The organism is Mesorhizobium sp. M7A.F.Ca.US.005.03.1.1 (genome assembly GCF_003997975.1).
Lineage (GTDB): Bacteria > Pseudomonadota > Alphaproteobacteria > Rhizobiales > Rhizobiaceae > Mesorhizobium > Mesorhizobium ciceri.
In genome coordinates, this window is the sequence record NZ_RZRO01000042.1 from 1 (window position 1) to 52,243 (window position 52,243).

Below are 52,243 nucleotides of genomic sequence, written 5' to 3' on the forward strand. Positions count from 1 at the left end.
GCGCAGCGCCGTCACCTTCAAGCCATTGCCGAGGTCGACCTCGAGCTCGTTGTCGTCGATCACCTTGGTCACCTTGCCGACGAAGCCGCCGCCGGTGACGACCGTGTCGCCGCGACGGACCGCGGCCAGCATCTCGCCGCGCTTCTTCAGCTGCGTGCGCTGCGGCCGGATGATCAGAAAATACATGATCACGAAAATCAGGACAAACGGCAAAATATTGATGAACTGGAACATATCGGGAGAAGCGCCGACGCCTTGGGCGTATGCCGGTGTCACGAACATCGAGGTACTCCTGAATTTTGAAAACAGCCGCCAATTTGGCGGCCCCTTGAAATTTGGCCGGAATATAGTCGGTAAAGTTGTCAATGCAACTGCGCGGCCGGCCAAATCGGCTGCTTTTCCGGCCTGTTGAGCCGTGTTAGAGCAGGATCGCAAAAAGCGCGAGCCGGTTTCCGCAAAAAATTATGCTCGAACAAAAGGTTGCAACCGGTTTTGTATCAGGCGAAATCGGGCAGCTTCACGCCCCAAGACATCAAAAACGCGAAAACAAAAGACAGACATGACCGACAGCAGCATTGAGGCCCTGAACCAGAAACTCGACCGGCTGATCGAAGCGGTGAGCCGCCTTGCCCCGCCGCCGGTGCCCCAAACCGACCTCCGCGAGGCCGATTGCTTCGTTTGGCAGGCCGATCCGGGCTATCTGGAACCGGTGCACAGGGTTAACCGCGTCGACATCGGACTGATCCGTGGCGTCGACCGCGTCCGCGACATCCTTGTCGACAACACCGAACGCTTCGCTGCCGGCTACCCGGCCAACAATGTGTTGTTGTGGGGCGCGCGCGGCATGGGCAAATCGTCGCTGGTCAAGGCCGTGCATGCGGAAATCAACGCCAAGGCCAGGTCCGACCTGCCGTTGAAGCTGATCGAGATCCACCGCGAGGACATCGACACGCTGCCGAAGCTGATGGGTCTGCTGAAGGCGGCGCCCTTCCGCTTCATCCTGTTTTGCGACGACCTCTCCTTCGACCATGACGACACCTCCTACAAATCGCTCAAGGCAGCGCTCGAAGGCGGCGTCGAGGGCCGTCCAGCCAATGTCATCTTCTACGCCACCTCGAACCGCCGCCATCTGTTGCCCCGCGACATGATCGACAATGAACGCTCGACCGCGATCAACCCGTCCGAAGCGGTCGAGGAAAAGGTGTCGCTGTCCGACCGCTTCGGGCTGTGGCTCGGTTTCCACAAATGTTCGCAGGACGAGTATCTCGACATGATCGACGGCTATGTCCGCCATCACGGGCTGACAATCGATCCCGACACGCTGCGCGCCGAAGCATTGGAATGGGCGACGACGCGCGGCAGCCGCTCGGGCCGCGTCGCCTGGCAGTTCACCCAGGATTTGGCTGGCCGGCTCGGCAAACCGCTGAAGGACTGATGCGTTGGATAGCGTCGCCAACGCCATCCGATGACAAGATCATTTGGGCGGCTGCGACCGCCGCAAATCACGCGGCGTTTGGCCGATCTCACGCCGCATCCAATGCGCCAGATGTGACTGGTGCGCGAAGCCCGTCAATTCCGCCACCTCGCTTGTGCTGAGATCGCCTTGCTGCAGCAGGACGCGTGCGCGTTCGACGCGACGCCGTAGCACGTAGCGGTGCAGGGTGAAGCCCGTCGCCGCCTTGAACCATGTCCGCAAGTGCGAACTGCTGGCGCCGGCAACCCGGCTCAGTCGATGGATCGACAGGGGTTCGTGCAGCGCAACCTCGATATGCTCCAGCACGCGCTTGAGCTGAGTATCCGACAGCCGGCTCGCGCGATCGATATCAGGTTCACCGAGGCCAAGCAGCCTCACAGCGAGCGCGGCGCCGATGCTGTCGGCAAACAACGACCCGCTCGGCGACTTCGCATTGAGATCGCTCTCCAGTGCTCGCGCGAGGTGTTCGATGCGCTGGTCACGAAGCAGGTGACGTGTGCCGAGCGGCAATGCGCGCGCCTTGCCGCCAAGTTCGGCTGCCACCCTTTCCATCAAGGCCGGTTGTAACGCGATCTCGATCGTGTCGAACGGGGTCTCAGCCTCGAACCCACCCTCCTGACCGGCGGGCACCAGGTCGATATCGCCGGCGCGCCTGACGAAATATCGTCGAACCTCATGGCAGTAGGAGCGCGTCGCGGCACTTGCATGCACCATGATGCGATGGTGTGGCGCCCGGAGCAGACGATGGACCCCGGCTTCGACATGCCGGGAGGCCAATGTTACGTCGGACGGGGATCGGGCCGGGGCGACTTGCGAGAGCATGCTTTCTCGATTCATGGCAAAACCTGTTCAAGACTTGGCAATTCCCGCGCGATTTTCAATGCCGTGGCTATGTACCTACGCCTCTCCATAAAACTTGGATGAGAGGTTATGCCATGAGTTTCTATGTTGTTGTGGGAGCAGGCCCGGTTGGTCGCGAGACCGCGCGGCTTCTGGGCGAAGAAGGCCATGATGTTGTCTTGACGAGCCGGAGTGTCGGTTCGAACGCGCTGCAAAACGTCCGGACCGTGCACTCCGACGCCACCAATGCCGCGGAACTGGCGCGTATCAGCCGAAACGCCGACGCGATCTTCATGTGCGCCATGGCCGCCTATCACCGCTGGCCGACCGACTTCTTCCCAATCATCGACGGCACCGTGCGGGCTGCCGAAGCGGTCGGCGCGAAGCTTGTGGTGCTCGGAAATCTCTATGGCTATGGCAAAGATGCCGAAAGCCCGCTTCACTCCGACCTGTCTCTGGATCCGACTTCGAAGAAAGGAACCGCCCGGACGATCATGTGGCAGCGGGCGGTCCGTGCGGACGTGCCGGCCGTCGAAGTGCGGTCCAGCGATTATCTTGGACATGGCGCGATCAGCTCTTTCTCACTGGTCGCGCTGCCCTCCATACTCGAGGGGAAACCGACGGCTTTCATTGGCGACCTCGACGCAACTCACGCCTGGTCCTTCACGAAGGACGTGGCCAGGACACTGGTCGCTGCCTCGCGCTACACGGGCGAATGGGGACGGGCGTTCCATGTTCCATCGCAACACGCCCCATCCCGGGAACTCATCCGGGCGACCGCGGCAATGCTTCACCGTGAAATTCCAGAAACACGCTCCTATTCCATCTCCGAAGTGGAAGCATTGGGCATGCATGAGCTTATCGAGATGAGCTATCTCTTCGACAAACCCTTGCTGGTCGATTCCTCCGACGCGGAGACGCTTCTCGGCGTCAAGGCCAGCAGCCTTGGCGTCATGATCGCCGACACTCTGCGCGACCATCTTTGAAGCTTGAAGACTGGCGCGTCGCACCGGAACTGAAAAAGCCCGCTCCTTTCGGAACGGGCTGAGCCGGCGGGCCGGACTGGAGGTCAGACGGCCCGCAAATTGCTTTTTTTCTTCTATTCGAAACAGCCCCGACTATTCGAGATAACCGGAGGGATCGACTGGCGCCGAATTCTTGCGCACTTCGAAGTGCAGCTTCGGCGAGTCCGTCGTGCCGCTCATGCCCGACAGCGCGATCTCCTGGCCGCGCTTGACCTTCTGGCCGCGCTGCACCTCGATCGAGCTGGCATGGCCGTAGACGGTGACCAGGCCGTTCTCGTGGCGCACCAGCACCGTGTTGCCGAATTCCTTGAGGCCGTCGCCGGCATAGATGACGACACCGTTCTCGGCCGCCTTGACCGGTGTGCCCGTCGGCACGGCGATATCGACGCCGTCCTTGCCCGAGCCGAAACCGGAAATCACGCGGCCGCGCACCGGCCAGCGCATCTTGCCGATGCCGGTGGCATCAGGCGCGACGGCATCGTCGGCCTCGGCCTGCTGGATGACCTTCGAATCCTTTTTCGGCGGCGTGTAGGACGCCAGCGTTTCAGACGGCGTGGTCTTTGCCGCGGGCTGCGTGGTGGCCGTCGTCACCGGATCGACCTTGGCCGGCTTGGCAGCGGCGACGGTCGCGGTTCCGCCGGCCGGCACCTTCAGGGTCTGGCCGATCTTGAGCAGTCCGTCCTTCATCCCGTTGGCCTGCTTTAGGGCAACGACGCCGACGCCGGTCTTCCTGGCAATCGAAGACATCGTGTCGCCCGACTGGACCGTGTAGGTCCCAGCAGCGCCGGTCGTCTTGGCAACCTGCGGCTTGGGCTCCTTGGGCTGGTTTGCTGCGGCCGACGCGTCGACCTGAGCGGCGGACTTGCCTTCCTTAGGCTTCGGCTGCTGCGGCAGAACGGCGACCTTGTCCGGCGCAGTGGCCGGCAGGTTGTGCTTGCCGTCTTTCGCCGGCTTGGCATCCGCGACCTTCGCCTCGCTCTTGCTGGAATAGGCATAGGCCGGGATGACCAGCTTCTGGCCGGTCTTTAGCCCCTTGGTCGCGCTCAGCCCGTTGACCTTCATGATCACGTCGGACGGCACCTTGTAGCGCTGCGCCAGGCCGCCGATCGTTTCGCCGTCCCTGACGACGATCTCGGTTGCATGCGGAGTGCCGGAAGCAGCCACGCGGGGTTCGTCAGGTTGCGAAACCTTGAAAGGCGACGCCGCCGGAGCGACGGTGCCGGTCGTGGTCCTGTCGACATGCGGTGCCGGGGCCAATGCGGTGCGCACCGGCTTCGATGCCGGCGCCTGCTGCGCTTGGGCAACGGGCGGCGGCAGCGGCCGCGTCGAGACCGGCTCGAGGCTGGAGCGGCTGACCGATTGTGTATGGCTGCCATCGATCGGAGCGGCGGCGACATCGCCCGGATAGGGCTGCTGTACGGCATCCTGCTTGTTGATGATGGCGCGCTGATTGTTGGTCGAGGATGTAAAGACGTCGTCGACGCCATTGAACCGCGAAACCTGGGAACTGCACCCCGCAGCAGCACCCGCGACCATCAGAATGGCGCAGCCTCGCGCCAGATTGCGACCGTTTGTCTTCAAAACACTGAGTTGCATCGCACTAACCCGCACATACCCGGTACAAACTAGGCATGATTAAAGCGCGTTAATGTTACTCGACGGTTAACCTCATGGAATCCGACGCAATTTTTCTTAAAATATTAGAGAGCGAGCCGTGCGAAGATTTCGGGTCAGGCCAGCCGGGGTCGAAGACGGGCGCACGACGCGGCCGAACATCGACATCCGCGCTAGATAATAGCGGCAACACCGCGCAGGATCGGCTGCAGGCGAACGAGGCCGATGTCTTCGCGCTCGAAGCGGCTGCCGACCTTGGTCAGCTTGGCCAGCACCTGTTCGCCCTCTTCGGGGCCGATCGGAGCGATGACGATACCGCCGCTCGACAACTGGTCGAGCAGGAAACGCGGCAGGCTGTCGAAGGCAGCCCAGGCGACGATGCGGTCAAATGGCCCTTCATTCGGCAGCCCGCCGGAACCATCGGCGTGGCGCACGATCACATTGCCGATGCCGAGCGCCTCGAAGCGCTGCCGCGCCTGCTCGGCGAGCGTCTTGTAGCGATCGGTGGTGATGACCCGAGCGGCCAGCCGCGACATCACCGCCGAGGTGTAGCCCGAGCCGGTGCCGATCTCGAGCACGCGGTTGCCCTGCTCGATGGTGAGTGCGGCGATCACCGCCGCCTGCATGTCGGCGCCTTCGATCGCCTCGCCGCATTCGATCGGCAGCATGCGGTCCGACCAGGCGATCTGATGGAACTGGGCCGCCAGGAAGCCGCGCCGCGGCGTCGCCTCGAAGGCCGCGATCAGCGCCTTCGGCACAGTCCCCCGGCCGCGCAGACGCAGCAGAAAGGCGGCAAAACCTTCGCGGTCGTCGATCGGGAGGCCCTGGTTCATGCGAGCGCCTTGCTCAGTTGGTCACGGATTTCATGGGCGGTAAGGTCGAGCTGCAGCGGCGTCACCGACACCAGCCGGTTGCGCAAGGCGTAGAGGTCGGTGCCTTGCTTGCCTTCGACCGGCTCGCGGCCGAAACGCAGCCAGTAGTAAGGCAGGCCGCGCCCGTCACGGCGCTCGTCGACCCACAGGGAGTGCACGAGCTTGCCCTGCGAGGTGACCACCGTGCCTGCGACTTCCTCGGGCGTGCAGTTGGGAAAATTGACGTTGAGCAGCACGCCGTCCGGCAATGGCGTCGCGACAAGTTTCTTCAGCAGCGCCGGCGCCAGCGCCTCCGTCGTCTCGTAGGGCACGACGCGATCTTCGCCGACATAGCTGTACCCCTGGCTGAGCGCGATCGAGCGAATGCCGAGCAGCGCGCCCTCCATGGCGCCGGCGACGGTGCCGGAATAGGTGACATCGTCGGCGATGTTGGCGCCCGAATTGATGCCGGACAGGATCAGGTCGGGTGCGCCAGGCAGGATCTTCTTGACGCCCATGATGACGCAATCGGTCGGCGTGCCGCGCACGGCAAAATGCTTCTCGCCAATCTTGCGCAGCCGCAGCGGCTCCGAGATCGACAGCGAATGCGCATAGCCGGACTGGTCCTGCTCGGGCGCCACCACCCAGACATCGTCGGACAGCGTACGTGCGACGCGTTCGAGCGACGCCAGGCCCTCGGCATGAATGCCGTCGTCATTGGTCAGGAGGATACGCATTATTTCGCTTCGATCTTTTCCAGACCGCCCATGTAAGGCCGCAGCACTTCAGGAATGGTTACGCTGCCATCCTCGTTCTGGTAGTTTTCGATGACGGCGATGAGCGCGCGGCCGACGGCTGTGCCCGAGCCGTTGAGCGTGTGGACGAAGCGGTTGCCCTTGCCGTCCTTGTCCTTGTAGCGGGCGTCCATGCGGCGTGCCTGGAAATCGCCGCACACCGAGCAGGACGAGATTTCGCGATAGGCGTTCTGGCCGGGCAGCCAGACCTCGATGTCATAGGTCTTGCGTGCGCCAAAACCCATGTCGCCGGTGCACAGCGTCATGGTGCGGAACGGCAGGCCGAGCCGTTTCAGCACTTCCTCGGCGCATTGCGTCATCCGCTCATGCTCGGCAAGTGACGATTCCTGATCGGTGATCGACACCAGCTCGACCTTGTAGAACTGATGCTGGCGCAGCATGCCGCGCGTGTCGCGCCCGGCCGAACCCGCTTCCGAACGGAAGCACGGCGTCAGCGCGGTGTAGCGCAGCGGCAGTTTTTCATGCGCGGTGATCTCTTCCCGCACCAGGTTGGTGAGCGGGACTTCGGCGGTGGGGATCAGGCCAAGCCTGCCCTCCCCGTGCGGCGTGAAGAACAGATCTTCCTCGAACTTCGGCAATTGGTTGGTGCCGAACAAAACATTATCCTTGACCATCAACGGCGGGATCACTTCTTCGTAGCCGTGTTCGGTCGTATGCAGGTCCAGCATGAACTGGCCGAGCGCGCGCTCCATCCGCGCCAGTCCGCTTTTCAGCACCGTAAAGCGCGAGCCCGACAGCTTTGCCGCGCGCTCGAAATCCATCATGCCGAGCGCTTCGCCGATCTCAAAGTGCTCCTTCACCCAGTTCGGCCGCGTCGGTACCTTGCCGACGATGTGCTTGACGACATTGTCGTGCTCGTCCTTGCCGACAGGCACGTCGTCGAACGGTACGTTGGGCAGCACCGCCAGCGCATCGTTCAGCGCCTTGTCGAGCTCGCGTTCGCGCGCCTCGCCGTTCTGGATGAAGACCTTGATCTCGCCGACTTCGGCTTTCAGCGTCTCGGCCAGGGCGGCATCGCCCGAACGCATGGCGTTGCCGATCTCCTTCGACGCGGCATTGCGGCGCTCCTGCTTGGTCTGTAGCTCGGTAACGTGTTCGCGCCGCGCCTCGTCCGAGGCGATCAGCCCGCCGACCGTGGACTGCGCCTCGTCAGCCGACCACGAGCGCTTCACCAGCGCCTCGACAAGGGCCTTCGGGTTGTCGCGAATCCATTTGATGTCAAGCATGGTTTGAACGCTCCGGGGTAGCATGTCGCCCAAAGTGCGCAGCGGTTTGGGACAACGACATGCTTCAAACAAAAGTGAAACGCATCGCTTTCAGTGCGATGCGTTTCAGCCAGAGGGCGTAAACCGCATCCTCGATCGATGCAAGATGGGGCATGGGGAACGCAAGCATGCGATCACGCTTTGACGCGCTTTCGGCTGAGGGCGGAGGAGAGCCTGAAATGAAAAACCCGCCTCTACGGCGGGTCGCTGGCGCAAGTCGGCACCATACCGAGAATCATAGCATAGCTGCCCTCACCAGGTCAAGAAAAAATTCCTATCGAGGCTGGCCAGACGCGGCGGCGCCGTTCAGGTGGAGGACGCGTCCGCCGGCTTCTTCTCGGCGACCTCTTCCGCCGCGTCCTGCTTCTCGCGTGCCACGCGCTGCTTTTCCTGATCGCGCTCGATCAGCCGGGCAGCCCAGATGGAGACCTCGTACAGAAGGATGGTCGGAATGGCGAGGCCGATCTGGCTCATCGGATCGGGCGGCGTCAGCACCGCCGCGACGACGAAGGCGATGACGATCGCCCATTTGCGCTTCTCGGCCAGCCCCTTGGACGACAGCATGCCGACGCGTGTCATCAGGCTGGTCACCACCGGCAGTTGGAACACCAGGCCGAAGGAGAAGATCAGCGTCATGATCAGGCTGAGATATTCCGACACCTTTGGCAGCAGCGAAATCTGCACCTGATCGTCGGTGCCGGCCTGCTGCATGGCGAGGAAGAACCACATCACCATCGGCGTGAAGAAGAAATAGACCAGCGACGCACCCATCAGGAACAGGATTGGCGACGCGATCAGGAACGGCAGGAAGGCGTTGCGCTCGTTCTTGTAGAGGCCGGGCGCGATGAATTTGTAGATCTGCGTGGCGATCAGCGGAAAGGCGATCACCATGCCGCCGAACATGGCGAGCTTGACCTGCGTGAAGAAGAATTCCTGCGGCGCCGTGTAGATCAGCTCGACCTTGTGCGGATCGAGGCCTGCCCACTGCGTCGCCCATTTGAACGGGACGACCAGAAGGTTGAACAGCTTCTTGGCGAAGAAGAAACAGACCAGGAAGGCAACGAAGAAACCGCCCAGCGACCAGATCAGCCGCCGGCGCAGCTCGATCAGATGCTCCATCAGCGGCGCCGACGATTTCTCGATCTCGTCCTTTTCGGTGTCCGAAACGCTCACTTGGCGGCTCCAGCCGTCTTCTTGGCCGCCGGCTTCTTGGCCGCAGCAGGTTTCGGTTCGATTTTCGCCCCCGTCTTGGTCGCTACGGTCTTGGACGCGATCACCTTGGCCGCAGCGGGCGTCTTGGCCCTGGGCGTTTCAGGCATTGCCGCCGTCACCGGCTTCGCTGGCACCTTGGGCGCAGGCGTGGCCTTAGCGGTGACCGTTTTTGCAGGAGCTTTAGCGCCATTTGCCGAAGCCTTTATAGCCGGCGTCGCCCTTGACGGTGCAGGCTTGGCTGCCTTCTTCGCCGTGGACGCCTTCGGCGCCACGACGGGTGTCGTCGGCACCGATGACGTCACCACCGATTCGTCGGTCATCGCCGGGAAAATCGGCGCTGCCGGCGCTGCTTCCGGTCCGTTGACGCCGGGCATGGTCGTTGCACCGTTCTTCAGCGGCTCGGCCGCCTGCGGGGTCGAAGCGGCTGGCGTTGCCGGATCGGCTGCCGGCTTCGGCTTCATCGCCGCGTCGACGCCGGAGCGAACGTCGGCCGCGGCCTGTTCGAACGGATTGAGCTGCTTCCTGATCTCGGCCATCGGGCTCATGCCCCTGAGCTCGTCGACGGACTTCTTGACGTCGTCGAGCTCGGCTTCCTTCAGCGCCTCGTTGAACTGTTTCTGGAAATCGGATGCCATGGCGCGCAGCTTCGCCGTCGTGCGGCCGAAGGTGCGCAGCATATTGGGCAAATCCTTGGGCCCGACGACCACGATCATGACGATCGCGATGACCAGCATTTCGGTCCAGCCGACTTCAAACATGACACTCTGTTCCGACTAGAACCTTTGGGCTCAGCTCTTGCTGGCCTTTTCCTTCGCGGCCGCAACGGTCTCGTCGGCACGATGTTCGACGGTGCGCTTGTCTTCGGCAACGTCGTCGTCGGCCATGCCCTTCTTGAAGCTCTTGATGCCCTTGGCCATGTCGCCCATCAGCTCGGGAATCTTGCCGCGGCCGAACACCAAAAGCACGATCACCAGCACGATCATCCAGTGCCAAATCGAAAATGAACCCATAGCAAATCTCTCTCGAATGTTTTCCCTGGCGATGATCTATGCGTTTTCGCGTTGGGATTCAAACACAACTGCGACAGAGTTTATGAAAGGGTGGCGGATGTCACGCATTTTCGACGTGGCGGCCCCGCTACGAATCCGCGCATCCTCGACAGATCGGCCGCCAACGCCAGTCAATCTTCCGTGACGCGCGGCGTCAGCAGGCCGAGTTCCTCGAGATCGATATCGGTCAGCGCATCCTCGTCGTCGGTCAATGCATCGGGATCGGCCGGCGGCTGCGGAATGGAGAAATTCGACGGCATGCGGCCCGAAAGCAGGCCGGCCCCCTTCAGTTCCTCCATGCCGGGAAGATCGCGGATCTCTTCCAGCGCGAAATGGTCGAGGAAGGTCTCCGTGGTGCCGTAGGTGACCGGGCGTCCGGGTGTCTTTCGCCGACCGCGCATGCGCACCCATTCCGTTTCCAGCAGCGTGTCGAGCGTGCCTTTCGAGGTTTCGACGCCGCGGATGTCCTCGATCTCGGCACGCGTCACCGGCTGGTGATAGGCGATGATCGCCAGCACTTCGAGGGCCGCGCGGGAGAGCTTCCTTTGCTGGACGGTATCCCTGCTCATCAGGAAAGCCAGGTCGCCGGCGGTGCGGAACGCCCAGGCATCGCCGACACGCACCAGATTGACGCCGCGTCGCGCATAGATCTGCTGCAGTTCGGCCATGGCCAGGGCGATGTTGATGCCGTCCGGCAGGCGTGCCGCAAGCTGCTTTTCGCTGACGGGTTCGGCGCTGGCGAACACGATCGCCTCGGCCATGCGCACAGCCTCGGCCAGATGCAGTCGCTCGGCCGGGTTTTGTAGCTGCTGCTCGGCCGGATCCTGGGAAAGCGGGCCCTCTTCGGGTTCATCGCCGACTTTGAACGGGACAACCGAAGCGTTGGCGCGTTCGCTCATGATGCCACCTCGACTGCCTTGATTGTCTGCGTTCGGCCGCGCAGGTAGATCGGCGCGAACGTCTGATCCTGCCGCACATCCATCTTGCCTTCGCGCACCAGTTCCAGCGTGGCAGCGAACGAGCTCGCGATCGCCGTGCGCCGCTCCTCGGGACTGGTCATGTACGCGATCAGAAAACTCTCCATCGTCGTCCAGTCGCTCACGGCTCCCACAAGGCGGGTCAGGATGTCGCGCGCGTCCTTGAGCGACCAGACACCGCGCCTGGCGATGGTCACATTGTTGATCGCCTGCTTCTGGCGCTGCTGGGCATAGGCGGTCAAGAGATCGTAGAGCGAGGCAGAATAGGCGTTGCGCTTTTCGATGATGACCATTTCCGGCATGCCGCGCGCGAACACGTCGCGGCCGAGCCGGTTGCGGTTGACCAGACGCGCCGAGGCGTCGCGCATGGCTTCCAGCCGCTTCAGTCGGAACTGCAGCACCGCCGCCAGTTCCTCGCCGCTTTCGCCCTCGTCGCCTGGCTGCTTGGGGATCAGGAGCTTGGACTTGAGGAAGGCCAGCCATGCCGCCATCACCAGATAGTCGGCGGCAAGCTCCAGCCTGAGCGCCCTCGCCGTCTCGACAAAGGTCAGATATTGCTCGACCAGCGCCAGGATCGAAATGCGCGCCAGATCGACTTTCTGGGTGCGGGCAAGATGCAGCAGAAGATCGAGCGGACCTTCGAAGCCGGCCACGTCGACGACCAGCGACGGGTCGCCGGTGACGCGTGAATCGTCATTTTCGGCCCACAGACGGTCCATCGGTGCGGCCTTCGCGGCCTTGCTTTCCAATGTCTCCGCCACTGCCTGTCACTTTCCCTTGCTATGCCACCGCATCGAAGTAGGTGGCGAATTCGGCGCGTATTTCGGTTTCTTCGACCGTGTCACGGTCCTTTATATAGGTCAGCGCCCGCTTGGCGCGCTCCAGCGACGTGCCCTCAAGCCCAGTGGTGCGCGATGCGATGCCGGCCATCTCCTCGAAAACGCCGTTGCAGTGAAGGACCAGATCGCAGCCCGCCGCAAGGATCGAGGCCGCCTTTGTCGGGAAATCCCCAGAAAGTGCCTTCATCGATGTGTCGTCGCTCATCAGCAGTCCGTCGAAGCCGATTTCGCGCCGGATGATCTCGTCGATGACCTTGCCGGAGGTGGTCGCCGGATTGTTAGGGTCGATCGCGCTGTAGACGACATGCGCAGTCATCGCCATCGGCAGATGGCTAAGCTCCTTGAACGGGGCGAAATCATGCCGCTGCAGATCACTGAGCGAGGCATTGACCACTGGCAGTTCAAAATGCGTGTCGGCAAAGGCACGTCCATGGCCCGGAATATGCTTCATGACCGGCAGCACGCCGCCCGATATCAGCCCTTCCGCGGCTGCGCGGCCGAGCTCGATCACGGGTCGCGGGTCCTTGCCGTAGGCACGCGCGCCGATGACATCGCTGGCGCCTTCGATCGGCACGTCGAGCACCGGCAGGCAATCGGCTGTGATGCCGTAGCGTAACAGATCGAAAGCATGCAGCCGCGCCATCAGCCAGGCCGCGCGGGCGCCGGCATCATGATCGTCGCGCCACAGCGCGCCCAGCGCGCCGCCGGCGGGATAATTCGGCGCCAGCGGCGGCCGCAAGCGCTGCACACGGCCGCCTTCCTGATCGATGAACACCAGCGCGTCCGGACGCCCTATGCAGTCTCGCATCTCGGCGACCAGATCGCGGATCTGTTCGGTCTCGCCGATGTTGCGCGCAAACAGGATGAAGGCCCACGGGCATTCATTGCGATAGAAATTGATTTCTTCGCGGGTGAGCGATTTCCCGGCGCAGCCGAGGATCATGGATTTTGATTCGGTCATGTCGGCAGTTTAGGGCTTTGTGCGATCAAAGGGAATCGCCAGGGATTCATCCACGGCAACGCCGGATATGCTTTCCCCATGAAAAAAGCCGGCGCGGTGACCGCGCCGGCTTTCAATCGGTTGGCTCCGGCTTTAGCGCGAGACGAAGCAGTTGCCGCCGGCGGCCTTGTAGCTGGTGCACAAATTGATCGCGTCATTGCGTGACTGGGCCGGAACGCGCACGCGGTAGAACGTGCCTTTGCCGGCGATCTCGGCCTTGACGATGTTGGCGGTACGCCCGGCAAGCACGCTGCCATAGCGGCGCTGCAGATCCTGATAGCTGGACTGGGCGCTTTCGACGGTCGGCTGCGAGGCGATCTGCATCGACCACGAGCCACCGCCGGCCGCGGTCGATGCCGGATCGATGGACGCAACCTGATCGGGCTTGACCTCGCCGACGACATCGACCGGCTGGTCGGACGGACGCTGCGGCGCGAGCGGAACCTTTGCCGGCGTGTTGGCCGATTGGGCCTTGGCCTCGGCCTTCGGCTTGGCCACCGGCTTGAGGGCCGGCTCGTCGTCCGCCTGGGCGGCGGCAGGCGCCACGGTACCGGTCTGGTCGGCATCGGCTTGCGCCGCCGGGGCGACATGCTGCGGCGCCGGATCGACCGGCTCGGTAGCGGCCACTTGCGGAGCGGCGGGCGCCGCCGGATCTTCACGCGGCACCAGCGAACCGTCCGACTTGACCACCATGGTCCTCACCTTGCGCGGTGCAATGGCGACGACATCGGCATTTGTGCCCTTGTCTGCATCCTGCAGCACCTGCGCGATGCGGTCCTCGGACTTGGGAGTTGGCGCCGTATTGTCGGCCAAAGCGGCGCCGGCCATCGGCGCGGCGTTGCCGACATCGGTTCCAGCGCCGGCTGCATTCTGGTCCGGCGAAAGATCGATGGCGCGGGCCGGGTCCTTCGCCTGCACGTCCACCGGCTCTTCGGTGTTGGTGACCAGCTTTTCCTGGACCGGCTCGGCGGGCTTGGCGCCCCTGACCGCGTCGTAGACCTTGTTGTCCTGGTTGGGCACCACGGCGCCGCCCGGATTCTCCGGCTTGACCTTGATCGGCGCGTTGTCGGCCTTGACGATGACGGGCGCTTCGCTGCCGCCCTTGCCGCCAAAGGACAGCGCAAAGGCACCGAGACCGCCCGCGACCGCGACCGCGCCGACAATCGCGGCGATGAACAGGCCGCGTCCGCGCGACGGCCTTGCGGCCTCACGCTCGCCGAGACCCGGAACAGCCATCTCCTCGTCGAGTTCGGGATCGTAGTCGAGTTCATCGACGGTGAAATCATCGGCTTGGGAAGCCGGCTGGCTCCCCGGCAGGTTGTCGAGGTCGTAGCCCGAGGCGTCGGCATAACCCGTAGGCGGCGCCGCGCGGGCAGACATTTCCATCGGCCGCGCCGCATAGGTTCGCGCTTCCGGCTCATAGCCCGACTTGATCCCCTCATAGCCCGGCTTGACCCCGTCATAGCCCGGCTTGAGGCTGTCATAGCCCGGCTTGAAGCCCGCGGCATAGGAGCCATCATCGTAAGATGCGCCGGCCGCGTTGCCTGTGGGAGCGGCAGCGACCTCCACCGCGTTCATCTCGGAGAGAAGGCTGGAGAACTCGGCATCGAGATCGTCATAGCCAGGCGACGCCGGCTGGTCTTCCTCGAAGTGCAGTTCGGGGATATCGAGATCGTCCGCCAGCGCCACGACACGCTCGGGCACATCGACCGTCTCGACATCGGGCATGTCTTCGTAACGCGCCGGCTGGCGCGATTGCGGCGCCGATACTGGTGCAGCGGGAGCCAAGGTTTCGACCGGCTCGGACGAACCATAGGACGTCGTGGCGGCGACTGCCGGCGCTGCGGCCATGGATGATGCCACCGAAGCGGCCGGCTGAGCGCTAAACGTAGGCTGCGTGCTGAATGACGGCTGCTGCGGAACCGGCGTCACGCGGCTCCACGAACGCGTCGGCTCTGTCGGTTGGGAACGCTCCGCAAGCCAATCGAAAGAATCCGCCGAATTGTCCCGGGGAGCGGCTTCGTCACGCGGATCAAGGCCCTGGGCCAAAGCCGCGTCCAACGCATCATCGTCGAAATCGACATCGCCAATGGTGTCCGAGTTCGGATCCTGGAGTTCATCAAGCATAAGATCGTCAATATCCGCGTCGGCCGCTTGGGCCGTGCCAACATGTCGATTCTGCTCAGGCGTGGTTTCGTCAAGATCCCAGTCGAGGTCGCCGACAAGGTCGGCCGGTTCCTCGGCAGGCTGGGCAACAGGCGGCGGGGCAGCGACAGCCGGCTGAGCCGTGACAGGCTCGCTGGCCGCCGGCGCCGTGCGGGAAGTCATGGCGCCCAGCAGCGCATTCAACTCGTCTTCCAGGCTCCGTTCGTCCGCAATCGGGGCGTGCACCGCCGGCGCGACATTGGCTTCTGGCGCCGCCGGCTGGACCATAGCGGCAGCAACTTCGGCGACCGGCTCTTCGACCGTTTCGGCGAACGAATCTTCAAAGTTCAGGTCGAAGGCATCGTCCGACAGGCCTTCAGGGCTGGAAATCTCGCTTGTTGAGTCCGCAGCATCGGCAAGCACTTCATGCGCTTCCGGCTCGTCGAAGGCGATCGGCTCATCCGCGCGAACGTCGAAATCCATGTCGACATCGGCCATGGCATCGTCGAGGCCAGCAAAGCTCTCGTCGGAGATTGCCTGGCCGTCAAGCGCCGCCGCCTGCTCCGGCATGGCATGCTCGACGGGATCGGCGGCCATGAATGACTGTTCCGCCGCCGAATGGTCGTCGAGCATCAGCTCGTCTTCAAGCGACATTGCCACCGCATCGTCGAACTCGTCATCGGAGGCAACCGGCTCGACAGAAGCGGGCGTATCGGCAACGCTGTACAGGGCCTCTTCGGCTTCCTCATCGATCCGAAGGTCCTGGTCGAGCGAGGCGGCAAGCTCGTCCGCCATCGACTGATCGTCCTCGAAGGGGGACACGTCCTCGAGCGAACCGGCGACGGCATCGCCAATGTCGGACGCGAAAGCGGGCTCGACGGACGGCACGGCTTCAGCGGCGACCGCATGGCTGGCGCCGGCGACGTGGTCGTCGATCTCAGCCATGTCCAGTTCGAAATCGTCGTCGAGCGACACCGAAAGCTCGTCGTCCATCGCGCTGGCGTCAGCCGCTTCGAATGCCGGCTCATGCACGAAAGTCGGCTCATAAGCCTGGACAACCGGAGCGGCGTCGCTGTCGTCAGCGCCGAACTCGCCCATCATTTCTTTCTCGAGATCGATATCGAAATCGCCCTCTTCGAGCCCGCGATCGGCGGCTGGGGCCTGCGGCTGGGCGGGCGATTGCGGCCTGACCGGCTGGCGCGGGTCGAATCCCATGATCCTGGTCAGTTCCGCGAACGGATCATCCTCAGCGATGTCGTTGTTGTCGGCTACTCTCAGCTGGGTTCTGTCTGCCATTATTGTTCCCGAACTCGCACTCATTCGGACGCCATGGACGTCGCGTAGGGTTGGCCCTTACCAGCGCAATGTGGGCAAAAGGTGACAGGTTATTTAGTCAAACCTAACGCATTTCAGTGGGCGCGGCGGCCCCGATCAACGTCAGGCCGGACGTCAAAACGTCCGAAACAGCCTGCACCAGCCCTAGTCTGGCATGCGTCAATTGTCGGTCGTTAACCTTAACAAAACGTAAGTCCGGATTATCCGTGCCACGGTTCCAGTGCCCGTGGAAGCTGGAAGCCAGATCATAGAGGTAAAATGCCAGCCGATGCGGCTCGAGCGCAAGGGCGGCGGACTCGATCAGCCGCGGGTATTCGGCAAGCTTGCGGATCAGGCCGATCTCGCCCTCGTCGGTCAGCAATGCCGCGGCCGACGCCAGGCTGTTGCGGTCGAAATTGGCTTCGCCCAGTTGCTCGCTCGCCTGCCGGAACACCGAATGACAGCGCGCCGAGGCGTACTGGACATAGAACACCGGATTGTCCTTGGACTGCTCGGTCACCTTGGCGAAATCGAAATCCAGCGGCGCATCGTTCTTGCGATAGAGCATCATGAAGCGGATCGCGTCGCGGCCCACCTCCTCCACCACTTCGCGCAGCGTCACGAAATCGCCAGACCGCTTCGACATGCGCACCGGTTCGCCCTCGCGAAACAGCTTGACCAGATTGCACAGCAGCACGGTGAGCTTGACCTCTTCGCCGGCAATCGCCCGCGCCAGAGCCTCCAGCCGCTTGACGTAGCCGCCATGGTCGGCGCCGAGCACATAGATCAGGTCGACGAAGCCGCGATCGACCTTGTCCTTGAGATAGGCAACGTCGGCGGCGAAATAGGTGAATGAGCCGTCCGACTTGACCAGCGCCCGGTCCATGTCGTCGCCGACCGCGGTCGAGCGGAACAGCGTCTGCTCGCGGTCCTCCCAATCGTCGGGTTTCTCGCCCTTGGGCGGCGGCAGCTTGCCCTTGTAGATATGGCCCTTCAGCGTCAGATCGTTGATCGCGGAGCGGATCTTCCTGGCATTGTCGGCGTGCAGCGTGCGCTCGGAGAAGAACACGTCGTGATGCACGTTGAGCATCGCCAGGTCCTCGCGGATCATCGCCATCATCGCATCGATGGTGCGATCCTTGACGATGGCGAGCGCCTCGTCATCGGGCATCTGCAGCAGCGAGCGGCCGAATTCCGCGACCAGCGCCTGACCAACTGGCACCAGGTAATCGCCCGGATAAAGCCCGGCCGGAATCTCGCCGATGTCGTCACCCAGCGCTTCGCGGTAACGCAGGAATGCGGAACGGCCGAGCACGTCGATCTGCGAGCCGGCGTCGTTGATGACGTATTCCTTGGTCACGTCGTAACCGGCGAAGGCCATCAGATTGGCAAGTGCATCGCCGACGACAGCACCCCGGCAATGGCCGACATGCATCGGTCCGGTCGGATTGGCCGAGACATATTCGACATTGGTCTTCCTGCCGCCGCCAACCATCGAGCGGCCATAGTTGCGGCCCTCGCCGAGCAGTGCGGTCAGATGTGTCTGCCAGAAGCCGTCCTTCAGCCTGAGATTGACGAAACCGGGGCCGGCCACCTCTGTTGCCGCGACATCCTTGTCGTCGCGCAGCGCCTGCGCCAGTCTTTCGGCCAGCGCGCGCGGGTTCTGGCCGGTCGGCTTGGCCAGCACCATTGCCGCATTGGTCGCCAGGTCGCCATGGCTGGCGTCGCGCGGCGGCTCAACGGCAATGCGCGACAGGTCAGGCGAAATGCCGTCTTTGTCTTTCAGATCAAGCGCTTCGACGGCTTTTATGATTCGCGCGGTGAAATCGGCGAAGATGTTCATTTGTGTGACTCTGGGGTCTGGCTCTGGCGGCTTTGCAGCGAATCCGGCTCGTTGGCCGGCAAAATCGAGCCCGCCCTAGCCCAATTCAGGCGTATGGTCAAACAAACGCCGGTGTTCCTTGAGCGCGTAGGTGTCGGTCATACCCGCCAGGAAGTCGGCGACGCTGCGCGCCTTGATGCGATCATCGGCCCGATCCAGCCCCTCGCGCCAGCCATCCGGCATGGCGCGCGGATCGGCGAAATAGGCGTCGAACAGATCCTTGACGATCTGCTCGGCATCCGCGCGCACCCTCATAACCTCCGCGTGCCGGTAGAGGTGCTTGTACAGAAAGGCCTTCAGTTCCTTCTCCAGGGCAGCCATTTCGGCCGAGAAAACCACCATCGTCTCGCCAGCTGCCCTCACTGCATCGGCGCTCCGCGGCCTGATGCGATCGAGATTGGCGGTCGTCGACCTGATCACGTCCTCGACCATGGCCGTTATCTGCCGCCGCATCAGTTCGTGGCCGGTGCGCACGGCATCGAGGGAGGGATAGCGTTCGCGCACGCCTTTCAGGATCGTTCCCGGCAGCGAAACCGTCTCCAGCATGTCCAGCGTCAAGAGTCCTGCCCTCAACCCGTCGTCGATGTCATGCGTGTTGTAGGCGATATCGTCGGCGATCGCCGCGCATTGCGCCTCGATGCCGGCGAACCGGTCGAGTTCGAGATCGTGCAGTTGCGAATAATCACGGATCGCCTGTGGCACCGGCCCTTTCAGACCCTTGCCGTTGGCATCCGTCAGCGGCCCATTGTGCTTGACCAGGCCTTCCAGCGTTTCCCAGGTCAGGTTGAGCCCGTCGAATTCGGCGTAGCGCGCCTCCAGCCTTGTCACGATGCGCAGCGATTGGGCGTTGTGGTCGAAGCCGCCCCAGGCGGCCATCTTCTCGTTGAGCGCGTCCTCGCCGGTGTGGCCGAAGGGCGTGTGGCCGAAATCATGCACCAGCGCCACCGCCTCGGCCAGATCCTCGTCGCCGCGCAGCGCCCGTGCCAGGGCGCGCGCTATCTGCGCCACTTCGATCGAATGGGTCAGCCGGGTGCGATAGTGGTCGCCTTCATGGGCGATGAAGACCTGCGTCTTGTGCTTCAGCCGCCGGAAGGCCGTCGAATGGATGATGCGGTCACGGTCCCGCTGGAATGGCGTGCGGGTCGGGCTCTCCACCTCGTCGAACAGCCGCCCGCGCGAGTTTGCCGGATCGCAGGCATAGGCGGCGCGTGGCCGATAGCCGAATCCGATGTCGCCCAACTCACTGGTCATGGCTGATGCTGCCGCGTTTGACTTAGCCAGGTTGACTTGGCCCCTCGCGCTTCATACCTATCATGTGAAACCGAAAGCAAGGTGACGCCCATGGGCGCTGATGCCAAGACTGCCATGAAAGTCGATATGACCGAGGCCGCCGCCAAGCGGATCGCCAGGATTGTCTCGAACGAAGCCGGCAAGACGGCGCTGCGCGTTTCGGTCGAAGGCGGCGGCTGCTCGGGCTTCTCCTACAAGTTCGATCTGGTCGATACGCGCAACGACGACGACGTCGCCATCGAGAAGGACGGCGCCACCGTGCTGATCGACGATTTGTCGCTGGTCTATATGGGCGGATCTGTGATCGATTTCGTCGACGATCTGATGGGCCAGTCGTTCCAGATCCGCAATCCGAACGCCGTCGCCTCCTGCGGCTGCGGCACGAGTTTCTCCATATAGAATGCCTGCCATCGGTGCGGTCCGTCAGATCGCGCTGTCGGCTGGCCGTGACCTCGACGTGACGCTGGCTTTCTGGCGCGACGTGCTCGGCATGGCCGTCCATGCACGCTTCGATCCGCCGGGCATCGCCTTCATCATGGCCGGAGAAATCAGGCTGCTGTTCACCGACGGCGTACCGGCCGGAACCGTCTATCTCGACATATCGGGCCTTGATCAGTTCCATGCCTCGGCTGCTGCCGCCGGCGTGCCCTTCACCGCGCCGCCAACGCTTGTCCATCGCGACACGGACGGCCAGTTCGGTCCAGCGGGGGAAAGCGAATGGATGGCCTTCCTAAAGGACCCGGCTGGCAATACGATCGGCCTCGTCGAACGCCATCCGCCGCAAGAGCCCAACTGAACAGCATCGAGACCGCCATGAAAATCGTCACCTGGAACATCAACGGTGTCCGCGCCCGCATCGGCAACCTGACCCATTGGCTGACCGAGAGCGCACCCGACATCGTCTGCCTGCAGGAGATCAAGACGGTCGACGAGCAGTTCCCGCGCGCCGAGATCGAGGCGCTTGGCTACAATGTCGAAACCCATGGCCAAAAGGGTTTCAACGGCGTCGCGCTGTTGTCGAAGCTGCGCTTCGACGAGGTGATCAGGGGCCTGCCCGGCGACGATGCCGATGAACAGGCGCGTTTCATCGAAGGCGTTTTCTCAACCGACAAGGGCGCCTTGCGCGTTGCCTCGCTCTATCTGCCGAACGGCAATCCGATCGATGACGAGAAGAAGTTTCCTTACAAGCTGTCCTGGATGGCGCGGCTTGAGCGCTGGGCCGAAGAACGGCTGAGACTTGAGGAGGCTCTGGTGCTCGCCGGCGACTACAACGTCATTCCCGAGCCGATCGACGCGCGGTTTCCGGAGAACTGGCTGGGCGACGCCCTGTTCCAGCCGCAGACGCGACAGGCCTTCCGTCGGCTGCTCAATCTTGGTTTCACCGAGGCGGTGCGCGCGGTCACCGACGCGCGCGACACCTATACGTTCTGGGACTATCAGGCCGGCGCCTGGCAGAAGAACAACGGCATCCGTATCGACCACCTGCTTTTGTCGCCGGAAGCCGCCAACCGATTCTCATCGGCCTCTATCGAAAAGCATGTGCGCGCTTGGGAAAAACCGTCCGACCATGTCCCGGTGGCGATCGATCTCGCGCTTCAGCCGGCTTGAGAGAACCTCGCCGGGCCCGTCTGCGCTGAACCCTCATATCGCCACATTTCGCGCCGTTCATTGCAGACCAGCATGGCGGCTGGGGTTCCATGAGCACACGATTTCATCTTTGTCCCATTGGCCTGGCATTTGCCATGGCCGTTCCTGGTACGGCATTTGCCGACCAGGAATGCCTGGCCAATGGAAAATCCTACCAGATCGGTCAGGTCGCCTGCCTGACGGTGGCCGAGCAGAGCCATCTGGCCCGCTGCGATATGGTGCTCAACAACACCTCGTGGACGAAGATCGGGGATAGCTGCCCGGAAAACACGCTGGCGCCACACCCCCATGTCACGCCGATCTCGACGCCGGCGCCCAGCATGGTGCCGACGGAGCCGATCGCGAACTGAGCAATCTCCCGCTTCGTGGGGGAGATCGGCAGTTCAGCCGCCAGCAAAACTACTGGTCCGCGTTGTTGCCCTTGGTGAGGATATCATCGGCCAGCGAGATGGCGGTGCGACGGTCGGCCTCGCCCGCGGTGGCAAATGCCTCTTCCTGCATGCCGCGGATCCAGGGCTGGTCAGCCGGCGAAGCGCGTTCGAGCGCTGCCGTCATCATCGCCAGGCCGCGAACGATCTTGCCGCTCTGGAACAACAGATGGCCCAGCGTCGCCTGGGCGCCGGCATGGCCTTTCTCGGCGGCGAGTTGGAACCAGCGCCCGGCCTGCTTGACACTGGCCTTCACCCCGCCCTCGCCCTTCAGGAACATCTGCCCCATCTCGAACTGTGCGTTCGGGTTACGGTAGTTGGCAGCCGCGCGCATGTAGTATTCCTGGGCCGCCACCTCGTTCTCGGTGACCGGGCTGCCGGGAATGCCCGTGCGCAAATAGTCGCCAAGCGCCACCAGCGCATCGGAGACATAGCTTTCCTCGGGCGAGCCGGGCTCGACATCCTGGTCGACGATCTCGGAGAAGAACTTGAACGCCTCATAGTCGTCGCGCGCCACGCCGTCGCCCTCGGCATACATGCGGGCAAGCTTCCAGGTGGCGCCGATCTGGCCGTTTTCGGCGGCGTATTTGTAGGCCTCGGCAGCCTGCTCCTTGTGGCCGTTCTTGTAGGCGGAGAAGCCGAACTGGAAGACCGCCCAGGGGCTCGATTGCGGCTTCACCCCGGTCTTGTCGTCGAACACCTTGTCGTCGAAGGCCATGGCCTGGCCGACGGCGCCAAAGGTCGCGCCAAACGTGGCGGCCACGACCAGTGCCGAAAAGACAGACGACCTCAACAACTCAGATGTCCGCATAACAGTGTGTTTCTTTCGCACCGCCCGGATGGGTCACCGCGCCATCGCGCGCCGGCCCTACCGTCTGTGCATATTTCCATATCGCGCCCGACTGATAATCGGTCGCGCGCGCCTTCCATGTCTTTGCCCTCGCCGCCAGTTCGCTATCGGACAACGCCACATCGATCGTGCCGTTCACCGCGTCGATCGAGATCACGTCACCATCCCTGAGCAGTCCGATCGGGCCACCCACGGCTGCTTCGGGGCCGACATGGCCGATGCAGAAACCGCGCGTCGCGCCCGAGAAGCGCCCGTCGGTGATCAGCGCCACCTTGCCGCCCATGCCCTGGCCGTAGAGTGCTGCCGTCGTCGACAGCATTTCGCGCATGCCGGGGCCGCCGCGCGGTCCTTCGTAGCGAATGACGAGAACCTCGCCCTCCCTGTAGTTGCGATGGGTCACCGCCTCGAAACATTCCTCTTCCGAATCGAAGCAGCGGGCCGGACCGGAGAATTTCAACTCCGCCATGCCGGCGACCTTCACGATCGCGCCTTCGGGGGCCAGGTTTCCCTTCAAGCCCACGACACCGCCGGTTTGGGTAATGGGTCTGTTGGCCGGGCGGACCACATCCTGATGCTCATTCCAGACAACGTGCTGCATGTTTTCGGCCAAAGTGCGGCCAGTCACCGTCATGCAATCGCCATGCAGATAGCCGTGGTCGAGCAGGGTCTTCATCAGCAGCGGAATGCCGCCGGCCTCGAACATGTCCTTGGCGACATATTTGCCGCCCGGCTTGAGGTCGGCGATGTAAGGCGTCTTCTCGAAGATCTTGGCCACGTCGAACAGGTCGAACTTGATGCCGGCCTCGTGCGCGATCGCCGGCAGATGCAGTGCCGCGTTGGTCGAACCGCCGGTGGCCGAGACCACGGTCGCCGCATTCTCCAGCGCCTTCAGCGTGACGATGTCGCGCGGCCGGATATTTCTGGCGATCAGCTCCATGATCTTTTCGCCCGAGGCGAAATTGAACCGGTCGCGCATTTCATAGGGCGCCGGCGCGCCGCAGGAATAGGGCAGCGCCAGGCCGATCGCCTCGGCGACGGTCGCCATGGTGTTGGCGGTGAACTGGGCGCCGCAGGAACCGGCCGAGGGACACGCGACCTGCTCGATCTCAAGCAGTTCGTCATCGCTGATCGTGCCGACTGAGTGCTGGCCGACCGCCTCGAAAACATCCTGCACGGTGATCTGGCGGCCGCGATAGCTGCCGGGCAGGATCGAACCGCCATAGATGAAGATCGACGGCACGTTGAGCCGCACCATGGCCATCATCATGCCGGGCAGCGACTTGTCGCAGCCGGCGAGCCCAACCAGCGCGTCGTAGCAATGGCCGCGCATGGTGAGCTCGACCGAATCGGCGATGACCTCGCGCGACACCAACGACGACTTCATGCCCTGGTGACCCATGGCGATGCCATCGGTGACGGTGATGGTGCAGAATTCGCGCGGCGTGCCGCTGGCGGCCGCGACGCCCTTCTTGACCACCTGCGCCTGGCGCATCAGCGAAATGTTGCAGGGCGCCGCCTCGTTCCAGCAGGAGGCGACCCCGACCAGCGGCTGCGCAATCTCGGCCGCCGACAAACCCATGGCATAGAGATAGGAACGATGCGGCGCACGCGCCGGACCGACGGTCACATAGCGGCTAGGGAGCTTAGCCTTGGAGATGACTTTGGCGTCCATACTCTTCCTTGCCCCATCTTCCCTGCAAATGGGGCGGAGCGGCCTGCCCCCTCGCCGAGCCTTTTGGCGCGTGTCCCGAGACAAGATCGAGGTGCGCCGGGTTTATGGCGGGAAATGGGCAATTTCCTCAGCCCAGCTTCTACCGCAGGGGTTGTTCAGAAAGTGTTGCCAAAACGTCACAATAGCAGGAGGCGCAAGCGGTTTGGATTACGTGCAATGCAGCTTGGATGAGACAATCGCGGGCAATGCGATCTCAAACGAAAAAAGCCGGGCAGTGCCCGGCCTTTCATGCGCAATTTCAATTCGTTACCACTTGACCTTCAATGATGTTGAAAGTGCCGTGACAAGGTCGTTGCCGAAGTCCGCGGTATAGCCATTGTCATATGTTAGGCCATCATCTGGGTTTACGGCCGTATGGATCGATCCACTGGTCAGCACTCCCACCGCGCCCCCAAGTCGAACCTCGATGTTCTGAGTTGGCGTGTAGGCCACGCCACCGCTGAGGGTCCAGGTATCGGTCTGGGCGCTCAGGCCGGTCGACGTTCCGCGATCCCACGTGATAACCGCCGCACCGCTCCACTGATCATTGAATTTGTGGCCGACGCCGCCGGAAACTGTCCAGCCATCGCGATAGAGTAGATCGAGCGAGGTAAGCCGCAATGGGCTGGTCGTCGTGCAGGATGCCGTGCCGGTGGGACAAAACGGAATGCTCTGTAGCTCGCTCCAATTCATCCACTTGATGGATCCGAATGCCAGCCAGCCAGGAGCTATGCCCGACTGAAGCTTGAGCTCTACAGAATCCGGAACCTGCGAGGAACCACTAACATTCGTCACTTTGCCCAAAAACGGATTTAAAGGATTGAGGGCCGCGGGAACCTGAGACAGATCCAGCGTTCCGTCCAAATTGTTGAGCTTGACCGCCGAATTATAGACCAAGCTGGCGCGCAGGGCGATATCCGGAATCTCATACGCAACGCCGGCTCGCCATCCCCAGCCGTCACCCTCAAGGTCAAGCCGCCCTATGCCCGCACCGGGAATGGGAGCCACCAATTGTTCTTTGAAGCCAGAAACATTCTCGTGGAACACGCCGCCGATAAAACGAAACTGTCCTTTGCCGAGATCCATTTTGTAGGAGCAGGTTCCACCCACAGCCTCGCTCTTCACCTGGGTTTCAACATTGCTGTTCGCGCCGGCCCAATTCCGACCCGGGTTGCTGGACGCACCAATCGGCTGGCCATAGTCCACGAGGCAATCGACGGGGCCCATACCCGCCTTGATGCCGACGCTCGGCACCCAATAGCTTTCGGTATCGCGAGCACTGTTGGAGAAACCCATGAGGTTAAGGGGGCCGTCGGACGGGTCGGTGTCCTTCACGTTCTTGAGGTCGCGCTGCGGCATCACATAGGTGCCGGAGACCTCACCCGTGACTTGGGCAGGATCGAACAGCAGATCGATATCGTAGCCGCCACGCTCCAGGCCGCCGGCATGTGCCGGATTCATCGCCGTCCCGATCAAAGCCAGCGAAAAGCAGCCCGCCCCCAGCAGCGCCTTCAGTCGCAGAATAGTCATGAAATGTCCTCCCCCGAATTCGAGTGCACCAAGCTAGAACCAATTCAGGTTAACGGTGCAACAACGAATTCGCGGGCGTACATGTACACACTGGCCAGCCGCATTTTCGAGGAAATGCAACCGGGTGCGGCAAGGCCGAAAAATGGTCTGTGAAGGCTGAGCGGCTCTCAAAAAACAGGGAAAACCATCCAAAAGGCTCGAAAACAGGCCTTTTTTGGGGTCCGAGAGCCCCATTGTTACATTATGGCAACAATGCGGCTAAAACTTCCGTTTACGTCAATATTAACGCAACGGAATGCTGATTTTCCAGGCGGAAAACCAGCATTTTAGAGGGGTCTAAAGTCTCGCGAATCTATCCTCAACCGGCGTCGCGAACCCTGGCCAACGCGACCGACAGCTTGTCCTGTGCATCGCGGTATTCGGCGAGCTTTTCACGCTCGGCATCGACGATCTCGGCCGGCGCGCTGGCCACGAACCTCTCGTTCGACAGTTTCTTGTGCAGGCGCGCGATCTCCTCGGTCACCTTGGCCAGTTCCTTCTGCAACCGTGCAGCCTCGGCGGCGAGGTCGATCAGGCTGCCAAGCGGCAGGCAGATCGTCGCCTCGTTGAGCACGATCTGCGCCGAACCCTTGGGCGCGACATCGGCAAGCGAGATGTCGCCGACCCGCGCCAGCCGCTTGATCGCCGAATCCTCGCGAACGAGGCGCTCGCGTGTCACATCGTTGGCGCCGACCACGACGAGCGGTGCGATGGCTGCCGGCGGCACGTTCATCTCCGAACGCACGGAGCGGATGCCGGAGACGAGGTCGACCAGCCAATTGATGTCGGCTGCAGCCTCGGCGTCTTCGAAGTCCGGTGACGGCCACGTGGCATGGCACAGCAGCGAGGGGCGTTGCTTGCCTTCGCCAGCGGTCTGCGCCCACAGTTCCTCGGTCATGAACGGCATCATCGGATGCAGCAGCTTGTAGATCTCGTCGAGCACGAAGGCGACGCAGGCTCGGCTTTCGGCTTTGGCCGCCTCGTCGGTGCCCATGAACACCGGCTTCAGCAGTTCCAGGTACCAGTCGCAGAACAGGTTCCAGACGAAGCGGTAGGCGGCGCCCGCCGCCTCGTTGAAGCGGTATGAGGTGATGCCGTCGGTGATCTCGCGCGCCGCCCGCGTCAGCTCGGTGAGGATCCAGCGGTTGACCGCCAGCTTGGCGTCGTTGAGCCAGAAATCGTCATTGCGCGCGACCTCGTTCATCTCGGCAAAACGCGTCGCGTTCCACAGCTTGGTGCCGAAATTGCGATAGCCGGCGATGCGCGCCGGATCGAGCTTCACGTCGCGGCCCTGCGCCGCCATCACCGTCAGCGTGAAGCGCAGCGCATCGGCGCCGTATTCGTCGATCAGGTCGAGCGGATCGATGACGTTGCCTTTCGACTTCGACATCTTGGCGCCGTTCTTGTCGCGCACCAGCGCATGGACATAGACGGTGTGGAACGGCTCCTCGTCCATGAAGTGCAGGCCCATCATCATCATGCGGGCGACCCAGAAGAAGATGATGTCGAAGCCTGTCACCAGCACGTCGGTCTGGTAGTAGGTCTTCAGCTCGGGAGTCTCATCGGGCCAACCCAGCGTCGAGAACGGCCACAGCGCCGACGAGAACCAGGTGTCCAGCACGTCCTCGTCGCGGGTCAGGATCTCGCCCGGCTTGAAGTTCTCCAGCTTGTCCTCGACCCAGGCCTTCCACGGTCCTTCCAGCGCCAGATAGAATTCGATCGCGGCGCTCAGCGCCTCTTCCTCGGTCTTCTCGACGAAGACGCGCCCGTCGGGCCCGTACCAGGCCGGAATCTGATGACCCCACCAGAGCTGGCGCGAGATGCACCAGGGCTGGATGTTCTCCATCCAGTCGAAATAGGTCTTTTCCCAGTTCTTCGGCACGAAGTTCGTGCGACCTTCGCGCACTGAAGCGATCGCCGGTTTGGCCAGTTCCGCCGCATTGGCATACCATTGCTCGGTCAGGAATGGCTCGATCGGCACCCCGCCGCGATCGCCATGCGGCACCGCGTGGCGATGCGGCTCGACCTTTTCGAGGAAGCCGCCCTCTTCCATCAGCTCGACGATCTTCTTACGCGCGACGAAGCGATCGAGGCCGTCGAGTTCGTCCCAGACCGCCTGGCGCTCCGGCGTCACCTCGAGGCCGGCGAGAAAATCTTCATTGTCCCTGAGGCTTACCGCCGCCTCCGTGGTCAGGATATTGATCGCCGGCAGCTTGTGGCGCCTGCCGACCTCGAAATCGTTGAAGTCGTGCGCCGGCGTGATCTTGACCGCGCCCGAACCTTTTTCCGGATCGGAATACTCATCCGCCACCACGGGAATCCTGCGGCCAACGATCGGCAGGACGATGTTCTTGCCGACCAGATGCCGGAAGCGCTCGTCGTCGGGATGCACCGCGACGGCCGTATCGCCCAGCATCGTCTCCGGGCGCGTCGTCGCCACGGTGATGAAGGTTTTCGGGTTTTCCGGGTCGAAGACCTTGCCTTCGACGGGGTAGCGGAAGTGCCAGAGATTGCCATTGACCTCCTGCTGCTCGACCTCGAGATCGGAGATCGCGGTGAGCAGCTTGGGGTCCCAGTTCACAAGACGCTTGTCCTTGTAGATCAGCCCTTCCTTGTAGAGCGTGACGAACACTTCGAGCACCGCCTTGGACAGGCCTTCGTCCATGGTGAAGCGTTCGCGTGACCAGTCGGCCGAGGCGCCGAGCCGCTTCAACTGGTTGAAGATGGCACCGCCGGATTCGGCCTTCCACTCCCACACTTTCTCGATGAACTGTTCGCGGGTCAGGTCGCGGCGATGGATCTGCTTTTCCATCAGCTGCCGCTCGACCACCATCTGCGTGGCAATGCCGGCATGGTCCATGCCCGGCTGCCACAGGACGTTCTTGCCGCGCATGCGCTCGAAGCGCACCAATATATCCTGCAGCGTGTTGTTGAGCGCGTGTCCCATATGCAGCGAGCCGGTGACGTTCGGCGGCGGGATGACGATGGTGAAGGCCTCCGCCCCCTCCTCGGCCCCGGCACCGGCGCGAAACGCGTCGGCCTCTTCCCAGACTTTGGCGATCTTCGGCTCGACGGTTTTGGCGTCGTAGGTCTTTTCAAGCATGGGAAAATGGTCCGCGCTGTCGGGAGTTTTGCTGGTCCGGTGTAAATCGGAAGGTTTTGGCCAAGTCAACCGCAAGGGCTGTCTCGGACCCTCACAACCAGATAGGCGCGGCCTTGGTCATTTCAACGGAAAGCGATCCGTCGTCCTGCCGACAACGACTTCGCCAAAACAAACGGCGCCACGAAGGCGCCGTTTCCTCTAGCAATCGGCATGGGCAGCTACTGCGCCCCGCGCGCCACGCGCTCGATCTCCTCGCGCACCAGTCTTTCGACCAGTGTCGGCAGATTGTTGTCCAGCCAATCCTGCAGCATCGGCCGCAGCATCTCTTCGGCCATGTCGTCGAATGTCTTCTTGCTGCGGCTGGCAAACGCGTCGGAAAGCTCGCCAAAGGCAGCCGCGACCTGACGGCCGGTGTGCTCGGAAACGATCGCCGGACGCGGCGCGTCGCTGGCCGCCACCGGCCGCACCACGCTTGCATCCGGACGAGACGGCTCGGTAGCCGGTTTCGCGGTTGGTTCATCCCCTGGAGCCTCCATCGACGGCTGGGCAGCCGTCTTGCGTGCCTCGCTCCGGTCCGACACCGCCCTGGCCTGCTCGCCAACCGCGGCGATCTCGCGACGCCAATCGGCGATGGAAGCGTCGGCGACAGGACGCGATATTGGCGCTTCAGCCGTGATTGGCTCCGCTGCAACGCGGGCGCTGACCTCGGCGAGTGTCATCGATGGCCTTGCCGGGCTGGGATCGGGGCGCACCGGCGTTTCCATGCGCGCCACCACCGGCTCGGCCGGCGGCAGCTGTGACTGGACTTCCGCCAGCGTGACAGGCTTCCTGCCCTCGGGGGCGGCATGCAGGTCGGCACGAAAAGCTTCCACGTCGGGGGCTGCATAGACGCTCGACGCGCGCTCCAGATCCTGGCTCAGCTCATCGGCGTCGCCCGGCTGCTTGCGGCCGCCGTCGCTGTCCTCGATGATCCGCCTGATGGAAGCCAGTATCTCTTCCATGGAAGGTTCGCGCTGTGCGCTGCTTGCCGTTGCCATCGTCACATCCGCCGCCCTTGTGACCCCTGTTGGGTTTTCCGCTCCGGCAGAGCCGGATCGAATCATGGCCACAGCGTAACCGACGGATCGCCGCACGAGAATCCCCAATCTGGGGACTTGTGGGATTTCAACAGATTAGCGCCATCTGAACCCGAGAGCCGCAGCGCGAAAGATCCTGCTCAAGCAGGGAACACGGCCAGTTCAGGCCGAACGCCTCAGCGGCCGTCCGGCGTGCGCAGTCCGTACCACTTGTCCTTGACCGCGTTGTAGTGCTCTTCAGGCTTGTATTTCGCTACCTGCAAGCCAAGGCGGTCGACGGACAGACGGCCGGTCGCCTGCAGGATGGCGTAGCTCGCCACCACCACATCGTGTTCGTAACCGGCCTGGTTGATCTGGGCGGTGATGACCGTCGCCTGCGCATTGAGGACGTCGAGCGTGGTGCGCTGGCCGACATTGCGCTCTTCGATGACACCGTTCAGTGCCAGCTTCGCGGCTTCGATCACTTGCCTGTTGGCCGTCAGCTGCTGCTGCGCGGCGGTGTACTCGGTCCAGGCGGCGGTGACGGCCTGGCGCACCTGGTCGCGGCTGACGTCGACCTGGATGCGGGCCTGGCTGAGTGATTCCTTGTTCTGGCGCACGATCGCCGAGGTGCGGCCACCTGAATAGATCGGGATGGTCAGCGTTGCCCCGACACTGGCCGAATTGGTCGTGCCATCCTGCGAACCGACGCCTGGCAAAGGCGAGGTATTGCGATAGGCGCTCGAAACGCCGGCGGAAGCCGACAGCTGCGGCAACAGCGCGCCTTCGGCCGACTTCACCGAAAACGCCGCGGCGTCGACCAGATGCTGCGTGGCAAGGATGGCCGGATGCTCGTTCGAGGCCACCCCGACGGCGGCGGCGAGGCTCGACGGCAACAGCTTTGCCACCGGCGAAGCGCCCTTGAGTTTGCCCGGCTCGTCGCCGACGATCTGGCGATAGAGCGCCGCACTTGCCAGCGCCTGCGCCCGGGCAGCACTCAGCGATGCCACGGCGGCGGCGCGTGAGGCGTCGGCCTGGGCGACATCGGTGCGTGTGCCTTCACCAACTTCGAAACGCGAACGCGCCGCGCGCGCCGTCTCGGTCAGGAACTGCAGGTTCTGCTCGGTCAGCACAGCGACCTGCCGGTCGCGAATCACGTTCATATACGCTTGCGCCGCGCTGAACAGGATGCCCTCTTCGGTGTTGCGCAGGCTTTCGACCGAGGCCCGGACCTGTGCTTCGGCGGCAGCAACATTGTTCCTGGTCTGAAAGCCGTCGAACAGCGTCTGGTCGATCTGGACGCCAAAATTGCCGGTGGTCAGCCGCACGCTTGAATTGGTGCCGTTGAGATGGCTGCTCGAATAATCGATATCCGCCGAGCCGGTGACAACCGGGCGGTAGCCCGACTTGGCGATGGCGACACCCTCATCGGTGACGCGAACGCCGGCACGGGCCGAATTCAGTGAAGAATTGTACTGGTAGGCCTTTGCAAGCGCGCCGGAGATGGTTTCGGCTGAAGCGGCCAGTGGGGACAGCATGGTCGCCGAAACGAGGACGGCGGTGAAAAGTGACTTGCGTAAAGACGGCACGGTTAAACCCTCATTCGTTTTCCATGGGAACCGCGCCGCGCCTGCTTCTCTCATAGATCAGCCGGCGCCGCGTGTTCGTGTTCCCTGCTGCTCACCCCCAAAGTGCCCCCAGTTTGGCATCAGCAGCGATCGTTCAAATGCAAGCGACCATGACAAAGCCTCTGCTGCAAGGCCAAATCATTCAGAATTCGAAAGCACGAATGCGTTCAAACCCCGGTAGTGGCTTAATTGCCGCATTAAATGCACGTCTTCCGGTTACAACCCCCCCGGCCTTGAAAAAGAGACGGGCCACGCCGGAATTGCCCTGCCCTTCGACGGCGACGAGTCGGCCGCCTTCGGCAAGCTGGTCGAGCAACGGGGCCGGCACTTCCGCGACACTGCCACCGATAAAGATAACATCATAAGGCGCCTTGGCGGCATGCCCCTGCGGCAACGCGCCCTGGACGACGGTCACATTGCCGCAGCCAAGCGACGAAAGCGTCGATCTGGCGGTTTCCGCCAGCGCCGAATCGTTTTCGAGCGCCACTACGGACCCGGCCAGCCGCGACAGGATGGCCGAGGCGTAGCCCGTTCCGCAACCGACATCGAGCACCGAATCGGTCGGGTTGATCTCGGCCAGCTGGATAAGCTTGGCCAACGGCGACGCTTCCATCAGGTAGCGCGAACCGTCCGCGCCGGCTGCAATGCGGATGTCCTCGTCGATATAGGCGAGATCGCGCTGGGCGGCGCCGACAAACATCTCTCTTGGGACGACAAGCATTGCATCGAGTAGCGGCGCGCTGGTCACATCTGTGGTGCGGACCTGGCCGTCGACCATCTTGACGCGTAGTTCGGAGAAATCAGCGCTCATGTCCCAACCAGTCCGCTTGCCGCGCCAGAACCGCGGTCCATTGTGTCAGGAACTTCAGGCCCCTGCGCTGCCGCGCGGGGGCCCGGGCATTGGAGGCCTCGCCCGGAATCGAACCGGGGTGCAAGGATTTGCAGTCCTCTGCGTAACCACTCCGCCACGAGGCCTCATTGCTCCCGGCGTTCCACCCGGTTCCAATAGGTTGCGGCGAAAATGCCGTCAAGCGGCCACCTTGCATTCCGAACGGTTTCCTCGCGTCAGTCCGGACGGCGTCCGGCAAATCATCGGACCGCTTTATTAGCGGACAGTTAAGCATAGCCTGATGGGAGAAGAACGCATCCTGTCGCCGCATGACAGGGCAAGGCTTGCCTCGGCCGCGGCTGTTCTCAAGCAGATCCGTGAGGCACTGGAAGAGCAGGCCGCCCACTGAAACACCACCTTGCGCTATCGGCGGTCAATCGGGCCGGCGACGCCGTTCCCACCAGACGACAAAGCGACGCCGGTGACGGCGGACCATGGCGAATTCATAGGACAGCACCAGCAATCCGAGCGGAACCATCCAGAAGCCGAGGATCGGCAGGAAACCGAGGATGCCACCGATGGTCAGCAGGATGCCGATCGTGATTCTGAGCCCGCGCGAGCGCGGCATTTTGAACTCGCGCCCGAAAACAGAGATTTTGCGCGCCGGCATCTGGTTGTCTTGTGCTGTCATCGTCTCGAAAGATTGACCCGTTTCGATCGTTCGCAAGCATGCTCAAACCAAAGCCGCCGCCGCGCTTTCGGTTCCATATCCCTGCCAAGACGGCTAATATGAGGGCATCCTTCGACGATTGCGAGAAAGGCCTATGCGAAAAAGCCTCGGAAAAATGTGAAAAGCTTCTTTGCAAAGCCGAAAAGGGCAGCTATAGGCTGCGCCACTCACATAAGAGCCTCCGTTCCCCGGTAGCTCAGTGGTAGAGCAACCGGCTGTTAACCGGTTGGTCGCTGGTTCGAATCCGGCCCGGGGAGCCAAATTCTTCAAAGCGTTGAGACGGTCAGGTCGCCCATAGGGGCTGATCTATGGCATGTCTGGAAAACCGCAGGCAGCCGCAGGTTGATCCTCAACTTGACCTGGCGCCGCTATGCAGCGCGCTTCGATCACGGCGATCTCTTCACGGCGATCTCATCAGGATTTCATCTCTTGTCACCGTTCGGGTTGGGTGCCGGTGCCTCTCGCACATCTCGTGGTGGCGGGTCGACATGTTCAAGCTCTGGCGGGGCTTCTTTGTCCCGACGTCGGACAGGTAGCTTCTCCGGTTCGGGCTTCGATGGTGGTTCTTTGATCTTGCTCGGCATAATCGAGTTAACCGCACTGCCGGTCCCTTGTTCCCGCAGCAAGCCGAAAACCTGAATGGGGGAACCGGGAGCGCCAAAAAGCGTTTTCTCGCATGCTCAAGAAGATCGCCCTTGCCGCCGTGCTGGTCCAGGTTGCCGCGGTTTCGGCTCTCATCACTCAGACGGTCCTCTTCGCGTCCACGTCCACACAGGCCGCCAACGCGCAGCCCGGCGACGCAGTCGCTGTCACTGCCGACAAGGAACCGGACAAGGCGGCGCAGCCTGCTGGTGCCGACCAATGCCCAACCCGGCTTGTGACGAGCAAGGTTTTCACGAGCAACGCAATTACGGCGCAACGATAGTTCGCATCGATGCCGGCCGTCCGTCGATCCCCCCAATTTAAGTCAGGGCAGTGTGCTTGAAAGCGCAATGATTCCTGTTACTTGCGGCATGGGGCGAGTGCGTTTGGGTTGGGCAAGAATTGGGTATGATTTCATCAAATATGGAATGCCTGCGCTGTCATGGCAGCGGCAGGGTTTTCGACTGCTCCAAATGGTATGCGTCAAACGGACACTGCTGCCCTCAGGGAACCCATCGGGGTGGCTGCCCCGGAAAAACGGGTGCCTGCACGGAATGCGACGGCCTGGGGACAATGGCGGAGCCTCCGCTGAGGGCCGTGGCATAATCTGCGATAGTGTCGCATGCCGCTGATGGCGACGCGGACGCGCCCGCCAAAAAACCGTACTAACGGCTCGAACAACAACCGCCCGCCAAAGGTGAGCTGGCAGGGCAGCTCACCTTGTAGCGATGCGGAAACGACGACCATGCAGCCGAACCATCCTGATGGCGCCGCCCCTTATCAAGGCTAAGCGGTTACCCCACCACGACCTGACCTTGTGCCGTCCATCCAAGGGAATTGGGCAAGCGGGTCCTGCAAGATTTTGACGGATCTTGCGAAGCCGGCGACGGCATCGCGCGCCACCGTCAGCGGAACCTGGCCGTCGTGAGCACGCTGGCAAGCTCGAAAGGCCGTTTCGAAAATCGGACCTCGCCGTTCCCTTGGCCACTCCTCAAAGAAGTCGAACGCATCGTCGAGGCACCCTATTTCTTGAACGAACTCGCCATTCTTGACCAGGACCGGTCGGTCGAACGTCCTGTAACTCATGTGATCCTCCATTCCGCACGTTGGTTGTTGCTGGCTTGGGTCATCATGCGATTGCATGCTCCGGCTCGGCCAACATGCCGCCGCCTCCACGCCCGGGCGGCACCGTCGCAAAGGCCGGGATTGGCGGCGGATCATCATCGTCATCCCGCCAGGGGCGCCGCATCCAACCGAGCCGGCTCTTCTTGCGGCGCCGGTCGAAAGACAGGCTGACGGTTCCCGACCCCTTTGAAACACGCGGTTCCCGCCCGGTTTCGTCCAGAAGGCGGAGGGCGCGAAGTATGTCGCTGACTTCCACGATGGCGCCGTTGTCCAATTGCCGCAACGCGGGATTGTCAGGAACCGCATGAACGTCGGAAGCCCAGAAAGCGAGCAAAGCCCGCTTTGCACCGATCGTCATCGTCTCCTCGTTCAGCACATCATCCGGCGTCCGCAATCCGGCGGATTCCGCGGCAAGATTTTTCGGTTCAGGTTGGTGAAAACTGTAAGTGTCGGTTCTCATCTCCATTCTCCGCGATCTGTGCCTCCCGGCCGAACCGGGAGGCGGACCGTAGATTTAGGTCCAGGGAATCAGGCGACCTCGCGTTGAGGCTCCGCATCCGAGTCGATCAACTGCTTCTTGCCGGGTTGCTCGAGCGAAACCGCTTTGGCTTCGGACCCTATCTCAATGCGCCGAGGCTTGAGTTCCTCGGGCACTTCGCGGACCAGGTCCACTGACAGCAAGCCATTCTCGAGGTTGGCCGCCTTGACCTTTACGTGGTCGGCAAGTTTGAACACCTGCTTGAAGTTGCCCGTCGCCAAGCCGCGATGAAGGACCTCCCGATTTTCCTGGTCGGGTTTCCTTTGGCCGACGACAGACAATTCGGGGCCGTTCTGCATGAGTTCGACCTCATCGAGAGCGAAGCCGGCGATAGCCATCGTAATGCGATAGTCGTTCTCGCCGGTCTTCTCGATATTGTAGGGAGGCCAGTCGGAGCGTACGCTTTTTTCGAGCATATCGAAGAGACGGTCGAAGCCGACCGTTGTGCGGTAAAGAGGGGTATAATCAGAGCTTCTCATAGCCATATCCTCCGTGAAGCAACATGGATTACGAGGCTGTCGCAGCGTCGCTGCGACGCCAGTATGTCGAGCCGAAGCCTCGACGGAAAACGATCTGGTAATCGTGTTTTTTTCCTTCAAGAGGGGCGACAAAAATATTTTTGGCCGGCAGGCAGGTGCCCAAGGCGCTGCCTTGCGTGCTGGTGGCCACTGCGCGATGTTGACGCCAGGGGTGGATGCGAATCATGCGAAAAATTTTGATGTCAGGACTGCTGCTCGCGGCAGCCTTTTCCGCGAACCCGGCCCACGCGCTGGACAGCAGCGGCACGCCTGTCGTCGTGACCCCTCTTGCGTCGCGCACGACGACCGCGTCCGGCCAACCGATCACGCTGCCGCAGAAGAACGTGCAGGTGCTGGTCTCGACCTACGACATCGCGCCGGGCGCGACCTTGCCGGTCCACAGGCACCCTTTCCCGCGCTATGCCTATGTCCAGGCCGGCACGCTGAAGGTCACCAATGTCGAGACCGGCGACAGCAACACCTACAAGGCCGGCGATTTCATCATCGAAATGATCGGCCAGTGGCATCAGGCCACCAATATCGGTGATATCGAGGTGAAGCTTCTGGTGATCGATCAGGTCGAGCAAGGCGCCAAGAACACGGAATTGCGCCAATAACCGCGAAGTCCGTGCCCGGCGCGAAAGTCTGTTCGCGCTTTCGCAGCAACCGGCGCGGTGGTAGGGCTGGCCGGGAATCATGGAATGGATCGCCCCTTGACCAAAGCTCTCCGCCTGCCGCTGATCGAAATCTGTGTCGAAGGCATTGACGGCCTTCTCGCGGCGCAAGCCGCCGGCGCCGACCGGGTCGAACTGTGCGCCAGCCTCGTCGAAGGCGGGATTACGCCAAGCCTCGGCACGATCCGCGCCGCCATCGAGCAGGCAAACGTGCCGTTTCACGTCATGGTGCGGCCGCGCGGCGGCGATTTTCTCTACAGTGAGACCGAATATGCCTCGATGCTGGCAGATGTCTCGGCACTGCGCGAACTCGGCGTGCCCGGCGTGGTGTTTGGCTGCCTGAACGCCGATGGCACCATGGACGAGGCGCGCATGAGCGAACTGACGCAGGCCGCCGGCCCCTTGAACGTCACCTGCCATCGCGCCTTCGACATGACGCGCGAGCCGGCCGAGGCGCTCGAATCGCTGATCCGCAGCAAGGTCGGCCGCGTGCTGACCAGCGGCCAGCGTGACACTGCCATCGAAGGCTTGCCGCTGTTGGCGGATCTGGTGCGGCAGGCCGGCGACCGCATCGTCATCCTCGGCTGCGGCGGACTGGATTTGCACAACATTGCCGAAGTGCGCAGCAGAACCGGCCTGTCCGAAATGCATTTTGCCGCCCTCAAGGATGTGCCGAGTGCCATGGACTACCGCAATCCCCATGTCGGCATGGGTGGTTCCGATCTCGATCGCGAGTACCGCAACACGCTGACCGACACAGCGCTGGTGGCGGCAACGATCGCGGCAGCCAAGGCATGACCTCGAGCCCTGCCCCGATAGCCCGTGTATCGGCCCAAGACGAAGCGGCGATCCTGGCGCTCAACAACGAGCATGCCGCGGAACTGTCGTGGCTGGAGGCTGAGCGGCTGGCCTTCCTGCTTGGCGAAGCATTTTACACCAGGCGCATCGGCGATCTCGAAGCTTTCATCATGACCTTCGACCAGGACGCCCGCTACGACAGCCCGAATTTCCTGTGGTTCCGCGAGCGCCATGAGCGCTTCGTCTATGTCGACCGGGTCGTCGTGGCGGCGCACGCACGCGGCCGCGGCCACGCCCGCCGGCTCTATCAGGACCTGTTCGGCCATGTTGAGCGCGCTGGCCACACGCTGGTCACCTGCGAAGTCAACACCGCCCCGCCGAACCCCGCCTCGGATGCCTTTCACGCTGCGCTCGGCTTCGTCGAGGCCGGCGACGCCGTCATCCATGGCGGCAAGAAAGCGGTGCGCTATTACGCCAGGCAGATCAGCGCCTGACAGACCAGGCAGATCTGCGCACGAAGACGAGGACTACTGGAACAGGGCTGTCGCACTCACCAGCGTCATCCAGAACCCCCAGACCAACGGGATGCCGACCAGCAGCCAGGCCAGCGTGAGTCTGATCGAATTCTCGTTGTCTTGCGCCATGGTCGGTTTCCTCAGAGCTGATCCCGAAAGTGGATTCCGATTTTCGGAAAAGATCATGCTCAAACAATAAGATAGAGCCCATCCCGATTCTGTCGGGATGGAACTGACTCTAAGCCACCGCTGGTTCGGTCTTCATGTGGAAGCGCGCATTGACGGGCCGCATCATCAGGTTGAGCAGGAGGCCGACAACCAGCAGGCCGGCCATGATGTACATGGTGACCGTGTAGGCGTCGGCCTTCGCAACGCCGCTGTCGATCTGGTACTGCCGGATATAATTCACCAGCACCGGGCCAAGCACGCCCGCCACCGACCACGCGGTCAGCAATCGGCCATGGATGGCGCCGACGTAACGCACGCCGAAGACGTCGCGCAGGTAAGCGGGAATGGTGGCGAAGCCGCCGCCATACATGCTGAGGATGATCCCGTAGAACAGCACGAACAGGAAAACGCTGCCGGTCTGGCCGGTCCACGGCACCGCCGCATAGAGGACGACGCCCAGCGCGAAGAAGATGGCATAAGTTGTCTTGCGGCCGATATAATCGCTGGTCGAGGCCCAGAAGAAGCGGCCGAGCATGTTGAAGATCGACAGCAGGCCGACGAAGCCGGCGGCAGCGGCAGGCGTGATGCGTCCCGGAAACATCTCCTGGCTCATCGCCGAGGCCTGGCCGAGCACGCCGATCCCTGCCGTCACATTAAGGCACAGCACGCCCCACAGCAGCCAGAACTGCGGCGTCTTCAACGCATCGTCGAGATGGACATTGGACGTCGTCACCATCGCATTCTGTGCCGCCGGCGGCGTCCATCCGGCAGGCCTCCAGCCCTCCGGCGGCACCCTGACGATAACGGCGCCGATCAGCATGAAGACGAAATAGACGATGCCCAGCACCAGGAAGGTTTCGGCGACGCCGATGTGCTCAGGCGTCGAAAACAGCTTCATCAGATAAACCGACAGCGGCGAGGCGATGAAGGCGCCGCCGCCGAAGCCCATGATCGCCATGCCGGTTGCCATGCCCGGCCGGTCCGGAAACCAGGTGATCAGCGTCTTGACCGGCGAGATATAGCCGAGGCCGAGACCGATGCCGCCCAGCACGCCGTAGCCGAGATAGATGATCCACAATTGGTGCAGATAGACGCCGAGCGCCGAGACAATGAAGCCGCCGCCGAAACAACAGGCAGAAGCGACCATGGCTTTGCGCGGACCGACGCGATCCAGCCAGCCGCCGCCGAACGCCGCCGCAATGCCCAGGAACAGGATCGCGATCGAGAAAATCCAGCCGAGGCCGGTCAATTTCCAGTCGTCGGGCGCCGAGTCGGTGATGCCGATCAGCTTAGACATCGGCAAGTTGAAAACGCTGAACGCATAGGCCTGGCCGATGCAAAGGTGGATGCAGAGCGCCGCCGGCGGCACCATCCACCTGCTGAAGCCAGGCTCGGCGACGGTGCGTGAGCGGTCGAGCCAGCCGCCCGCCCTTTCCCCGGTCGTATCCATTCCATCCTCCCAGATGCGTCTTCGAACCATCTTCTCAGATGTGTCCTGCGAACAAACTAGGCGGGTAAGCCGGCGAGGCAATAAGGAATGCCTGCCATAAGACCAATGTCTAATGAGACTGGCCCAGATCGGAAAGCAGGTCATTGCTTTCCCGAAAGTTAGATTAGAAACAATTAATGGATCGTCTGCTTACGAAGCACGATCCCTCCACCTGCACTCACGATCATCTGGCCGGGCACGACGGCATTCACCAGTTGCGGTTGAGCCATTCGCGCGCCGGGCGCTCTATGAGGTAGTAGCTGCAGGCCGCGCAAGCGAAGACCGCGGCCAGCATCGGTATCGGCGCGCTGCCTTGCTCATAGACGAATTTGTAGAACGGCTGCTGCCATAAATAGAGCGAGTACGACCACAGCCCCAGCGTCGCCATCGGCCAGGACGACAGCAATCCGGAAAAATACCGTGGGCTGAAATCGAGTGCGTTGACGGCCAGAGCCAGCAGCGGCACCGCGAAGAGATAGTGCATCGGCGTCGGCACCCGATCCAGGAACAGGACAACGGCACAGACCGTTGCCACCAGGGCCACATGCTTGCCTCTCAAAAACGCCGGCAGCCTGCCGTCGGCCTTGAGCAGGCAGATCGAAGCCGACAGGAGGATCGACGCGATGTGCACATCCGTGCGCCAATAAGTGGTTTCGTAGTCCATCCCCAAGACCCAGTACGAAACCGCGCCATTGGCCATGGCCAGCAAGGCCAGCGCCAGGAGCAGCACGACCACGCGAGAGCGACTTGAGACGATGACGCTGATCAGCGCCAGGATGATGTAGGCGTGCTCCTCGATGCAGAGCGACCAGATATGGTCGAGCGCCCCTGCCCGAGCCACGAGAATGCCGGCATAATTGTAGGTGAATGTCAGCGCCGTCAGCGCGGCCTTCCATTTGAAGGCGAGGAACGTGCCGGAGAGCGCGATCATCGCGACGACTACGAAGACCAGAAGAGCCGGATAGATGCGGGAGAAGCGGCGTTTGAAGAATTTTTTCAGCGGGTAGCGTTCGATGAACAGGATCTCGCCCATCAGCCGGCCGCTGAGCACGAAGAAGAATTCGACGCCCAGCACGCCAAGATTGATTCCCGGAACCGGAAAGAAATGGCCGATCAGAACCAGCGCGATCGAAAGCCCGCGCCAGCCGTCGAGATAGGCCAGTCTTGTTCTGGTTGATCTGTCGGCGGCGGATCGGGACGGAACGACATGCGTCGCGGAAATGTCGGTCATGCCGATCCTCTCGCAATAGGTATGCGAAGGGTACGACGGTACATTTCGAACCCAGCTCGCATTCCCGCCCAGTCCATATTGCAGTGCAATATGAATTTGTGCAAGTGCGAGATTGCTGCCGGATCAGGTCCGGCCTCCGGCTCGGCGGGGATTTGCTTCAAGCAGTGCGGCAGCGATTCCATCAGCAACTGAACGGATGCAGGCCGCCGCACGAGAAAAGGGGCCACGGAGGCCCCCTTTCCTTGTCTGCGACCGATCGTATTAGAAACTGTTTCGAAACTCGCCCTGGCGAGTCATATGGTGGTGGTTTCGAGAACCGGAGCGGAGCGTACTTTTGGTACGTGAGCACCGGAAGCACAGAAAACGCCATCAGATGGCCGCCGGAGTAGAGTTTCCAAACAGTTTCTCAGGCGTTGGCTGCCGCAACCGCGCGCTTGGCCATCACCGCGATCAGATTGGCGCGATAATCGGCCGAGGCATGGATGTCGGTCATCAGATTCTTCGCCGGCACTTTCACACCTTCCAGTGCCGAGGCCGCGAAATTCTTGGCCAATGCTGCCTCGATCTCCTTCGAGCGGAAGACGCCGTCATCGCCGGCTCCAGTGACGGCGACGCTGACGCCATCCTTGCCCTTGGCAACGAACACGCCGACGATGGCGTAGCGCGATGCCGGATTGCGGAACTTTTCATAGGCCGCCTTGGCCGGCGCGGTGAAGGTGACGGCGGTGACGATCTCGCCTTCCTTCAACGAGGTCTCGAACAGACCCTTGAAGAACTTGTCGGCATCGATCTCGCGCTTGTTGGTGATAATGGTGGCGCCCAGCGCCAGCAGCGCCGCCGGATAATCGGCCGCCGGGTCGTTGTTGGCGATCGAGCCGCCGATCGTCCCCTTATGGCGCACCGCCGGATCGCCGATCAGTGACGCCAGATGGGCAAGCGCCGGACAGGCCTTCTTCAGCTTCTCGTCATTGGCAACGGCGTGATGCGTGGTGGCGGCGCCGATGGTGACGGTCTTGCCCGACACCTTGACGCCCTGCAGCTCCGCGATCCGCGACAGGTCGACAAGGTCGGACGGCGCGGCAAGCCGCGTCTTCATCGCCGGGATCAGCGTCATACCGCCCGAAAGCAGCTTGGCGTCGCCTGTCTTGACCAGCTTGGCAGCATCGGCGACCGAGGCGGCGCGGTGATAGTTGACTGCGTACATGGAATTCTCCCTTGGGTGAATGGGCGAATAGGGAGTAGCGAATAGCGAATAGGATCTATCCAGTCGCACCGCCTTCTCTTCCCTATTCGCTACTCCCTATTCGCTATTCGCTTTCAGTGTTTCGTCGCGCGGATCGCGGCCCAGACGGTGGACGGCGAAGCCGGCATGGCAAGATCGTTGCTGCCGATGGCGTCGGTGAGGGCGTTGATCACCGCCGGCGGCGAGCCGATGGCGCCGGCCTCGCCGCAGCCCTTGATCCCCAACGGATTGCCCGGGCATGGCGTGTTCGAGGTCGAGACCTTGAACGACGGCAGATCGCCGGCGCGCGGCATGGTGTAGTCCATGTAGCTCGCGGTCAAAAGCTGGCCGCTATTGTCATAATGGGCGCCTTCGAGCAGCGCCTGGCCGATGCCTTGCGCCAGCCCGCCATGCACCTGGCCCTCGACGATCATCGGGTTGATGATGTTGCCGAAATCGTCGGCAGCGACGAACTGGACGATCTCGGTGACGCCGGTTTCCGGGTCGACCTCGACCTCGCAGATATAGCAGCCCGCCGGGAAGGTGAAATTCGACGGATCGTAGAACGCCGTCTCCTTCAGCCCGGGCTCCATGCCGCCCGGCAGGTTGTGGGCAGTGTAGGCGGCCAGCGCCATCTGGAACCACGGCACGTTCTTGTCGGTGCCGGCGACCTTCAGCGCGCCATTCTCGATGACGATGTCGCCTTCGTCGGCTTCGAGCAGGTGTGCCGCGATCTTCTTGGCCTTGGCCTCGACCTTGTCGAGGGCCTTGACGATGGCCGACATGCCGACTGCACCCGAGCGCGAGCCATAGGTGCCCATGCCCATCTGCACCTTGTCGGTGTCGCCATGCACGATCGAGACCGAATCGAGCGGCACGCCGAAGCGCTCGTTGACCAGTTGCGCGAAGGTCGTCTCATGGCCCTGGCCGTGGCTGTGCGAGCCAGTCAGCACCTCGATCGTGCCGACCGCGTTGACGCGCACTTCCGCTGATTCCCAAAGGCCGACACCGGCGCCGAGCGAGCCGACGGCAGCAGACGGCGCGATGCCGCAGGCTTCGATGTAGCAGCTCATGCCAATGCCGCGCAGCAGCCCCTTCTTGGCGGCGGCGGCCTTGCGCTTGGCAAAGCCGGCATAATCCGACGCCTTCATTGCCGCATCGAGCGAAGCGGCATAGTCGCCGGCGTCATAGCACATGATGACCGGCGTCTGATGCGGAAACGCTGTGACGAAGTTCTTGCGCCGCAGCTCGGCCGGCGAGACGCCGAACTGGCGGGCCGCCGTCTCCATCATGCGCTCCATGACGAAGGTCGCTTCCGGCCGCCCTGCCCCGCGATACGCATCGACGGGCGCGGTGTTGGTATAGATCGCCTTCACATTGGCATGGATGGCCGGGATATTGTACTGGCCCGACAGCAGCGTCGCATAGAGGTAGGTCGGCGTCGCCGACGAAAACAGCGACATATAGGCGCCGAGATTGGCCTGGGTTTCGACCTTCAGGCCGAGGATCCTGTGGTCCTTGTCGAAGGCCATTTCAGCATGGGTGTGATGGTCGCGGCCATGCGCGTCGGTCAGAAAACTCTCGGTCCGGTCAGCCACCCATTTGACCGGCACCCCGGTCTTCTTCGACGCCCACAGGCAGACGATCTCTTCGGGATAGATGTAGATCTTCGAGCCGAAACCGCCGCCGACATCGGGCGCAATCACGCGCAGCTTGTTTTCCGGCGCGACATTGTAGAAGGCGCTCATCACCAGCCGCGCCACATGCGGGTTCTGCGAGGTCGTCCAGCAGGTGTAGTGATCCTCGGCCTTGTCGTAATGGCCAAGTGCGGCGCGCGGCTCCATGGCGTTAGGCACCAGCCGGTTGTTGATGATGTCCATCTTGACCACATGGGCTGCCTTCCCGAAGGCCGCTTCCGTGTCGTCGGCATTGCCGATGTCCCAGTCGAAGATCAGATTGTTGTCCGCTTCGGGGTGGATCTGCGGCGCACCCTTGTCCATCGCCTTGGAGGCGTCGACGACGGCCTTCAACTCCTTGTAGGTGATCTCGACCGCCTCGGCGGCGTCACGCGCTTGCCCCTTGGTCTCGGCGACGACAATGACGACGGCGTCACCGACATAACGGACCCGGTCGAAGGCGAGTGGCGACCATGCCCCCATCTTCATCGGCGAGCCGTCCTTGGAGTGGATCATCCAGCCGCAGATGAGATTGCCGATGCCATCGGCCTTGAGTTCCTTGCCGGTCAGCACGCCGATGACGCCGGGCATGCCTTGGGCCTTCTTCACATCGATCTTCTTGATCTGCGCATGCGCGTGCGGACTGCGCACGAAGGCGGCGTGCTTCATGCCGGGAACCACCATGTCGTCGACATAGCGGCCGGCGCCCGTGATGAATCGTTTGTCTTCCTTGCGCGCGACCCGAGCGCCAACACCTTCAATGCCCATCAGAAATTCCTCCCGAGATTGTAGGGGAGTAGGTGAGTAGGGCAGTACGGCAGTAGGGAAAAATTGGCTCCGATTCCCTACTGCCCTACTGCCTTATTGCCCTACTGCCTCGTTCAAGCCGCTTGTTTCGCCTTACCCTTCGACCCCTTCATCGTCGTCGATGCGGCGAGGATCGCCTTGACGATGTTGTGGTAGCCGGTGCAGCGGCAGATGTTGCCGTCGAGCTCGGCACGCACCGTCGCCTCGTCGAGCCCTTCGGGGTGGCGGCCGATCATGTCGGTCGCCGTCATGATCATGCCCGGCGTGCAGAAGCCGCACTGCAGCCCGTGATGTTCCTTGAAGGCGGCCTGCACCGGATGCAGGTCGGCGCCATTTGCCAGGCCCTCGATCGTCAACACGGTCGAGCCGGAGGCCTGCACCGCGAGCATCGTACAGGATTTGACCGCCTTGCCGTCGACGTGGACGACGCAGGCACCGCATTGCGAGGTGTCGCAACCGACATGCGTGCCGGTAAGGCCGAGATTTTCCCGCAGGAAGTGAACCAGAAGTGTTCGGTCCTCGGCAGCACCGCTGACCCGCTTTCCGTTCACCATCAACGAAACGTCCGACATGGTCCCTCCCTGGGTATCAACCTTGGTCATCACGTTGCCAACGCGGCGTTGGCGCATCGGCCATGCGTTATTGGTACACCGCACATCGGACAAAAAACAGCACGTCGCAAACGCGGCACATTGTACTTTCGGTCATGGCCGCGCCCAAACATGCGGTGCCGGTGGCCCCATTGCCAAACCGCCGATTGAAGGCAACAATGTCGGTCGACGCCCGCGCGCCAGAAGCATTTAAAACAGCCGCGCACAAAAAAGCGTCGGAGGAAATGCGGAGAACATCGCTGGCCAATTCACAGACGCGCTATGCATGCGGCCTGTCGGCGCTCACCACGGACGAGCCCGACATGGAGGCGTTCGCCAGGGCGATCGCACTGGAAGCAGCCGCCATCGACGCGGGCTTTGCCCTGCTGTTCTTTTCCCAGAGCCTGGTCGAAGCCAGCGCCCTTTCCCAGGCGCTCATGACCCACGCGCCGGCGCTCCACCACGCCGGCTGCTCGACTGCCGGCGAGATCACGCCGCAAGGTCTCGAGGATGGTCATGTGCTGGCCATGCTGCTTCCGTCCACCGCGTTTACCGCCGTCAGCGTGATGGTCGAAAATCTGTCCTCGTCGGGTATGGACAGGATCACCGGCGAGGTCGAGACCCTGCGGCGATCGCTGCGCGCGCGCCTCGGTTGCGATCGGACCAAAGGCACTTTCGCGCTCTGCTTCATCGACGGGCTCTCCTATGCCGAAGAAGCGGTGAGTTCAGCCATCCACTGGGGTCTCGATGACATTCCGCTGCTTGGCGGCTCCGCCGGCGACGATCTGAAATTCGAGACGACGCGCCTGATCTCGAACGGCAAGGTCACCTCCGACAGCGCCATCATCGTGCTGATATCGACCGAAATTCCCTTCCATGTCTTCAAGACCGACAATTTCGTTCCCACCGATGAGAAACTGGTGGTGACGGCTTCCGATCCAGATCACCGCATCGTGCGCGAGTTCAACGCCACCAATGCGGCGCAGGAATACGCCGCGTCCGTCGGTATCGTCGCGCAGATGCTGACGCCACTGAGCTTCGCCTCGCATCCCGTGGTGGTGAAGGTGGGCGGACAATATTATTGCCGGTCGATCCAGAAGATGCATGCCGACGGCTCGCTGTCGTTCTTCTGCGCCATAGACGATGGCGTCGTGCTGTCGATCGCTCAGCCCAAGGACATGGTGGAATCGACGCGCGCCGCCCTGCGCGACGTCGAGGAGAGGCTTGGCGGCATCGACATGATCCTCGGCTTCGACTGCGTGCTGCGCCGGCTGGACGCACGCAATCGGCAGGTGTTTCGCGAGATCTCGGAACTCTACCGGGTCAACAATGTCATCGGCTTCGGCACCTATGGCGAACAGTACCGGTCGATGCATCTGAACCAGACTTTCACCGGCATCGCCTTCGGCGAGCGCCAGGCGGCGGAATAGGACGGCGCAACAAGATGCCGCTGAGGGACATAAACGATCTTGAAAAGCTGAAGAAGATCAACGCGGCACTGGTCAGCCGCGTCGAGCGCTCGATGGACCAGCAAGGCAACGCCTTTTCGCTGTTCCAGACCACGATCTCGCTGGAAAACCGGGTGCGTACACGTACCGAGGAACTTCACTCGACCTTGCGGCGGCTGGAGCAGTCGAACATTGACCTCAGTGCCGCCAAGGAAAACGCCGAACTTGCGAACCTGTCAAAAACCCGTTTCCTCGCCGCTGCCAGTCACGACGTGCTGCAGCCGCTGAATGCCGCCCACCTTTCGGTTTCGGCGCTCGCCGAAGTTCAGACCAGCGACGAGGGCAAGAAACTGGTGCGGCAGGTCGAGCGCTCGCTGGAGACGATGGAGGACCTGCTGCGAACCCTGCTCGACATCTCCAAGCTCGATGCCGGCGTGGTGCAGCCCGACATAAGCGACGTCAGCCTGGAGGCGCTGTTCTCGTCGCTCCGCTCGGATTTCCTGCCGGTGGCGGAGATGAAAGGCCTGTCGCTGAAATTCCGGCCGGTCCATGCCGTGGTCCGCTCCGACCGCACGCTGCTGCGCCGTATCCTGCAGAACATTCTCTCCAACGCGCTGGGCTATACACGCTCGGGCGGCGTGCTTGTCGGCACCAGGCATCGCGGCGACACCATCCGCATCGACGTCGCCGACACGGGCTGCGGCATTCCCGACGACCAGCGCGAGGCGGTGTTCGAGGAGTTCCACCGCGGCACCTCGCCGGCCAATGCCGAACTGGACGGTGGCGGTCTCGGGCTCGGGCTCGCCATCGTGCGCCGCATGGCCAGCGCGCTCGGCCATCCCGTGACATTCTCGTCGAAGGTCGGACGCGGCACGATCTTCCACATCGATGTACCCGTCGGCATCGGTGCGCCAGCCGATGCCATCGCCAGCGTTGCCGATATGGAACGGCCGCGCGGCTATGGCCTGTTCGGCACCAAGGTGCTGCTGGTCGAGAACGATATCGAAGTGCTGCAGGCCATGACCTTCCTCCTCGAACGCTGGCAATGCCTGGTGCGGGCCGCGACCTCGACCGACGATGCGCTAGACATGCTTGGCGACACCGACTGGGTGCCCGACATCGTCATTGCCGACCAGCATCTCGACGGCGGCGATCTCGGCACCACGACCATCGCCGAAGTCCGCGACTATCTCGGCCGCGCCGTGCCGGCGCTGATCGTCACCGCCGACAGTTCGGAAGCCGTCGCCAAGGCCGCCCGCTCCGGCGGCATCGAACTGATGCGCAAGCCGCTGAAGCCGGCCCAACTAAGGGCGCTGCTGGCGCATTTGCTGGCCTGATCACTTCTCACGCGCTATTCCGATCGTCTTGAAAGGAGCGCGTCCTCCCGCGGACAGGTCGCCGACGCGCGCTTTGTTTCGACCGCCACCTACAATGCCGTGTGCGGCCTGCCGGCAACGAAGACAGACCCGAATGGTCTCGTCAAAACCTTTACCTATGACGCCTTCTGCCGGCCCTATCAGGTCTCTCAGAGCGTCACCGGCGCCTATGCCAAGACGCGCTTCGAGAACGAGGGCAATCCGGCGACACAGGCGCTGGTCAAGTACACCCCGCTGCCCAATGGCGCGAGTGGGGGCGCCGGCGAGGATTTTACCCGCTCCTTCTATGACGGGCTTGGCCGGGTCTATCGCGTGGAAACCCCCGGAGAGACGGCGGCCAGTGCAAGACGCATTGCCGAGACCGACTACGATCTTCGCGGCAATGTGCTGCGTACCGCCTTCCCGAGGTTCGTCGGTGAGACGGCACAGTGGACCACCAACAGCTACGACTGGGCCGACCGGTTGACAAAGACGATCAATCCGGATGCCAGCCAGCGCAGCTATCTGCACGACATCGCGACCGCAACCGGCACACCCACCCCCCGACTTTACGGGGTGACGCTGACCGATGAGCTCGGGCATTTGACCAGAACTCCATCGACGACACGCGGTGACATTGCCGGCATCATTCGCGACGTCGGTGGCCTCAATCTGCCGGAGAGCCGCAGCTACGATCTGCTCGGTCGGCTGATCGGCGTCACCGATCCTGGCGGTTCGACCTGGACCTACACTTACGACATGCTCGGCAATCGGCTGTCGGCGTCGGACGCCGATCTGGGCACCTGGACCTATGTCTATGACACCGCCAACCGGCTGGTCAGCCAGACCGACGCCAGGGGCACGGTCACCACGCTCGCCTACGACCAGATGGACCGGCTGACCCTGAAGACGGCAACCGCGCCTGGCGGCAGCCCGGTGACGCTGACCCAAAACACCTATGACCAGGCGGCGTCAGGCTATTACAACATCGGCCAAGTGACCCGCTCGGAAAACGCCGCCGCCGTCCAGCTCTACAATTATGACGGTCTCGGCAAAATCGCCCGTCAGGATGCCACGATCGCGGGGATCACCCATACTACGTTCAACGTTCACGACGGCTCCGGCCAAACGCTTCGCAACCAGTACTTTCCAGTGCAGCTCGACTTCGGCACGCCGATAGCGCACTTGCAATACACCGCCGGCAAAAAGCTCTATTCGGCGCCCGGCTTCATCACCTCGACGATCTACGAGGCTGATGGCCAGACCAAGGAGATCACCTACGCCAATGGCGTAAAAACGTCCTTCACCTACTCGCCGACGCGGCGCTGGCTGACGCGGATAACCACCACGCTCGGCGCCGGGACAGTAATGGATCGCCAGTTTACCCGTGACAGCCTCGGCCGAATTACCGACATCGCTGGAACCTCGGCCACGGGTCCGAACAGCTGGCACTATGTCTATGACAATGCCGACCGGCTGATCTCTGCCGACAATCTCGGCGACAACACGCTGGACGAAACCTTCGTCTATGCCGCCAACGACAACATGATTTCGCGCACGCGTGTGGCCGGCACTTATGTCTATCCCTCGGCGAACGCTGCTCGTCCGCATGCGCCTATCACGGTCGGCGCCAATGCGATGGCCTATGACGCCAATGGCAATCTGACCTCCGACGGCAGCCGCACGCTGGTCTGGGACGAGGCCAACCGGCTGAAAACGGTCACGCGCGCCTCCAGCACCGTCAATCTCGCCTATGGACCGGACGGGGCGCGAGCGAAAAAATCATCGAGCTTCGCCACGACGCTTTATCCCGACGCCAATGTCGAGATCAATCCGGCGATACCGGGTGGAGAAATCTACACCCGCTATCCGCATCCCGACATCAAGGTCGTCGGCACGACCAAATACTTCCTGCACCGCGAACACCTCGCCTCGGTGCGCATGGTCACCGACATGTCGGGCAACACCGTCGAAAGCAACAGCTACGCCACCTATGGCGAAAGCCTCAACACCGGCTTCCAGACGCAGAAGAACTACATCGGCGAACGCTTCGATCCCGAGACCGGCCTGCTGTATCTCAATGCACGATACATGGATCCGGTGCTGGGGAGGTTCATTTCGCCGGATGATTGGGATCCGACCAAGGAAGGTGTTGGCACCAACCGATATGCTTATGCTCAGAATGATCCGGTAAACAAGAGTGACGCCAATGGGCATGCCGATTTACAGGGTATCGCTAGAAGCTACATCAACCGGGAAGTCGGAACCCAAGTACAAGCCCTCGCCGACGTCGAGCAAGATGCCGCGAAAGGCGCGGCAATTGGAGGCATTGCCGCGTTAGGTGTTGGAGCTGTTGTCGCAGCGCCGGAAGCAGCGGCAGCTGTAAGTGCTGCCTTTCCTGAAGCGGCAATGTTTGCCACCGAAATGGTCGCCGCAGAGACAGGGCTGATTGCTCCGGCTGGCGCAGTTGGGGCAGTGGCGCTATCCAGGTCGGAAGCTATGAAAAAGGCCTTGGATACAGTAACAGAAAAATTAAGCTCCTCTCAGTTGTCAAGCTTTAAAAACTACATGGGTAAAGTGCCGAGCAATTCAACTGAGAATGTTTCCATATCTGTCCAAAAAGGCACTGCAACTTTTACAACCGTTTCACCTGGGAAGGTTCCCGGTTCCTATGCCACGTATGAGAAGGTGGTCGACATGAACGGAAAAACCCTAAGTTACAGCAAGAAAGTGTTCGACCCGCTTGGGGGGCTAGTTTCCAACAAAGATAAGCTATCGAAGGCTGACAGTCCTAAGTCCGGAAGCGGCGGTAGCGGATCTGACAAAGGGTCAGCGGTTAGCGTCAACGATCACGAGGTCAGCAAATGATCAACGAAGATAGGATAAAGGCGGTAAAATCTTTGATAGGATTGGAGAAACCAATAGATTCATGTATAAATGCCTTAAATACTTTTTCTTGGGATTATGATGGAGATCCTGTTATTTTAAATCGAACAGATGTTGAGAGCGTTATGAAGAGATTTCTAGATGGAAATTTGAGCAAAACTGATCTAGAAGCATGGGCAGACGCAATAGAACTTCGAGACGATATAGCATTTTATGGATCAGATGCCAATTGGATAAAGATGGTTATTACAACCCTATCGACACCGCCGCTATATGGTCCGATCACAAGAGAGAGTGTCGAGCAACTTCTCGGATTGCAGTGACAGTGTCCTTTTACCATCTTCGCCCGGCCGTCATTGTGTGTAAATTGATCACATGGCTCGCCTTGCCCGCATTATCGTTCCCGGGCTGCCACACCATGTGAAGCAACGAGGTGACGGGTAAAAGCTCAAAACCCCGCCTGATCGCGAAACAGCTCCGCATTGTCCAGCTTCGAAACGTCGATCACCGCTTGCGTGCGGCTGTAGACATTGAGCTTGCGCAGAATCTCCGAGACGTGCGCCTTCACCGTGGGAATTACGGTGACAGTGCACCTTTTGCCCCGTTTGCTCGAATTACGGTGACAGTGCACTTTTTACCCTATTCGCCGGCATCGCCGCGTATAAACTGACCGCATGGCCCGCCTCGCCCGCATTGTCGTTCCCGGTCTGCCGCACCACGTAACGCAGCGTGGCAACGGGCGCGCCAAGGTGTTTTTCACGTCCGAAGACTACGCGCTCTACAAGGACCTGCTGGTCGAGTATTGCCGTGCCGCCGATGTCGGCATCTGGGCGTGGTGCCTGATGCCGAACCATGTGCACCTGATCCTGACGCCGGCTGACCCGGATGGCCTGCGTCGTGCGCTTGCCAAGGTGCACCGTGCCTATGCCGGGGTCATCCACCGCGGCAAAAGAAAACCGGGCATTTCTGGCAAGGCCGCTTCGGAGCGGTGGCGATGGACGAGGATCATCTCCTGTCGGCGGTACGTTATGTCGGGCTGAATCCCGTGCGCGCCGGACTGGCAAAGCAGGCGGCGGATTGGCCCTGGTCAAGCGCTCGGGCACATCTGACAGGTGAACCCGATGACGTCACGGATTTGCGGCCGATGAAGGACCGGTTGCCGTCGTCGGCCGGACTGTTCGATCGAGACGGACATCGCGGCGTTCGACGCCTTGCGCAAGGCCGAGGGCATCGGCCGGCCGGTGGGCAGCGAGGCATTTCTGGACCGGATTTTCGGGCAAACCGGAAAGGCCGTGAAACTGCGGAAGCGAGGCAGGCGGCCAAAGGAAAATGGTGTACCGTCACCGTAATTCTTGAGCGCGGCGCCTGATGGGTTACCCTCCCCTTGATGGGGAGGGTCGGCGCGGAGCGCCGGGGTGG

48 protein-coding genes, 2 tRNA genes and 1 pseudogene are annotated in these 52,243 nt (G+C 62.2%); 16 read left to right on the forward strand and 35 right to left on the reverse strand.

Going from position 1 to position 52,243, the window contains the following annotated elements; translation table 11 throughout:
- Window positions 1–282, reverse strand: a 282-nt coding sequence (gene yajC, locus EN990_RS18210; RefSeq protein ID WP_127388344.1) for a preprotein translocase subunit YajC, incomplete at its 3' end; no start/stop codon positions are given.
- 277 nt (window positions 283–559) lie between these two features.
- Between yajC and EN990_RS18215 the strand changes: the two genes are divergently transcribed.
- Window positions 560–1,435 carry an ATP-binding protein gene (locus EN990_RS18215; protein ID WP_024503854.1) on the forward strand — a complete coding sequence of 292 codons (876 nt, stop codon included), beginning with the start codon at window positions 560–562 and terminating at the stop codon, window positions 1,433–1,435.
- Between the two features lie 39 nt (window positions 1,436–1,474).
- Here EN990_RS18215 and EN990_RS18220 read toward each other — a convergent pair whose 3' ends face one another.
- Window positions 1,475–2,296 (reverse strand): AraC family transcriptional regulator, encoded by an 822-nt coding sequence (locus EN990_RS18220; RefSeq protein ID WP_127368525.1) that lies wholly within the window; start codon window positions 2,294–2,296, stop codon window positions 1,475–1,477.
- A gap of 113 nt (window positions 2,297–2,409) precedes the next feature.
- Here EN990_RS18220 and EN990_RS18225 point away from each other — a divergent pair, with 113 nt between their 5' ends.
- Window positions 2,410–3,300: an NAD-dependent epimerase/dehydratase family protein gene (locus EN990_RS18225; RefSeq protein WP_127368532.1), complete on the forward strand. Its 891-nt coding sequence runs from the start codon at window positions 2,410–2,412 to the stop codon at window positions 3,298–3,300.
- A gap of 132 nt (window positions 3,301–3,432) precedes the next feature.
- Here EN990_RS18225 and EN990_RS18230 read toward each other — a convergent pair whose 3' ends face one another.
- The 13 genes from EN990_RS18230 to EN990_RS18290 form a co-directional block, all read right to left on the reverse strand.
- Window positions 3,433–4,935: a peptidoglycan DD-metalloendopeptidase family protein gene (locus tag EN990_RS18230; protein WP_127367304.1), complete on the reverse strand. Its 1,503-nt coding sequence runs from the start codon at window positions 4,933–4,935 to the stop codon at window positions 3,433–3,435.
- A 191-nt stretch (window positions 4,936–5,126) separates the two neighbouring features.
- Window positions 5,127–5,786 carry a protein-L-isoaspartate(D-aspartate) O-methyltransferase gene (locus EN990_RS18235; protein WP_027160428.1) on the reverse strand — a complete coding sequence of 220 codons (660 nt, stop codon included), beginning with the start codon at window positions 5,784–5,786 and terminating at the stop codon, window positions 5,127–5,129.
- A complete protein-coding gene (gene surE / locus EN990_RS18240) occupies window positions 5,783–6,541 on the reverse strand; it encodes a 5'/3'-nucleotidase SurE (protein ID WP_024503850.1) in 759 nt (252 codons plus the stop codon). Before surE ends, EN990_RS18235 begins: the two co-directional genes overlap by 4 nt.
- Entirely contained in the window at window positions 6,541–7,845 is a 1,305-nt protein-coding gene (gene serS, locus EN990_RS18245; protein WP_127367245.1) for a serine--tRNA ligase, read from the reverse strand. The genes surE and serS overlap by 1 nt, the downstream gene beginning before the upstream one ends.
- Window positions 7,846–8,190: 345 nt before the next feature.
- The gene (tatC, locus tag EN990_RS18250; protein ID WP_013531297.1) at window positions 8,191–9,057 is read right to left on the reverse strand and encodes a twin-arginine translocase subunit TatC; all 867 of its coding nucleotides are present in this window, start codon (window positions 9,055–9,057) and stop codon (window positions 8,191–8,193) included.
- Window positions 9,054–9,854 carry a Sec-independent protein translocase protein TatB gene (gene tatB, locus EN990_RS18255; RefSeq protein WP_063168118.1) on the reverse strand — a complete coding sequence of 267 codons (801 nt, stop codon included), beginning with the start codon at window positions 9,852–9,854 and terminating at the stop codon, window positions 9,054–9,056. The genes tatC and tatB overlap by 4 nt, the downstream gene beginning before the upstream one ends.
- A 30-nt stretch (window positions 9,855–9,884) precedes the next feature.
- Complete coding sequence (locus EN990_RS18260) at window positions 9,885–10,106, reverse strand: twin-arginine translocase TatA/TatE family subunit (RefSeq protein ID WP_013531295.1); 222 nt, start codon at window positions 10,104–10,106, stop codon at window positions 9,885–9,887.
- Window positions 10,107–10,276: 170 nt separating this feature from the next.
- Window positions 10,277–11,044 carry an SMC-Scp complex subunit ScpB gene (gene scpB / locus EN990_RS18265; RefSeq protein WP_013531294.1) on the reverse strand — a complete coding sequence of 256 codons (768 nt, stop codon included), beginning with the start codon at window positions 11,042–11,044 and terminating at the stop codon, window positions 10,277–10,279.
- A complete protein-coding gene (locus tag EN990_RS18270; protein ID WP_013531293.1) occupies window positions 11,041–11,841 on the reverse strand; it encodes a ScpA family protein in 801 nt (266 codons plus the stop codon). The genes scpB and EN990_RS18270 overlap by 4 nt, the downstream gene beginning before the upstream one ends.
- A 61-nt stretch (window positions 11,842–11,902) precedes the next feature.
- Complete coding sequence (gene nagZ / locus EN990_RS18275) at window positions 11,903–12,922, reverse strand: beta-N-acetylhexosaminidase (protein WP_013531292.1); 1,020 nt, start codon at window positions 12,920–12,922, stop codon at window positions 11,903–11,905.
- Window positions 12,923–13,054: 132 nt separating this feature from the next.
- Window positions 13,055–16,402, reverse strand: a complete 3,348-nt coding sequence (locus EN990_RS18280; protein WP_127366069.1) for an SPOR domain-containing protein — start codon at window positions 16,400–16,402, stop codon at window positions 13,055–13,057.
- 103 nt (window positions 16,403–16,505) lie between these two features.
- The gene (gene argS, locus EN990_RS18285; RefSeq protein WP_064993663.1) at window positions 16,506–18,263 is read right to left on the reverse strand and encodes an arginine--tRNA ligase; all 1,758 of its coding nucleotides are present in this window, start codon (window positions 18,261–18,263) and stop codon (window positions 16,506–16,508) included.
- 75 nt (window positions 18,264–18,338) lie between these two features.
- A complete protein-coding gene (locus EN990_RS18290) occupies window positions 18,339–19,553 on the reverse strand; it encodes a deoxyguanosinetriphosphate triphosphohydrolase (RefSeq protein WP_127371664.1) in 1,215 nt (404 codons plus the stop codon).
- A gap of 90 nt (window positions 19,554–19,643) precedes the next feature.
- On the opposite strand from EN990_RS18290, the gene erpA reads away from it, so the two are divergent.
- The 4 genes from erpA (at window position 19,644) to EN990_RS18310 (ending at window position 21,589) form a co-directional block, all read left to right on the forward strand.
- Complete coding sequence (erpA, locus tag EN990_RS18295; protein ID WP_013531288.1) at window positions 19,644–19,991, forward strand: iron-sulfur cluster insertion protein ErpA; 348 nt, start codon at window positions 19,644–19,646, stop codon at window positions 19,989–19,991.
- Between the two features lies 1 nt (window position 19,992).
- A complete protein-coding gene (locus tag EN990_RS18300) occupies window positions 19,993–20,388 on the forward strand; it encodes a VOC family protein (RefSeq protein ID WP_013531287.1) in 396 nt (131 codons plus the stop codon).
- Window positions 20,389–20,405: 17 nt separating this feature from the next.
- The gene (gene xth, locus EN990_RS18305) at window positions 20,406–21,200 is read left to right on the forward strand and encodes an exodeoxyribonuclease III (RefSeq protein WP_013531286.1); all 795 of its coding nucleotides are present in this window, start codon (window positions 20,406–20,408) and stop codon (window positions 21,198–21,200) included.
- A gap of 134 nt (window positions 21,201–21,334) precedes the next feature.
- The gene (locus EN990_RS18310; RefSeq protein WP_244506831.1) at window positions 21,335–21,589 is read left to right on the forward strand and encodes a hypothetical protein; all 255 of its coding nucleotides are present in this window, start codon (window positions 21,335–21,337) and stop codon (window positions 21,587–21,589) included.
- A gap of 49 nt (window positions 21,590–21,638) precedes the next feature.
- On the opposite strand, the gene EN990_RS18315 is transcribed toward EN990_RS18310, so the two are convergent.
- The 9 genes from EN990_RS18315 to EN990_RS18355 form a co-directional block, all read right to left on the reverse strand.
- Window positions 21,639–22,478, reverse strand: coding sequence for a tetratricopeptide repeat protein (locus tag EN990_RS18315; RefSeq protein WP_013531284.1), 840 nt, complete (start codon window positions 22,476–22,478; stop codon window positions 21,639–21,641).
- Window positions 22,465–24,189 (reverse strand): dihydroxy-acid dehydratase, encoded by a 1,725-nt coding sequence (gene ilvD / locus EN990_RS18320; RefSeq protein WP_024503842.1) that lies wholly within the window; start codon window positions 24,187–24,189, stop codon window positions 22,465–22,467. Before ilvD ends, EN990_RS18315 begins: the two co-directional genes overlap by 14 nt.
- Window positions 24,190–24,495: 306 nt before the next feature.
- Entirely contained in the window at window positions 24,496–25,758 is a 1,263-nt protein-coding gene (locus EN990_RS18325) for an OmpP1/FadL family transporter (protein WP_024503841.1), read from the reverse strand.
- 358 nt (window positions 25,759–26,116) lie between these two features.
- Window positions 26,117–28,900: a valine--tRNA ligase gene (locus tag EN990_RS18330; protein ID WP_127388345.1), complete on the reverse strand. Its 2,784-nt coding sequence runs from the start codon at window positions 28,898–28,900 to the stop codon at window positions 26,117–26,119.
- Between the two features lie 218 nt (window positions 28,901–29,118).
- Window positions 29,119–29,937, reverse strand: coding sequence for a PopZ family protein (locus tag EN990_RS18335; protein WP_127369327.1), 819 nt, complete (start codon window positions 29,935–29,937; stop codon window positions 29,119–29,121).
- Between the two features lie 215 nt (window positions 29,938–30,152).
- On the reverse strand, window positions 30,153–31,544 hold the full coding sequence (locus tag EN990_RS18340; RefSeq protein WP_013531279.1) for a TolC family outer membrane protein: 1,392 nt from the start codon (window positions 31,542–31,544) through the stop codon (window positions 30,153–30,155).
- Between the two features lie 181 nt (window positions 31,545–31,725).
- The gene (locus tag EN990_RS18345) at window positions 31,726–32,394 is read right to left on the reverse strand and encodes a protein-L-isoaspartate O-methyltransferase (RefSeq protein WP_024503837.1); all 669 of its coding nucleotides are present in this window, start codon (window positions 32,392–32,394) and stop codon (window positions 31,726–31,728) included.
- A 90-nt stretch (window positions 32,395–32,484) separates the two neighbouring features.
- Window positions 32,485–32,558 (reverse strand) — tRNA-Cys (locus EN990_RS18350).
- Window positions 32,559–32,845: 287 nt separating this feature from the next.
- On the reverse strand, window positions 32,846–33,103 hold the full coding sequence (locus EN990_RS18355; protein ID WP_024503836.1) for a hypothetical protein: 258 nt from the start codon (window positions 33,101–33,103) through the stop codon (window positions 32,846–32,848).
- Between the two features lie 224 nt (window positions 33,104–33,327).
- Here EN990_RS18355 and EN990_RS18360 point away from each other — a divergent pair.
- Together EN990_RS18360 and EN990_RS18365 are read left to right on the forward strand one after the other, a co-directional pair.
- Window positions 33,328–33,402: transfer RNA gene (locus EN990_RS18360), tRNA-Asn, on the forward strand.
- 416 nt (window positions 33,403–33,818) lie between these two features.
- Window positions 33,819–34,067, forward strand: coding sequence for a hypothetical protein (locus tag EN990_RS18365; protein WP_127370166.1), 249 nt, complete (start codon window positions 33,819–33,821; stop codon window positions 34,065–34,067).
- A gap of 503 nt (window positions 34,068–34,570) precedes the next feature.
- Here the strand turns inward: EN990_RS18365 and EN990_RS18370 are convergent.
- From EN990_RS18370 to EN990_RS35500, 4 genes are all read right to left on the reverse strand, one after another.
- Window positions 34,571–35,014: a DUF982 domain-containing protein gene (locus EN990_RS18370; RefSeq protein WP_348629888.1), complete on the reverse strand. Its 444-nt coding sequence runs from the start codon at window positions 35,012–35,014 to the stop codon at window positions 34,571–34,573.
- Complete coding sequence (locus tag EN990_RS18375) at window positions 34,914–35,369, reverse strand: hypothetical protein (RefSeq protein WP_127370165.1); 456 nt, start codon at window positions 35,367–35,369, stop codon at window positions 34,914–34,916. The genes EN990_RS18370 and EN990_RS18375 overlap by 101 nt, the downstream gene beginning before the upstream one ends.
- A 68-nt stretch (window positions 35,370–35,437) precedes the next feature.
- Window positions 35,438–35,926 carry an Hsp20 family protein gene (locus EN990_RS18380; RefSeq protein ID WP_013531273.1) on the reverse strand — a complete coding sequence of 163 codons (489 nt, stop codon included), beginning with the start codon at window positions 35,924–35,926 and terminating at the stop codon, window positions 35,438–35,440.
- A gap of 28 nt (window positions 35,927–35,954) precedes the next feature.
- Window positions 35,955–36,233 carry a hypothetical protein gene (locus EN990_RS35500; RefSeq protein ID WP_164753782.1) on the reverse strand — a complete coding sequence of 93 codons (279 nt, stop codon included), beginning with the start codon at window positions 36,231–36,233 and terminating at the stop codon, window positions 35,955–35,957.
- Here EN990_RS35500 and EN990_RS18385 point away from each other — a divergent pair.
- The 3 genes from EN990_RS18385 to EN990_RS18395 all read left to right on the forward strand — a co-directional run bounded on the left by EN990_RS18385 (window position 36,151) and on the right by EN990_RS18395 (window position 37,931).
- Complete coding sequence (locus EN990_RS18385; RefSeq protein WP_024503833.1) at window positions 36,151–36,582, forward strand: cupin domain-containing protein; 432 nt, start codon at window positions 36,151–36,153, stop codon at window positions 36,580–36,582. The genes EN990_RS35500 and EN990_RS18385 overlap by 83 nt on opposite strands.
- Window positions 36,583–36,666: 84 nt before the next feature.
- On the forward strand, window positions 36,667–37,437 hold the full coding sequence (locus EN990_RS18390; protein WP_063172331.1) for a copper homeostasis protein CutC: 771 nt from the start codon (window positions 36,667–36,669) through the stop codon (window positions 37,435–37,437).
- Window positions 37,434–37,931, forward strand: coding sequence for a GNAT family N-acetyltransferase (locus EN990_RS18395; protein WP_127369315.1), 498 nt, complete (start codon window positions 37,434–37,436; stop codon window positions 37,929–37,931). Before EN990_RS18390 ends, EN990_RS18395 begins: the two co-directional genes overlap by 4 nt.
- Window positions 37,932–38,190: 259 nt before the next feature.
- On the opposite strand, the gene EN990_RS18405 is transcribed toward EN990_RS18395, so the two are convergent.
- The 5 genes from EN990_RS18405 to EN990_RS18425 all read right to left on the reverse strand — a co-directional run bounded on the left by EN990_RS18405 (window position 38,191) and on the right by EN990_RS18425 (window position 45,117).
- Window positions 38,191–39,570, reverse strand: a complete 1,380-nt coding sequence (locus tag EN990_RS18405; RefSeq protein ID WP_013531269.1) for an OFA family MFS transporter — start codon at window positions 39,568–39,570, stop codon at window positions 38,191–38,193.
- Between the two features lie 247 nt (window positions 39,571–39,817).
- Window positions 39,818–40,840 (reverse strand): acyltransferase, encoded by a 1,023-nt coding sequence (locus EN990_RS18410; RefSeq protein WP_013531268.1) that lies wholly within the window; start codon window positions 40,838–40,840, stop codon window positions 39,818–39,820.
- 406 nt (window positions 40,841–41,246) lie between these two features.
- Window positions 41,247–42,044: a xanthine dehydrogenase family protein subunit M gene (locus EN990_RS18415; protein ID WP_127369313.1), complete on the reverse strand. Its 798-nt coding sequence runs from the start codon at window positions 42,042–42,044 to the stop codon at window positions 41,247–41,249.
- A 113-nt stretch (window positions 42,045–42,157) separates the two neighbouring features.
- Complete coding sequence (locus EN990_RS18420) at window positions 42,158–44,506, reverse strand: xanthine dehydrogenase family protein molybdopterin-binding subunit (protein ID WP_013531266.1); 2,349 nt, start codon at window positions 44,504–44,506, stop codon at window positions 42,158–42,160.
- Between the two features lie 113 nt (window positions 44,507–44,619).
- On the reverse strand, window positions 44,620–45,117 hold the full coding sequence (locus tag EN990_RS18425) for a (2Fe-2S)-binding protein (protein ID WP_013531265.1): 498 nt from the start codon (window positions 45,115–45,117) through the stop codon (window positions 44,620–44,622).
- A gap of 263 nt (window positions 45,118–45,380) precedes the next feature.
- On the opposite strand from EN990_RS18425, the gene EN990_RS18430 reads away from it, so the two are divergent.
- From EN990_RS18430 to EN990_RS18445, 4 genes are all read left to right on the forward strand, one after another.
- On the forward strand, window positions 45,381–46,565 hold the full coding sequence (locus EN990_RS18430) for an FIST signal transduction protein (RefSeq protein ID WP_164753910.1): 1,185 nt from the start codon (window positions 45,381–45,383) through the stop codon (window positions 46,563–46,565).
- Window positions 46,566–46,579: 14 nt separating this feature from the next.
- The gene (locus tag EN990_RS18435) at window positions 46,580–47,920 is read left to right on the forward strand and encodes a hybrid sensor histidine kinase/response regulator (RefSeq protein WP_013531263.1); all 1,341 of its coding nucleotides are present in this window, start codon (window positions 46,580–46,582) and stop codon (window positions 47,918–47,920) included.
- A gap of 99 nt (window positions 47,921–48,019) precedes the next feature.
- Window positions 48,020–50,806 carry an RHS repeat protein gene (locus EN990_RS18440; RefSeq protein ID WP_164753909.1) on the forward strand — a complete coding sequence of 929 codons (2,787 nt, stop codon included), beginning with the start codon at window positions 48,020–48,022 and terminating at the stop codon, window positions 50,804–50,806.
- The gene (locus EN990_RS18445) at window positions 50,803–51,147 is read left to right on the forward strand and encodes a hypothetical protein (RefSeq protein ID WP_013531260.1); all 345 of its coding nucleotides are present in this window, start codon (window positions 50,803–50,805) and stop codon (window positions 51,145–51,147) included. The genes EN990_RS18440 and EN990_RS18445 overlap by 4 nt, the downstream gene beginning before the upstream one ends.
- Window positions 51,148–51,272: 125 nt before the next feature.
- Here EN990_RS18445 and EN990_RS18450 read toward each other — a convergent pair.
- Window positions 51,273–51,395 (reverse strand): annotated as a pseudogene (locus EN990_RS18450) (LuxR C-terminal-related transcriptional regulator); the annotation flags it as partial.
- A gap of 103 nt (window positions 51,396–51,498) precedes the next feature.
- Between EN990_RS18450 and EN990_RS36210 the strand changes: the two are divergent.
- Window positions 51,499–51,864 (forward strand): transposase, encoded by a 366-nt coding sequence (locus EN990_RS36210; RefSeq protein ID WP_245461102.1) that lies wholly within the window; start codon window positions 51,499–51,501, stop codon window positions 51,862–51,864.
- Between the two features lie 47 nt (window positions 51,865–51,911).
- Here the strand turns inward: EN990_RS36210 and EN990_RS36215 are convergent.
- Window positions 51,912–52,243: hypothetical protein (locus tag EN990_RS36215; protein ID WP_245469192.1), on the reverse strand; the 332-nt coding region annotated here is incomplete at its 5' end.

What these genes read in the sequence shown, in the direction of transcription:
- nagZ (WP_013531292.1), bottom strand. Translation starts at nt 12,922, where the DNA reads ATGACCGAATCAAAATCCATGATCCTCGGCTGCGCCGGGAAATCGCTC.
- EN990_RS18420 (WP_013531266.1), bottom strand. Translation starts at nt 44,506, where the DNA reads ATGGGCATTGAAGGTGTTGGCGCTCGGGTCGCGCGCAAGGAAGACAAA.
- EN990_RS18225 (WP_127368532.1), top strand. Translation starts at nt 2,410, where the DNA reads ATGAGTTTCTATGTTGTTGTGGGAGCAGGCCCGGTTGGTCGCGAGACC.
- EN990_RS18280 (WP_127366069.1), bottom strand. Translation starts at nt 16,402, where the DNA reads ATGGCAGACAGAACCCAGCTGAGAGTAGCCGACAACAACGACATCGCT.
- EN990_RS18370 (WP_348629888.1), bottom strand. Translation starts at nt 35,014, where the DNA reads ATGACGATGATGATCCGCCGCCAATCCCGGCCTTTGCGACGGTGCCGC.
- EN990_RS18325 (WP_024503841.1), bottom strand. Translation starts at nt 25,758, where the DNA reads ATGACTATTCTGCGACTGAAGGCGCTGCTGGGGGCGGGCTGCTTTTCG.
- EN990_RS18230 (WP_127367304.1), bottom strand. Translation starts at nt 4,935, where the DNA reads ATGCAACTCAGTGTTTTGAAGACAAACGGTCGCAATCTGGCGCGAGGC.
- EN990_RS18355 (WP_024503836.1), bottom strand. Translation starts at nt 33,103, where the DNA reads ATGACAGCACAAGACAACCAGATGCCGGCGCGCAAAATCTCTGTTTTC.
- EN990_RS18425 (WP_013531265.1), bottom strand. Translation starts at nt 45,117, where the DNA reads ATGTCGGACGTTTCGTTGATGGTGAACGGAAAGCGGGTCAGCGGTGCT.
- tatB (WP_063168118.1), bottom strand. Translation starts at nt 9,854, where the DNA reads ATGTTTGAAGTCGGCTGGACCGAAATGCTGGTCATCGCGATCGTCATG.
- EN990_RS18310 (WP_244506831.1), top strand. Translation starts at nt 21,335, where the DNA reads ATGGCCGTTCCTGGTACGGCATTTGCCGACCAGGAATGCCTGGCCAAT.
- xth (WP_013531286.1), top strand. Translation starts at nt 20,406, where the DNA reads ATGAAAATCGTCACCTGGAACATCAACGGTGTCCGCGCCCGCATCGGC.
- EN990_RS18410 (WP_013531268.1), bottom strand. Translation starts at nt 40,840, where the DNA reads ATGACCGACATTTCCGCGACGCATGTCGTTCCGTCCCGATCCGCCGCC.
- EN990_RS18380 (WP_013531273.1), bottom strand. Translation starts at nt 35,926, where the DNA reads ATGAGAAGCTCTGATTATACCCCTCTTTACCGCACAACGGTCGGCTTC.
- EN990_RS18235 (WP_027160428.1), bottom strand. Translation starts at nt 5,786, where the DNA reads ATGAACCAGGGCCTCCCGATCGACGACCGCGAAGGTTTTGCCGCCTTT.
- EN990_RS18415 (WP_127369313.1), bottom strand. Translation starts at nt 42,044, where the DNA reads ATGTACGCAGTCAACTATCACCGCGCCGCCTCGGTCGCCGATGCTGCC.
- EN990_RS18435 (WP_013531263.1), top strand. Translation starts at nt 46,580, where the DNA reads ATGCCGCTGAGGGACATAAACGATCTTGAAAAGCTGAAGAAGATCAAC.
- EN990_RS36210 (WP_245461102.1), top strand. Translation starts at nt 51,499, where the DNA reads ATGGCCCGCCTCGCCCGCATTGTCGTTCCCGGTCTGCCGCACCACGTA.
- EN990_RS18365 (WP_127370166.1), top strand. Translation starts at nt 33,819, where the DNA reads ATGCTCAAGAAGATCGCCCTTGCCGCCGTGCTGGTCCAGGTTGCCGCG.
- serS (WP_127367245.1), bottom strand. Translation starts at nt 7,845, where the DNA reads ATGCTTGACATCAAATGGATTCGCGACAACCCGAAGGCCCTTGTCGAG.
- EN990_RS18430 (WP_164753910.1), top strand. Translation starts at nt 45,381, where the DNA reads ATGCGGAGAACATCGCTGGCCAATTCACAGACGCGCTATGCATGCGGC.
- argS (WP_064993663.1), bottom strand. Translation starts at nt 18,263, where the DNA reads ATGAACATCTTCGCCGATTTCACCGCGCGAATCATAAAAGCCGTCGAA.
- EN990_RS18330 (WP_127388345.1), bottom strand. Translation starts at nt 28,900, where the DNA reads ATGCTTGAAAAGACCTACGACGCCAAAACCGTCGAGCCGAAGATCGCC.
- EN990_RS18395 (WP_127369315.1), top strand. Translation starts at nt 37,434, where the DNA reads ATGACCTCGAGCCCTGCCCCGATAGCCCGTGTATCGGCCCAAGACGAA.
- EN990_RS18445 (WP_013531260.1), top strand. Translation starts at nt 50,803, where the DNA reads ATGATCAACGAAGATAGGATAAAGGCGGTAAAATCTTTGATAGGATTG.
- EN990_RS18290 (WP_127371664.1), bottom strand. Translation starts at nt 19,553, where the DNA reads ATGACCAGTGAGTTGGGCGACATCGGATTCGGCTATCGGCCACGCGCC.
- EN990_RS18315 (WP_013531284.1), bottom strand. Translation starts at nt 22,478, where the DNA reads ATGCGGACATCTGAGTTGTTGAGGTCGTCTGTCTTTTCGGCACTGGTC.
- EN990_RS18260 (WP_013531295.1), bottom strand. Translation starts at nt 10,106, where the DNA reads ATGGGTTCATTTTCGATTTGGCACTGGATGATCGTGCTGGTGATCGTG.
- EN990_RS18345 (WP_024503837.1), bottom strand. Translation starts at nt 32,394, where the DNA reads ATGAGCGCTGATTTCTCCGAACTACGCGTCAAGATGGTCGACGGCCAG.
- EN990_RS18215 (WP_024503854.1), top strand. Translation starts at nt 560, where the DNA reads ATGACCGACAGCAGCATTGAGGCCCTGAACCAGAAACTCGACCGGCTG.
- scpB (WP_013531294.1), bottom strand. Translation starts at nt 11,044, where the DNA reads ATGAGCGAACGCGCCAACGCTTCGGTTGTCCCGTTCAAAGTCGGCGAT.
- ilvD (WP_024503842.1), bottom strand. Translation starts at nt 24,189, where the DNA reads ATGGACGCCAAAGTCATCTCCAAGGCTAAGCTCCCTAGCCGCTATGTG.
- EN990_RS18385 (WP_024503833.1), top strand. Translation starts at nt 36,151, where the DNA reads ATGCGAAAAATTTTGATGTCAGGACTGCTGCTCGCGGCAGCCTTTTCC.
- erpA (WP_013531288.1), top strand. Translation starts at nt 19,644, where the DNA reads ATGGGCGCTGATGCCAAGACTGCCATGAAAGTCGATATGACCGAGGCC.
- EN990_RS18300 (WP_013531287.1), top strand. Translation starts at nt 19,993, where the DNA reads ATGCCTGCCATCGGTGCGGTCCGTCAGATCGCGCTGTCGGCTGGCCGT.
- EN990_RS18335 (WP_127369327.1), bottom strand. Translation starts at nt 29,937, where the DNA reads ATGGCAACGGCAAGCAGCGCACAGCGCGAACCTTCCATGGAAGAGATA.
- EN990_RS18270 (WP_013531293.1), bottom strand. Translation starts at nt 11,841, where the DNA reads ATGGACCGTCTGTGGGCCGAAAATGACGATTCACGCGTCACCGGCGAC.
- EN990_RS18375 (WP_127370165.1), bottom strand. Translation starts at nt 35,369, where the DNA reads ATGAGAACCGACACTTACAGTTTTCACCAACCTGAACCGAAAAATCTT.
- EN990_RS18405 (WP_013531269.1), bottom strand. Translation starts at nt 39,570, where the DNA reads ATGGATACGACCGGGGAAAGGGCGGGCGGCTGGCTCGACCGCTCACGC.
- surE (WP_024503850.1), bottom strand. Translation starts at nt 6,541, where the DNA reads ATGCGTATCCTCCTGACCAATGACGACGGCATTCATGCCGAGGGCCTG.
- EN990_RS18220 (WP_127368525.1), bottom strand. Translation starts at nt 2,296, where the DNA reads ATGCTCTCGCAAGTCGCCCCGGCCCGATCCCCGTCCGACGTAACATTG.
- EN990_RS18390 (WP_063172331.1), top strand. Translation starts at nt 36,667, where the DNA reads ATGGATCGCCCCTTGACCAAAGCTCTCCGCCTGCCGCTGATCGAAATC.